Annotated in this window: 47 protein-coding genes and 2 pseudogenes (2 of these 49 cut by a window edge); 11 read left to right on the forward strand and 38 right to left on the reverse strand. The window is 52.1% G+C overall.

Annotated features, from left to right (window positions below; translation table 11 throughout):
• Positions 1–29, forward strand: the final stretch of a protein-coding gene (locus tag AWM70_RS16775) for a molybdopterin-dependent oxidoreductase (RefSeq protein WP_068698298.1). 1,225 nt of this gene lie to the left of the window's left edge; only the last 29 of its 1,254 coding nucleotides appear in the window; its start codon lies beyond the left edge, outside the window; the stop codon is at positions 27–29.
• Between the two features lie 128 nt (positions 30–157).
• Positions 158–625, forward strand: coding sequence for a GNAT family N-acetyltransferase (locus tag AWM70_RS16780; RefSeq protein WP_068698300.1), 468 nt, complete (start codon positions 158–160; stop codon positions 623–625).
• A gap of 74 nt (positions 626–699) precedes the next feature.
• On the opposite strand, the gene AWM70_RS16785 is transcribed toward AWM70_RS16780, so the two are convergent.
• From AWM70_RS16785 to AWM70_RS16860, 16 genes and pseudogenes are all read right to left on the reverse strand, one after another.
• Positions 700–879 (reverse strand): hypothetical protein, encoded by a 180-nt coding sequence (locus AWM70_RS16785; protein WP_068698302.1) that lies wholly within the window; start codon positions 877–879, stop codon positions 700–702.
• A gap of 174 nt (positions 880–1,053) precedes the next feature.
• Positions 1,054–3,066, reverse strand: a complete 2,013-nt coding sequence (gene ligA / locus AWM70_RS16790; protein WP_068698304.1) for an NAD-dependent DNA ligase LigA — start codon at positions 3,064–3,066, stop codon at positions 1,054–1,056.
• A 267-nt stretch (positions 3,067–3,333) separates the two neighbouring features.
• On the reverse strand, positions 3,334–5,727 hold the full coding sequence (gene pcrA / locus AWM70_RS16795; protein ID WP_068698306.1) for a DNA helicase PcrA: 2,394 nt from the start codon (positions 5,725–5,727) through the stop codon (positions 3,334–3,336).
• Positions 5,728–5,784: 57 nt separating this feature from the next.
• The gene (gene pcrB, locus AWM70_RS16800) at positions 5,785–6,492 is read right to left on the reverse strand and encodes a heptaprenylglyceryl phosphate synthase (protein WP_068698308.1); all 708 of its coding nucleotides are present in this window, start codon (positions 6,490–6,492) and stop codon (positions 5,785–5,787) included.
• A 213-nt stretch (positions 6,493–6,705) separates the two neighbouring features.
• Positions 6,706–7,584 carry a UTP--glucose-1-phosphate uridylyltransferase GalU gene (gene galU, locus AWM70_RS16805; RefSeq protein WP_068698310.1) on the reverse strand — a complete coding sequence of 293 codons (879 nt, stop codon included), beginning with the start codon at positions 7,582–7,584 and terminating at the stop codon, positions 6,706–6,708.
• 132 nt (positions 7,585–7,716) lie between these two features.
• The gene (locus tag AWM70_RS16810) at positions 7,717–8,472 is read right to left on the reverse strand and encodes a hypothetical protein (RefSeq protein WP_083180378.1); all 756 of its coding nucleotides are present in this window, start codon (positions 8,470–8,472) and stop codon (positions 7,717–7,719) included.
• A 242-nt stretch (positions 8,473–8,714) separates the two neighbouring features.
• On the reverse strand, positions 8,715–8,900 hold the full coding sequence (locus tag AWM70_RS16815) for a hypothetical protein (protein WP_068698312.1): 186 nt from the start codon (positions 8,898–8,900) through the stop codon (positions 8,715–8,717).
• A gap of 319 nt (positions 8,901–9,219) precedes the next feature.
• Positions 9,220–10,622 (reverse strand): annotated as a pseudogene (locus tag AWM70_RS16820) (undecaprenyl-phosphate glucose phosphotransferase).
• A complete protein-coding gene (locus tag AWM70_RS16825; RefSeq protein WP_068698314.1) occupies positions 10,619–11,578 on the reverse strand; it encodes a glycosyltransferase family 2 protein in 960 nt (319 codons plus the stop codon). The pseudogene AWM70_RS16820 and the gene AWM70_RS16825 overlap by 4 nt, the downstream one beginning before the upstream one ends.
• Before the next feature lie 112 nt (positions 11,579–11,690).
• Positions 11,691–12,668, reverse strand: a complete 978-nt coding sequence (locus tag AWM70_RS16830) for a glycosyltransferase family 2 protein (protein ID WP_068698316.1) — start codon at positions 12,666–12,668, stop codon at positions 11,691–11,693.
• A 167-nt stretch (positions 12,669–12,835) separates the two neighbouring features.
• Positions 12,836–13,711, reverse strand: coding sequence for a dTDP-4-dehydrorhamnose reductase (gene rfbD / locus AWM70_RS16835; protein WP_068698317.1), 876 nt, complete (start codon positions 13,709–13,711; stop codon positions 12,836–12,838).
• Positions 13,708–14,730, reverse strand: a complete 1,023-nt coding sequence (gene rfbB, locus AWM70_RS16840; RefSeq protein ID WP_068698320.1) for a dTDP-glucose 4,6-dehydratase — start codon at positions 14,728–14,730, stop codon at positions 13,708–13,710. Before rfbB ends, rfbD begins: the two co-directional genes overlap by 4 nt.
• A 30-nt stretch (positions 14,731–14,760) precedes the next feature.
• A complete protein-coding gene (gene rfbC / locus AWM70_RS16845; RefSeq protein ID WP_068698322.1) occupies positions 14,761–15,309 on the reverse strand; it encodes a dTDP-4-dehydrorhamnose 3,5-epimerase in 549 nt (182 codons plus the stop codon).
• A 19-nt stretch (positions 15,310–15,328) separates the two neighbouring features.
• Complete coding sequence (locus tag AWM70_RS16850) at positions 15,329–16,072, reverse strand: sugar phosphate nucleotidyltransferase (protein WP_068698324.1); 744 nt, start codon at positions 16,070–16,072, stop codon at positions 15,329–15,331.
• 20 nt (positions 16,073–16,092) lie between these two features.
• A complete protein-coding gene (locus AWM70_RS16855; RefSeq protein WP_237167739.1) occupies positions 16,093–17,034 on the reverse strand; it encodes a glycosyltransferase family 2 protein in 942 nt (313 codons plus the stop codon).
• Positions 17,031–17,975 (reverse strand): glycosyltransferase, encoded by a 945-nt coding sequence (locus tag AWM70_RS16860; RefSeq protein ID WP_068698326.1) that lies wholly within the window; start codon positions 17,973–17,975, stop codon positions 17,031–17,033. The genes AWM70_RS16855 and AWM70_RS16860 overlap by 4 nt, the downstream gene beginning before the upstream one ends.
• On the opposite strand from AWM70_RS16860, the pseudogene AWM70_RS24350 reads away from it, so the two are divergent.
• Positions 17,859–18,113: pseudogene (locus AWM70_RS24350) on the forward strand (polymerase); the annotation flags it as partial. The gene AWM70_RS16860 and the pseudogene AWM70_RS24350 sit on opposite strands and share 117 nt — an antisense overlap.
• Positions 18,114–18,125: 12 nt before the next feature.
• A complete protein-coding gene (locus AWM70_RS16865; RefSeq protein ID WP_169823463.1) occupies positions 18,126–19,253 on the forward strand; it encodes a tetratricopeptide repeat protein in 1,128 nt (375 codons plus the stop codon).
• A 257-nt stretch (positions 19,254–19,510) separates the two neighbouring features.
• Here AWM70_RS16865 and AWM70_RS16870 read toward each other — a convergent pair whose 3' ends face one another.
• The 8 genes from AWM70_RS16870 to uvrB all read right to left on the reverse strand — a co-directional run bounded on the left by AWM70_RS16870 (position 19,511) and on the right by uvrB (position 34,063).
• Positions 19,511–20,902 carry a helix-turn-helix domain-containing protein gene (locus AWM70_RS16870; RefSeq protein WP_083180381.1) on the reverse strand — a complete coding sequence of 464 codons (1,392 nt, stop codon included), beginning with the start codon at positions 20,900–20,902 and terminating at the stop codon, positions 19,511–19,513.
• A 263-nt stretch (positions 20,903–21,165) separates the two neighbouring features.
• On the reverse strand, positions 21,166–23,673 hold the full coding sequence (locus AWM70_RS16875; RefSeq protein ID WP_418303175.1) for a U32 family peptidase: 2,508 nt from the start codon (positions 23,671–23,673) through the stop codon (positions 21,166–21,168).
• 429 nt (positions 23,674–24,102) lie between these two features.
• Positions 24,103–24,777 (reverse strand): deoxynucleoside kinase, encoded by a 675-nt coding sequence (locus AWM70_RS16880; protein WP_068698332.1) that lies wholly within the window; start codon positions 24,775–24,777, stop codon positions 24,103–24,105.
• The gene (locus AWM70_RS16885; protein ID WP_068698334.1) at positions 24,778–25,398 is read right to left on the reverse strand and encodes a deoxynucleoside kinase; all 621 of its coding nucleotides are present in this window, start codon (positions 25,396–25,398) and stop codon (positions 24,778–24,780) included. It lies immediately after the preceding gene.
• A 192-nt stretch (positions 25,399–25,590) separates the two neighbouring features.
• Positions 25,591–27,660 (reverse strand): copper amine oxidase N-terminal domain-containing protein, encoded by a 2,070-nt coding sequence (locus AWM70_RS16890; RefSeq protein ID WP_068698336.1) that lies wholly within the window; start codon positions 27,658–27,660, stop codon positions 25,591–25,593.
• 59 nt (positions 27,661–27,719) lie between these two features.
• Positions 27,720–28,763 carry a S1C family serine protease gene (locus AWM70_RS16895; RefSeq protein WP_418303220.1) on the reverse strand — a complete coding sequence of 348 codons (1,044 nt, stop codon included), beginning with the start codon at positions 28,761–28,763 and terminating at the stop codon, positions 27,720–27,722.
• 427 nt (positions 28,764–29,190) lie between these two features.
• On the reverse strand, positions 29,191–32,052 hold the full coding sequence (gene uvrA, locus AWM70_RS16900; protein ID WP_068698340.1) for an excinuclease ABC subunit UvrA: 2,862 nt from the start codon (positions 32,050–32,052) through the stop codon (positions 29,191–29,193).
• A 16-nt stretch (positions 32,053–32,068) separates the two neighbouring features.
• Positions 32,069–34,063 (reverse strand): excinuclease ABC subunit UvrB, encoded by a 1,995-nt coding sequence (gene uvrB, locus AWM70_RS16905; protein ID WP_068698342.1) that lies wholly within the window; start codon positions 34,061–34,063, stop codon positions 32,069–32,071.
• 323 nt (positions 34,064–34,386) lie between these two features.
• On the opposite strand from uvrB, the gene AWM70_RS16910 reads away from it, so the two are divergent.
• Together AWM70_RS16910 and AWM70_RS16915 are read left to right on the forward strand one after the other, a co-directional pair.
• A complete protein-coding gene (locus AWM70_RS16910; RefSeq protein WP_068698344.1) occupies positions 34,387–35,190 on the forward strand; it encodes a flagellar motor protein in 804 nt (267 codons plus the stop codon).
• Positions 35,187–36,026, forward strand: coding sequence for a flagellar motor protein MotB (locus AWM70_RS16915; protein WP_068698346.1), 840 nt, complete (start codon positions 35,187–35,189; stop codon positions 36,024–36,026). Before AWM70_RS16910 ends, AWM70_RS16915 begins: the two co-directional genes overlap by 4 nt.
• Positions 36,027–36,342: 316 nt before the next feature.
• On the opposite strand, the gene AWM70_RS16920 is transcribed toward AWM70_RS16915, so the two are convergent.
• Entirely contained in the window at positions 36,343–36,972 is a 630-nt protein-coding gene (locus AWM70_RS16920) for a nitroreductase family protein (protein ID WP_068698348.1), read from the reverse strand.
• A 236-nt stretch (positions 36,973–37,208) separates the two neighbouring features.
• On the opposite strand from AWM70_RS16920, the gene AWM70_RS16925 reads away from it, so the two are divergent.
• Positions 37,209–38,378, forward strand: coding sequence for a GNAT family N-acetyltransferase (locus tag AWM70_RS16925; RefSeq protein WP_068698350.1), 1,170 nt, complete (start codon positions 37,209–37,211; stop codon positions 38,376–38,378).
• A gap of 243 nt (positions 38,379–38,621) precedes the next feature.
• On the opposite strand, the gene AWM70_RS16930 is transcribed toward AWM70_RS16925, so the two are convergent.
• The 5 genes from AWM70_RS16930 to ftsE form a co-directional block, all read right to left on the reverse strand.
• The gene (locus AWM70_RS16930) at positions 38,622–39,941 is read right to left on the reverse strand and encodes a PDZ domain-containing protein (protein ID WP_237167740.1); all 1,320 of its coding nucleotides are present in this window, start codon (positions 39,939–39,941) and stop codon (positions 38,622–38,624) included.
• An 87-nt stretch (positions 39,942–40,028) separates the two neighbouring features.
• Positions 40,029–41,513 carry a S41 family peptidase gene (locus tag AWM70_RS16935; protein WP_068698352.1) on the reverse strand — a complete coding sequence of 495 codons (1,485 nt, stop codon included), beginning with the start codon at positions 41,511–41,513 and terminating at the stop codon, positions 40,029–40,031.
• A gap of 197 nt (positions 41,514–41,710) precedes the next feature.
• Positions 41,711–42,967 (reverse strand): murein hydrolase activator EnvC family protein, encoded by a 1,257-nt coding sequence (locus tag AWM70_RS16940; RefSeq protein ID WP_068698354.1) that lies wholly within the window; start codon positions 42,965–42,967, stop codon positions 41,711–41,713.
• 142 nt (positions 42,968–43,109) lie between these two features.
• The gene (ftsX, locus tag AWM70_RS16945; RefSeq protein ID WP_068698357.1) at positions 43,110–44,030 is read right to left on the reverse strand and encodes a permease-like cell division protein FtsX; all 921 of its coding nucleotides are present in this window, start codon (positions 44,028–44,030) and stop codon (positions 43,110–43,112) included.
• A complete protein-coding gene (gene ftsE / locus AWM70_RS16950) occupies positions 44,020–44,706 on the reverse strand; it encodes a cell division ATP-binding protein FtsE (RefSeq protein ID WP_068698359.1) in 687 nt (228 codons plus the stop codon). Before ftsE ends, ftsX begins: the two co-directional genes overlap by 11 nt.
• 244 nt (positions 44,707–44,950) lie before the next feature.
• Between ftsE and AWM70_RS16955 the strand changes: the two genes are divergently transcribed.
• The 3 genes from AWM70_RS16955 to AWM70_RS16965 all read left to right on the forward strand — a co-directional run bounded on the left by AWM70_RS16955 (position 44,951) and on the right by AWM70_RS16965 (position 48,546).
• On the forward strand, positions 44,951–46,372 hold the full coding sequence (locus AWM70_RS16955; protein WP_068698361.1) for a VanW family protein: 1,422 nt from the start codon (positions 44,951–44,953) through the stop codon (positions 46,370–46,372).
• Positions 46,373–46,563: 191 nt separating this feature from the next.
• A complete protein-coding gene (locus AWM70_RS16960; RefSeq protein WP_083180382.1) occupies positions 46,564–47,778 on the forward strand; it encodes an LLM class flavin-dependent oxidoreductase in 1,215 nt (404 codons plus the stop codon).
• Between the two features lie 150 nt (positions 47,779–47,928).
• Positions 47,929–48,546 carry a hypothetical protein gene (locus tag AWM70_RS16965; protein ID WP_068698363.1) on the forward strand — a complete coding sequence of 206 codons (618 nt, stop codon included), beginning with the start codon at positions 47,929–47,931 and terminating at the stop codon, positions 48,544–48,546.
• Positions 48,547–48,556: 10 nt separating this feature from the next.
• Here the strand turns inward: AWM70_RS16965 and AWM70_RS16970 are convergent, their stop codons facing one another.
• Both AWM70_RS16970 and AWM70_RS16975 read right to left on the reverse strand, forming a co-directional pair.
• Positions 48,557–49,972 carry a sensor histidine kinase gene (locus tag AWM70_RS16970; protein ID WP_068698365.1) on the reverse strand — a complete coding sequence of 472 codons (1,416 nt, stop codon included), beginning with the start codon at positions 49,970–49,972 and terminating at the stop codon, positions 48,557–48,559.
• Positions 49,969–50,682: a response regulator transcription factor gene (locus AWM70_RS16975; protein WP_068698367.1), complete on the reverse strand. Its 714-nt coding sequence runs from the start codon at positions 50,680–50,682 to the stop codon at positions 49,969–49,971. Before AWM70_RS16975 ends, AWM70_RS16970 begins: the two co-directional genes overlap by 4 nt.
• A 155-nt stretch (positions 50,683–50,837) precedes the next feature.
• Between AWM70_RS16975 and AWM70_RS16980 the strand changes: the two genes are divergently transcribed.
• Positions 50,838–51,539, forward strand: coding sequence for a hypothetical protein (locus AWM70_RS16980; protein ID WP_068698369.1), 702 nt, complete (start codon positions 50,838–50,840; stop codon positions 51,537–51,539).
• 156 nt (positions 51,540–51,695) lie between these two features.
• Here the strand turns inward: AWM70_RS16980 and AWM70_RS16985 are convergent, their stop codons facing one another.
• The 6 genes from AWM70_RS16985 to argH form a co-directional block, all read right to left on the reverse strand.
• Positions 51,696–53,276: an MDR family MFS transporter gene (locus AWM70_RS16985; RefSeq protein WP_237167931.1), complete on the reverse strand. Its 1,581-nt coding sequence runs from the start codon at positions 53,274–53,276 to the stop codon at positions 51,696–51,698.
• Between the two features lie 134 nt (positions 53,277–53,410).
• Positions 53,411–54,091 (reverse strand): hypothetical protein, encoded by a 681-nt coding sequence (locus AWM70_RS16990; RefSeq protein ID WP_068698374.1) that lies wholly within the window; start codon positions 54,089–54,091, stop codon positions 53,411–53,413.
• 21 nt (positions 54,092–54,112) lie between these two features.
• On the reverse strand, positions 54,113–54,856 hold the full coding sequence (locus tag AWM70_RS16995; protein WP_068698376.1) for a polymer-forming cytoskeletal protein: 744 nt from the start codon (positions 54,854–54,856) through the stop codon (positions 54,113–54,115).
• Complete coding sequence (locus AWM70_RS17000; protein ID WP_068698378.1) at positions 54,849–55,496, reverse strand: YhbD family protein; 648 nt, start codon at positions 55,494–55,496, stop codon at positions 54,849–54,851. The genes AWM70_RS16995 and AWM70_RS17000 overlap by 8 nt, the downstream gene beginning before the upstream one ends.
• A 191-nt stretch (positions 55,497–55,687) precedes the next feature.
• Positions 55,688–56,272, reverse strand: a complete 585-nt coding sequence (locus AWM70_RS17005; protein ID WP_068698380.1) for a CBO0543 family protein — start codon at positions 56,270–56,272, stop codon at positions 55,688–55,690.
• A 174-nt stretch (positions 56,273–56,446) separates the two neighbouring features.
• Positions 56,447–57,671 carry the 3' portion of an argininosuccinate lyase gene (gene argH / locus AWM70_RS17010; RefSeq protein ID WP_068698382.1) on the reverse strand. Its footprint extends 194 nt past the window's final position, so only the last 1,225 of its 1,419 coding nucleotides appear in the window; its start codon lies off the right edge, out of view; its stop codon occupies positions 56,447–56,449.

A 57,671-nucleotide genomic window follows, 5' to 3' on the forward strand; every position in this document is an offset into this window, starting at 1 on the left:
TTTCCAAAAAAGGGGCGACGGAGACCTGAGGTGCCGACACTCTCCATATCTATCGCAGCATGGGCAATGGATGCCTCGGATCGGTTCGGTTCGCACACATCTTCGGTACTGGTCTATAACAAAGCAGGCTCAAGCTCAAGAAAGGAGGATTTCGTAAATGCCGATAGCGTATTCGGTAACCCAGGCGACCATTCATGATTTGGATGATCTGGCGCCGTTGTTTGACCTCTATCGGGTGTTTTACCAGCAGGCTTCAAATCTGGAAGGAGCCAAAGAATTTTTATTCAATCGGTTTGATCATTCGGAATCGGTTATTTTTATTGCACGGGCTGCTTCGGATGGACAGGCGGTGGGATTTGCCCAGCTCTATCCGACCTTTTCTTCGATCTCTATGAAACGGTCATGGGTACTTAACGACCTGTATGTACGGGAAGAATTCCGCAGGGAAGGCATAGCAGAGCTTTTGCTGTTACAGGTCAAAGAATTTGCGGCACAGACAAAAGCCAAAGGAGTAGCGTTATCGACAGCTCCGGATAATGTTAAAGCCCAGTCTCTCTATGAGAAACATGGTTTTGTCAAAGACGACGAATTTTATCCATATTTCTTAACGCTGCCCCAGACATAATAAGGGTTATGGGGGCGGGCAACAGAAGCGCCTGGCGGATAACCGTCAGGCGTCAGCTTAAAGAATCATGATTTCTATTTCTGTATCCATTTGAGCAAAAAATCCACAACCAATAGTCCAAGCAAACTCGAGCCGAACCACAAAGAAAGGTTGGCCGGTACAACCAGCAGCACAAACACCAACATAAGCAATATATACGGCCCCGCCTCGTCCAGAACGCCTCCAAACGTCCGAATCCATTTGTTATTCAGCATTTGTTGATAACCTCTTTATTGTTATTGCTGCAACTAATTTTGAAATCACCTTTCTTATAAAAGAATATCCTCCCTATACTATCCAATATTCCCCTGATAAAAAAAGAAACGCCGGTGAAAAATCTTCACCAAACGTTCCCTTTTACAGAACCCTTGTAGGGTCCATATGTTAAATCAATCTCCCAGCAGCCGGATAAATTCATCTTCATCCTCAATCACCTCAACGCCCAAGTCTTTGGCTTTGGTCAGCTTGCTGCCGGCTTTCTCGCCGGCGATGACGAGGTCCGTCTTCTTGGAGACGCTGCCGGTCACTTTCGCGCCGAGGGCCTCCAGACGTTCGGCGGCTTCGTCGCGCGTCAATTGATGAAGCGTACCGGTCAGGACAACGGTTTTGCCGCTGAAATAAGAATCGGTGCGGACAGGCTCGGCTTGCTCAGGCGCTTTGGCTTGAACGCCGCGCTCCAGCATTTTATGAATGGAAGCCTGATTAAACGGATCAGCGAAAAAGCTCACAATCGACTCCGCCACAATGCCGCCGATATCCGGCAGCGCTGTTAATTCCTCCACGCTTGCTGCCATCACCGCCTCAAGAGAGCCGAAATGATCGGCGAGCAGCTTGGTCGTCGACTTGCCTGTATTCGGAATGCCAAGCGCGAACAGGAACGACGCCAGGTCACGGCTTTTACTCGCTTCGATGGCGTCCAGCAGGTTGCGGGCTTTCTTCTCGCCAAAACGCTCCAGCTTCAGCAGGCTGTCGAACTCCAGCGAATACAGGTCGGCGGGTTCACGGAGCGTCAGCTCGTCATACAGCTGCCCGGCGGTTTTGTCGCTGAACGTCTCAATATCCATAGCATCACGGGAAGCAAAATGGGTAATGCGCCCCACAATCTGCGGACGGCAGCCAAACCGATTGTCGCAGAACAAATGCGCGCCGCGCTGCTGCAGCGGGAACCCGCAGGCTGGACAGTTCTCCGGATAAACGATCTCTTCCCCCTCTTCCTCGTCAGGCACTTTACCGAGAATTTCAGGGATCACATCATTCGAGCGGCGGATGAAGACGCGTGTGCCGAGCGCAAATTTGAGATTCTTGCGTTCAATGTCCCCGACGTTGTTCAGGGTACAGTTTTGCACGGTTACCCCCGCCAGTTCCACGGGTTCTACGCGGGCGAGGGGCGTGATTTTTCCGGTGCGTCCTACGTTCCAGGATACGGATTCCAGCACGGTTGTCGTTTCTTCCGCCTCAAACTTGTAAGCCACAGCCCAGCGCGGGAATTTATCCGTGTAGCCCAGCACCTCGCGGGTCCGCATATCGGTGATCTTCACAACTGCTCCGTCGATCAGGTAATCCAGCGAGCTGCGCTGCTCCTGAATTTGCTGAAGCTGAGCGGCCACTTCGCTGAAGTCATCGAAATAAGAGATAAACGGATTCACTTTGAACTTATTGGTACGCAGGAAATTCATCATTTCGCGGTGATCGCGGAAGGTGATGTTCTCGGCATATCCCACATTGTAAAAATAAGCACTCAGCTTCCGCTTGGCAGTCGTCTTCGGGTCGAGATTCCGAAGGGCGCCTGCGGCGGCGTTGCGGGCATTTTTCAGCGGCTCTGCTGCCTGCTTGTTGTACGCCTCCAACACGGACAAGTTCATGATACCTTCGCCCTGAACTTCAATCGTTCCGTCACGGAACGGAATGGTCAGCGGCACGGATTTGATCGTCTTCACCTGGGCCAGAATACCTTCGCCTACAACCCCGTTGCCGCGCGTAGATGCCTGCACCAGCTTGCCGTCCGTATAGGTCAAATTCAGGGTAAGGCCGTCGAACTTGAGCTCAACCGCATAAGAAAGCGGCGGAAGAGGGTTATCGGGGTTCTTGGCATTGTAATCGCTCGTCAGCTTGACGACACGGTTGTTCCAGTTCAGCAGCTGTTCTTCGTTCTGGGCTTTATCCAGGCTCCACAGCGGGACAAGATGCCGGTGCGGTGTAAATCCGCTGAGCAGCTCTCCCCCCACCCGCTGCGTAGGCGAATCCGGCAGCACCATGCCGGTCTCCGTCTCCAGCCGAACCAGCTCATCGTACAGCGCATCATATTCCTTATCGCTGACCAGCGGCTCATCAAGCGTATAGTAATGATAATTGTATTTGCCAAGCTCCTCTACGAGCTCTTCCATCCTCTGCATTGGATCCATGCGGGGACAACCCTCCATTTATGTAGTCATGATCTTATTATAAAAAAATATTAGATAAGGAGACAGCTGAAACAGCCTATCTCCTTATCGTTTCTATCCATATGGAAAAAGCGCGGCTCTGCCGTTCGCACAGCCGGAGCTTTTATTAGAAATAGTTTCGCCATTGCTGCGGATTCTAATCCGGAGAACCAATAAGTCCGAAACAGAATCTGAACCTGAAAAAGGCTTAAGTACAGCTGGTTCAGCTGGCTCAGCTCAGGCTTCCGATCAGCCCTCGACTTTGGTGATCGGGGCGAACCCGGCGAGCAGGCGTTTCACGCCGACCGGAGCCGGGAAAGCGATCTGCAGCTCCATGTCGTTGCCGGAGCCTTTGACGGCGACGATCGTGCCGGTGCCCCATTTGCCGTGCGATACTTTATCGCCGGCTTTGAATTCGCCCGGGGCACCTGCTGCGCGTGCGGCCGGCGCGGCTGAGGCGCCGGTCGTCACGGTTACGCTTGGCCGGCCAGGCGCCGAAGCCGCCGAGCCGCCGCCAAGCGGGCGCGCGGTGGCGCCTGTGCCGGGCGCCGCGCCATAGCCGCGGGCAGCGCCTGGGGCGCCCGCGCCGTTTCTGGCGGCACCGAAGTTGCTGCCGCCGGCCGAGGCGCCGAAGCCGCGTCCACCGTAGGCGCCGCCGTTATGCGCCCCGCGCCGGTAGCGGTCGCGGGCGATGTCGGTGTCTTCCTTCAGTTCCTCCGGAATCTCCTCCAGGAACCGGGAAGGCGGGTTGGCCGTCGTGCGGCCAAACAAGGTGCGCATCTGCGCACAGGTCAGGAAGAGCTGCTCCTCCGCCCGCGTAATGCCTACATAAGCGAGGCGGCGCTCCTCTTCCAGCTCCTCATTATCCAGAAAGGCGCGGCTGTGCGGGAACACGCCTTCCTCCATGCCAATGATGAAGACAACCGGGAATTCCAGGCCTTTGGCGCTGTGCATCGTCATCAAGACCACCGCATCGGAGGAATCGGCCTCCTGCTCGTCATCGTTCATGCTGTCGATGTCAGCAATAAGAGCCAGATCGGTCAGGAAGGCGACCAGCGATTTGTCTTCGTTGTTTTTCTCGAATTCCTGGGTTACGGACAGGAACTCGTCTATATTTTCCAGACGGGATTTGGATTCGAGCGTGTTCTCACGCTGCAGCTCCATGCGGTACTCCGTCAGCTCCAGCATTTTCTCGGTCAGCTCGGTGACGGACAGGAACTCGATCATCCGGCAGAGCGACACGATCATATCATAGAACTCGACGAGCATGTTGCGGGTCCGGCCGGCAAAACCAAGATCGTCCACAAATTCGAGCACCTTGAAGATAGACGTGTTCCGCTCGGCCGCAGCTGCTGCAAGCTTCGCTACGGTCGTATCGCCAATGCCCCGCTTGGGCACATTGATGATCCGCGTCAAACTGATATCGTCGTCCGGGTTGGACAGCAGGCGAAGATACGCCAGAATATCCTTGATCTCTTTACGATCATAGAACTTGATGCCGCCGACGATCTGATACGGAATATCGGATTTGATCAAAATTTCCTCGATTACCCGGGACTGTGCATTTGTCCGGTACAGAATCGCGTGGTCGCGGTAGGATTTGGCGTTTTTGATGTTCTTATGGATCTCTGAGGTGATGAAGTACCCTTCATCATGCTCCGAATCGCCGCGGTATACTTTGATCTTCGCACCTTCGCCCTTGTCCGTCCACAGCTTCTTCGGTCTGCGCCCGCTGTTCTGGCTGATAACCTCGTTGGCTGCATTCAGAATGTTGGAAGTAGAGCGGTAGTTCTGCTCCAGCATAATCGTTGTCGCTTCCGGATAATCCTCTTCAAAATTCAGGATGTTGGAAATATCCGCGCCGCGCCAGCGGTAGATGGACTGGTCGCTGTCGCCGACCACGCAGATGCGGTGATGGCTGTCGGCCAGCATTTTACAAAGCATGTATTGGGCCCGGTTCGTATCCTGATATTCATCGACATGGATGTACTTAAATTTCTTCTGATAGAAATCGAGCACTTCCGGCACTTCCTTGAACAGTTCGATCGTCTTCATGATCAGGTCGTCGAAATCAAGCGAGTTATTGGATCTGAGCCGTCTTTGATACATTTTATAAACCTTGGCCGCAATATCCTGCAGATAATCGCCGATCTTCTGCTCGTATTGTTCAGGGGTGACCAGTTCATTTTTGGCTGCGCTGATCATGGCCTGGATGGCCTTCGGCTCAAACTTTTTGGTATCGAGGTTCAACTCCTTCATGCAGTTGCGGATAACGGATAATTGGTCCGTCGAATCCAGGATCGAGAAGTTCGACGTGAAGCCGATCCGGTCGATATCCTTGCGCAGGATGCGTACGCACATGGAGTGAAAGGTGGATACCCAGATGTCGCGCCCTTCAGGACCGACCAGGCTGGACACCCGCTCCTGCATCTCCCGGGCGGCTTTATTGGTAAATGTAATCGCCAGGATCGCCCAAGGCGGCGCTTTGCGGGTTCCGATCAAATAGGCGATGCGGTGCGTCAGCACACGCGTCTTGCCGCTGCCCGCGCCGGCCATAATCAGCAGCGGCCCTTCGGTCGCAATGACCGCTTTCTTTTGCTCCGGATTCAGTTTCTGTATCGCTTGTTCTATATCAACAGACATTAAGTCATGTCTCCTTTCCTTGTTAGCAAAATCCCTTGTCCTCCCGGCGTTATCCAACTATCCCTGCTGAACCGGGTTGCCTTTGACGGCCTGCACCGTGCTCAGCGCTTGATCCAAATCGCTGTATATCAGGTTGCCGACAATCACCGTGTCGCTGACCGCGGCCGCCTGAGCCGCCGTAGCTGCATCCGCAATCCCGCCCCCATAAAATAACCGGGACTGGTCCAAAGAGCGCTTAACCTCGGCCACCAGCTCCATATCTCCGAACTTGCCGCTGTATTCGACATAAATAACCGGCAGCGACATCAGCCGTTCCCCGGCTTGTCCATAAGCGGCAGCACGCGAGGCCGACAGTCCGGCATCCGCCCGGGTCACCCGCCCCGCTGTCGATTCAGGATTTAAAATGATATATCCCTCTGGCACAACCATCTCCCAGGGGATCAAATAACCGTAACGTTCCACCGCTTCGCTGTGCCGGCCGATCAGCCAGGTTGGGTCCGCAGCATTCAGCACCATCGGAATCAGGTACAAATCAAAGCCGGGCACCACAGCCTCCAGATCGGAAACCTCGAGCACGCAAGGAAGCTCATATTGTCTGACCCGTGACATCAGATCCACGGTATTGTCGTAGGTGACGCCGCTGGAGCCGCCAATCATAATCGCATCCGTGCCGGACAGGCATACGGCCTCCAATTGATCATCGGCAATCATGCGGTCGGGGTCCAGCTTAAACACATGCCGCCATGTGTTAATCATAGATTTCAACGCCCTATTCCTCCAGCTCAAAATGACCTAAAATTCGTCCAAATAAGACACTACTTCCTAGTCTATGCTACCCACCGGAGAGTGTCAACGTTCGTATTTTGGATGAAAAAGGGGAACAAAAACGCCCTGCCGTCCCAGGCTTCCCCGGAGATGCGGCAGAGCGCTTGTTCACCAAAATTCAGAGCCGTTGAATGGCGTCTTCCATTTCATTCCTTAAACATACGTCTTGTTCAAAAGATCCTGCATATACGCGAGCAGCTGCTCCCGCATATCTTCCTGCTTGAGCGCATAATGAATTGTGGTTTCGATGAAACCAAGCTTCTCGCCCACGTCATGCCGCTCCCCGTCGAAGTGATAGGCCATGATGCTTTCTTTCCCGCCGAGACGGCCGATAGCGTCTGTCAGCTGAATCTCTCCGCCGACGCCCTCCTGCTGGGCCTCAAGCTCCTCAAAAATCCCCGGCGTCAAAATATACCGCCCCATGATCGCCAGATCCGAAGGCGCCTGCTCGGGCGCCGGCTTCTCCACCAGGCGTTTCGCACGGTAAACGCGGTCCTCCAGCAGATCGGCATCCACGATGCCATAGCGGGAGACCTGCTCATGCGGCACCGGCTTGACGCCGACAACCGAACGGCCGTAACGTTCGAACACGTTCATCATTTGCTTCAGGCACGGCGTTCCTTCCGTTTCGACGATGTCATCGCCCAGCAGAACGGCGAACGGCTCGTCCCCAATAAATTTGCGCGCGCACCAGACGGCATGTCCAAGGCCGCGCGGCTCTTTTTGCCGGATGTAATGAATGTCGGCCATGTTGGATGGCTTGCGGACTTCCTGCAGCAGGTCCCATTTTCTTTTCTCCGATAGATGATGCTCCAACTCAAACGAATTGTCGAAATGGTCCTCGATGGAGCGTTTGCCTTTTCCCGTTACTATAATGATATCTTCGATGCCCGAGGCCACCGCTTCTTCAATGATGTACTGGATGGTCGGCTTGTCGACGATCGGCAGCATTTCCTTCGGCATCGCCTTGGTAGCCGGCAGAAAGCGGGTTCCGAGGCCCGCGGCCGGAATGATAGCTTTTCTTATTTTCATAGAATAGATTTCTCCCTTTTCCGATGGTGAGTCCTAAAGATTAATGGGCTGGAAAATATGTCATTAATTAATTATATCATAGCATCTAGCAGGTGCCGAGTTGATAGAAAAGGGAGACTCAGGAAACTCCGCTTACATGCCGTTTATCGCAAACCACTGGTCCTGCATCGCCCAGCCGCTGCCATTCCAGGTCCAGATGCTGACCATATAGCCGTAACGGTCGGCATGATAAAGGCCGCTTACCCCCTGAAAAGCCATTAACGAATATTGGCCATCCCCATCCGGATCCACCGGGTACAGTCCACTGATCGGGTCAACGAAACCTTGCACCGGTTTGATCAAGCTGCCGTCCGGTTTATAAATTTGATCCAAATATTCCTTGCCGCGGCCGCTGATATCGATGGTGTAGGTCTGTCGAGTGTTCAGTGCGGTTACGCGGAGCTTGTAGCCCGGCAGGAAATCAACGTTATACTTGAGACGTTCGCTTAATTGTTCGGAATTAAACAGATGACGGAACTTCCCGTTCTGATAATGGTACACATCATCATACGTAATGGCGCCCGATCCACCCGAATCGATTTGCACCAAAATATCCTTATACCCGGAGCCGGTGAAATCAGCCAGCAGCACCCGCGGGTTATACCCGGACGGTTCCGGCAGCTGGATCACCTGCTCACGTCCACTGCCGCCATCTCGAATGGTCAGTGTTATATTTTGCACAAAGGGGCTATTCTCTGTCCGCGTCCCGGTCAGCAGAATTTTATCCGGAATTCCGTCCCCCGTCACATCACCGCTTGCCTGATCAAGCACTTTTCCTACGGCTGCAGCCGAGCGGAAGTTGCCAAACGTATTCGCATAGGGATGGAGATCACCCGCTTTAAAACCCATTTCGAGCACCTTCTCTTTCTTGGAGTAAGAAATCTATTGTTCACAAAATGGACTTTCCACTTCGTGTGAATTTCCTTTCTCCCCCAGCATATGAGAAATAAGCCCGGACGGTTCCCAGCTGCTTCCTCCTCAAAAAAATAATAAAAGACCGCTCCGATGCGAAACCTGCGTTCCGAACCTGGCGGTCTGTACATGCTAATTTATTCGTTCCCTGGATTAGGGGATTATGTGTGGACAACCTCTTAGTGGTAAATAACCTGTTTGATGCGCGATTCTTCCATAGGAGTCAGGCTGTTCGGCGACTGCGGTGTATGCAAAAGGCGTTCTGTGCCGAACTCAATTCTCCGGTACTCTTCATCCCCTGCGACTTTCATTTCTCCGCGTACTCCGGTAACAAAATTTTTGATTTCTTTAATGGCTGCCAACATGGCTTTTCATCCTCCTTGGATGACGATCAATGAATTTTGCAACCTTCATTGGTTACGCTTACATTATAGCACTTTCAGTCTCGATTTGGAAGAGGTGTCCACGTCAAATGAACATTAAATTTTTGTGAAAATCCCGTTAAATCAACAATAAAAGTTGACATCGGTGAAGTTCAGTGCGTCTATAGAAGAATGATGTCTCCTGTAGGAGGACGGTTGAATTCATACACATTGAAGACTAATTTCAGTAGGCTCTACGGGTCACGGTCTATATAAAAAAACCGGAATGCATGAATTTCGATTCATACATTCCGGGGTTGGATTAGTAGGCATTTTTGAATCCGTTGCGGATCGTCCGAAAAATAATACGAATATCAAATAATAAAGACCAATTCTCAATATAAAAGATGTCATGTTTGATACGATCCTCAATCGACGTGTCGCCACGAAGTCCATTGCTTTGGGCCCAACCGGTGATACCCGGGCGGACATGGTGTTTGACCATGTATTTGGGCACTTCCTCCCGAAATTGCTCTACGAAATAAGGTCGTTCGGGCCTCGGACCCACCACACTCATATGTCCGAGCAGCACGTTAAAAAACTGCGGCAATTCATCCAGACTTGTGCGGCGAATGAATGAGCCAAACTTCGTCCGGCGCGGATCGTTCTGCGTGGTCCAGCCGGTATCAAGAGCCCCTTCCGGCAGCGCCCGCATGGAGCGAAATTTGTACATGTTAAATCTACGGCGGTTTAAACCCACACGCTCCTGCTTAAATATGACCGGCCCTGGGGAAGTCAGCTTTACACCAATCGCGACGGCAATCATAATCGGTGACGTGAGAAGAATAGCGAACAAAGAGAACACCATATCAAACACCCGCTTAAACAAGCGGTTGCTCATCAGGTCGAGCGGAATCTCTCGAACGTTAATCGTCGGCATGCCGGCAAAGTTATCGAAATAAGGCCGAGCGGGCAAATAATCAAAAAAGTCCGGAATAATGAGCGTGCGCACTCCCGCTTTCTCACAAGCCGAAATGATAGCCGGATATTTAGGGTGGGCATCCAGAGGCAAGGCCAGGATAACTTCGTCGATCAGCTTCTTCTTAAGAATCGGTTCAAGATCACTTATCGTGCCTAATATCGGCTTATACTTTTGGGTTTCATGTTCATCCCACTGCTGATAGTCATCCAAGAACCCTATAACTTCATACCCCAGCTCCGGATATTGCCTCAAGTTATCCGCGAGAATCGCTTGCCCAGTGTACCCGCGCCTACAATCAGCACAAACTGGCGGTTGTAACCACTTTTCCGGAGTTGTCGGAGCGAATATTTCACCATATACCGATAGAACAAGATCAGGAACAGGTTCAGCGTCATATAAATGGCGAGATAAGAACGAGATATGTTAACCTCTTTGACAAAAAACAATAAACTTAACAGGGCGAACAAACTGACCACATGAACCTGAATAATCTTCAGCATTTCGTCAGCGAAACGTTTTTTACGTTTGGGCGAATACAGGGCTATAATCAAGCCGGCCACGAGCGAAACCGCCCCGTAAATCAGGCTCCAGAAGGCATAATTTTCAATTGGAAGAGGCTGTTCATGCGAAATCCATCCGCTTTCGAATTTCAGCCACCAGGACATCAAAAAGGAAATCTGAATAATCAGCAAATCGGTTAATGCATACATCTGCGTCAAGAAACGCTGATTGCTGCGGATCATAGATGAACACCCGCCTTTGAATCATTGTCCACGGCTGTTCCCCGGCCCCCTGCGCCAGCTGCTGCCGTACTCCCGCTAACCGAAACCGCCGGTCTTGTAGGTTTGATCCAGTTGACCGCTAGCGATAATCCCAGCTTTACGCCGATCCCTGTGTATACCGCTCCATTGACCAGGAAGTTATACCGTTTTTGAAAATGTTTCCGATGAAACAACAGCATGGCGCGATGGAATTCGTAAACAATTTTTAACGGTCTCCGTCTTGCGCTCCCGCCCTTAAAATGAACGATACTTGTATCGGAATTATAATAAATCTTCCATCCAGCCTGCTTAATGCGGTAACACCAGTCGATATCTTCCCCGTACATAAAAAAGTCCTCATCCAGCCCCCCAACTTGCGCGATGACTTCCTGTCGAACCATCATAAACGCGCCTACCAGGCAATCGATCGGATAAGACTCGTCAGGATTCAAATAACCAAGCTGATACTGGTTAAACCGCGGAAGGGAAGGAAACAGCTTTGAGAACCCAAACGCATAATAGAAGGAGGCCGAAGGCGTAGGAAATCCTCTCTTGCAGGCTTTATCCAGCGAGCCGTCCGGCAAAACGATTTTACAACCCGAAGCTCCGACCTCCGGATTCCCATCCATAAAAGAGACCATAGTTTCGAGCGTATGCGGCAGCACCACCGTATCAGAATTCAGCAGCAGGACATAACGTCCCTTCGCGATAGCCATCCCCTGGTTGTTTGCTTTAGCGAAACCGGCGTTAGTGTCATTGGCGATTAAAGTAACCTCTGGATAAGCTTCCGAGATCGTCTGCACCGAGTCATCCGCTGAGTGATTGTCCACCAGGATGATTTCATAGCTATGCTGCGTCTTGGATGCATAAACCGACTGGATGCAGTCTAACGTCAAAGCGCAGGTATTGTAGTTTACGATAATGATGCTTAAATCCATTGTACTTAAGCTCCTGACAAAATTAGTAATCTATAAACATTATACCAGCTTTACTTAAGGGGGACCTTAAATTAAGGAAATTATCTGGTAGAACATAATTCCGATTGAAGAACTACACTTGTCCCAATGTATATATTATTTTTAAAACTAGGTTATCTAAAGTCGAGTGCCTATAGAAAGGAGTCCGAACCGCATAAAAAAAGCGAAGCCATACATTCTTCGAAAGAGTGTCCAGAAAAACCTGAATGGCTTGTTTGTGTTCGTTGAAAAGGAGTTCCCCGTAGCAATCGAGGAATTCTTCGGCTTGTTTGCTAAATTTATTGCCTAGTTGACCCTTTTTAAAGCTATTATATCGACTCTTCCATTTCATAAGCCATCCCTCAGTTTGACCGCCTTGTACATTGGACTCATGCTGTCTATATAAAATAGACGACATCTTATCAAAAACAACTTCTCCAAATGTTGAAATGACCAGATAAACCCACCAATCATGCATAATAACACGCTCAGGATGTTGGGGGAGATGCTCCTTAATGAGCTCCATAGCGGCCCGATTCATAACCATAGTACAGCCGACAGCTATGTTCTCAACAAGCGAATTATAAACTGTAGGTGTTTTTTGCGGCTCCCCCGGCCAGATGCCTATCGGGTTTAATTCTGGGTCTACCATCTGCGTCGACGAGCAATAAACCAACGGAATTGGAAGTGCCCCCCTATTAGTGGCGATGGCTTCCTCCTGATTCTGATAAGCCTGCTTCAGCAGAGCAACTGCTCTTTGCAGCTTGTCTTCCATCCAGACATCATCCTGGTCGCAAAACGCATAATAATCCATTCCCGGAGAAGACTCAGCTATTAGTTCAAAAAAGCTGCCCTTGGCCCCTTTATTCTCGCCAGCTATGTAATGAACCGCTTCCGGAGAGGCAACCGTAAACTCCTTTAGAATCCTGACCGTCCCATCTTTCGAACCATCATCCCTGATCAAAAGATGCAGTTCAGCCCCTTGTTGAGAGAGGACACTTTCCAACTGCTCGCGCAGATATTTTTCACCGTTATAGGTTGATAATAAAACCTGAATTCGTGGCAGGGTCATTAAGGACATCCTTTATTTTAAAAATAGTATTGTAACGAATTTGATATTTACTCTTCTTCATTATATACGAAAAACACCCCAACCGAGTGACCTGGCCCCTTATCGTTATATTCAGGGGCAAAATCACCGGAGAGGTGTTACCTTCATTAGAATCTTCCATTCCATTTTCAAGCATTAGACTCAGCCTTCATAAGCCGCAAAAAGTCCTTCAAACCTTCCCGCCAATGGCGAAGATCCTGAAACCCGTTTGTACGAATCGAAAGATGCTCCAGCACCGAATTACTTGGGCGCGGAGCGGGACGAGGAAACTGCTCGGTAGTGCAAGGCTCAAGTCTAGCTGTAAAAGTTAATCCCGCCAGCTCCGCCCCGTCCTCTAGAATGGCTTTCGTAAACTCATACCAAGTGCAGGAACCGCTGTTTGACGCATGATAGATGCCATATTTCTCCGTGTGTGAAAGTTCAAGCAGGAAGTTTGCGAGATCAACTGTATAGGTCGGCGAACCTTTCTGGTCATTGACGACCTGAAGGAGCTGTTTTTCCTGAGCCAGACGAAGCATCGTTTTGACGAAATTATGGCCGTACAAGCCATAAACCCAGGAGGTACGCACGATAAAATACCGGGAAGATAAGCTTTGTACCATCATTTCCCCGGCCCGTTTGGATTTGCCGTAAACCGACTGAGGATCCGTATTATCATACTCTTGATAAGGCTGCTTGGCATGACCATCAAAAACATAGTCCGTGCTAATGTAAATCAATTTGGCCCCGATTTTCTCAGCCGCAACCGTTACATTTCGCGTCCCTACCGCATTTACCAGATAAGCCGTATCTATATCACTTTCGGCTGCATCCACCGCCGTATAAGCTGCACAGTGAATAACGGCGTCCGGCTTAAACCGGCCGATCACTTCTTCACATTGCTCCTGGCTGGTGATGTCCAACTCCGCACGATCGCATCCAAGAACGGAGTGGCCGGCAGCCGAAAAGGTTAAAACGACATCCCTGCCGAGTTGTCCGCCAGCACCCGTTACCAGTATCCTCATGGCTGATCACCGAGACGGGTGCCATATTGTTTTTCATAATATGTTTGATAAGCACCCGATTGGATTCGGGTCCACCATTCCTGATTGTCCAAATACCATCGAATCGTCTCTTTAATCCCGCTCTCAAAATTATGTTTGGGTGACCAGCTGAGCTCGTTCGTAAGCTTGGTAGCGTCAATGCCGTACCTGCGGTCGTGACCGGGACGGTCCTTAACAAAAGTTATCAACGACTCCGGTTTGCCGAGCTCTGCCAGGATCGTTTTTACAATTTGAATATTCGTCCGTTCGTTATTGCCGCCAACATTGTAGATCTCGCCGTTTACACCTTCATGGATGACCAAGTCAATCGCGCTGCAGTGATCCTCCACATAGAGCCAATCACGAATATGAAGACCATCCCCATAGACCGGAAGCTGTTGATCATTCAGCGCCTGGGTAATCATTAACGGGATTAACTTCTCAGGAAATTGATACGGACCATAGTTATTGGAGCAGCGGGTGATATTCACCGGAAGGCCAAATGTTTCATGATAAGCCCGCACCAGCAAATCCCCACCAGCTTTGGAAGCCGAATAAGGACTATTTGGAGCTAGGGGTGTTTCCTCAGTAAAAAGGCCGGTTGCTCCTAGAGTACCATATACTTCGTCCGTCGATACTTGCACGAACTTTGTAATCCCGTACTTTTTCGCTGCATCAAGCAGCACTTGAGTCCCCATAACATTGGTTGTCACAAATATCCCGGGATCCAAAATACTCCGATCCACATGCGATTCAGCTGCAAAGTTAACCACTATATCGATTCCCTGCTGGAAGAGTGCATCCATCGCCGCTGCATCCTGAATGTCCGCCTTAACGAAGGTATAGTTCGGGTGGCTTTCAATGGATTTTAAATTCTCCAAATTGCCCGCATAAGTTAAAGCATCCACATTTATGATTTCATAGGTTGGATGCTCCTTCAACATATAAAGCACAAAATTGCTGCCTATAAATCCGGCGCCGCCGGTGACAAGCAGTTTCATGAATAGGTCCCCCTCATTCACATTCATCGATTAGTCAAAATTCAGTTCCGCGTCCTGCAGCAGCGGATGCCGCTGGTCCTTCTCCGACAAAACCGGATTGGAGGTTGGCCAATCAATGCCAAGCGCAGGGTCATTCCATAATATGCCACGATCATTTTCGGGGGAATAATATTCGTCCACTTTATACATGACTTGGGTATTGGGAACAAGCGTGCAGAAGCCGTGCGCAAAACCCTTCGGCACCAGCAGCTGACGCTGATTAAATTCACTTAAGATAAACCCCTGCCACTGTCCGAATGTCGGTGAACTGCGGCGTACATCCACAATAACATCATAGATAGCACCGGACAGGACCCGTACCAGTTTAGTCTGCGCCTTAGGATTCAACTGATAGTGCAGGCCTCTCAGCACACCCGGCTGAGCCGATAAGGACTGATTATCCTGTACAAACTGAAAGTTAAGACCGTTATTTTGCAATACCTGTTCGTTGTAACTTTCCATAAAAAAACCTCGGGTGTCCCCATGGACCACCGGCTCCAGCAGACTGGCTCCTTCCAGCTTCAAAGGAGTTACTTTCATCGTTGGACTCCCCCTTCACTTAAAGTTTCAATTTGCCGAATTCTTCGCCAAAAACAATATCCTGCGCCAATTCGTTAGCTCTAGCCCACGAAGCATGCGTCCCGGCATCCGTCCACCAGCCCTGAAGCACATCATAAGTAAGCTGGCCGCGTTCGATATAGGCGTTATTCACATCCGTAATCTCCAGTTCCCCACGCGCAGACGGTTTCAAGGTTTTAATAATATCAAAAACCGTGCTATCAAACATATATATGCCAGTTACGGCGTAATTGCTTTTGGGGGATTGCGGCTTTTCTTCGATAGAGATGATTTGATCTCCCTTGATTTCGGGAACACCAAAACGGTTTGGATCAGGAACCTGCTGGATCAAAATCTTGGCTCCAGTTTGTTGTTGCTCAAAATTTCGGACATAAGGCGTAATATCGTCTACAAAGACATTATCGCCAAGAATGACAACCATTTGCTCGTCGCCCACAAAATGTTCAGCAAGGCTCAAAGCTTGAGCAATTCCACCAGCTTCGTCTTGAACCTTGTAAGTGAAAGTCACGCCTAATTCACTGCCGCTACCGAGCAGGTTGACCACATCTCCCATGTGCTCCTTGCCGGTAACGACCAGTATGTCGTTTAGGTCAGCTTGTTTAAGTTTATGTACGGCGTGAAAGATCATTGGATATTTGCCTACGGGCAGTAGATGTTTGTTGGTTACCTTGGTTAAAGGAAAAAGGCGGGAACCGGTCCCGCCTGCAAGGATGATGGCTTTCATTTATCCGACCTCCCGTAACTCTACTTTATGGTATTAAAGTATCTATACAATCTTTTATAAGTACGGTGTCCCAAAAAACTACAAAGGAGGGAAATCAGAGATTTCATTGAGAACCTATGGAGCAAAGAGAGAAATAACAGCTTCCTGCCTTTCTTATAACCGCCAACTAATAATAGATTGTGACCGTAGGAAAACAAAAGGTTTGCCAAATAATAAGAGCCAGCAATTTCAAACATATCCCGATGTTTTTGAAAAATAATTTCATAAGCTTGCAGCAACTTATTATTATCCGCGGATATGCTTTCATTAGAATAAAAGACATGAACTAACGGTTCATCTAACCAAAGAAACTCATATTGCCTGGATAAACGAAGCGCTATTTCCCAGTCTTGGAATCTTGGCATTGTTTCATCGAAATATCCAACAGCCTCTAATTGTTCTTTTTTTAACATTATAGTTTGCGTCGAGATGAAATTTCCAAGAAGCAGTTGATTATGAATATTCCCTTGCTTTTCCTGTCCCGTCTTGGCTGGAATATATTCCGTTTCCCCTGATTTAAACCGCAGGAAACTGGTATAAATAATAGACGCGGAGCCCGCTCTCTCTTGTATAGCCAGAGTTACCTGCTTTTCAAGCTTTTGTGGCATCCATACGTCATCACTATCGTGAAACGCAACCCACTCCGCTTTGGCTTCTTTAATCCCAACATTCCGTGCCGCATTGGCCCCAAGATTTTCAGCAAGTTTAATGAGTCGAATTCTGTCATCATCAAACCTCTTTATAACCTCTGAAGTGGCATCAGTTGAAGCATCGTCTACAACAATCAATTCAAAATGAGGAAACGTTTGATTCAATACGCTTTCAATAGCTCTCGTGATCGTTTCTTGCCGGTTGTATACCGGTAGAATAATACTGACAAACATAACCGACAAGTCTTCCACTGCTTTCACTTCCTTGATCATGTAGATTTTACGTTGTTCCAAATAAGCTCAAATTTCTGATTCCAATCAGCAGATCTGGCCAAACTTTTTCTTCTGTCAATAGAAACCCTTCTGTCCTCTACAGCTCGCTGACAAGCCTCAATAAAAAAATCTATGTTATTTTCTGAATATTCGTATATATGTTTTTCCACATAATGAATTGTCGACGGCAATCCACATCCTACAACAGGCAACCCCCCAGCTAAATACTCAAAAAATTTAAGCGGGAATACTCCTTGGTTATACTTATTATTCAAATATGGAAGCAGCCCAACATCGAACGACGCAATATATTCTGCTACTTTTTCGAGCGGAATTTCAGAAAGGATTTTAACGTTAGGTAGATTCAATAGATCTTGATAAACTATTGATATCTCTCCATACGACGGACCTATGAGCATGATATCCCATTCAGGCTTTCTTTTTGCGCACTCATGCAATAAATTAAAATCAATTTTCCATGGTTTCAAGCCACCGATAAAACCAAGTACAGGTCTTTCACTGGATTCTTCAGTGTCTTTCGCAATATTGCCAAAGAGAGAGAAATCTACTCCATTTTCAATAAGTTCGACTTTTTCTTTACCTAATTTTATTAGATTGCTTTTTAAATAAACCGAAGAGGCAAAACATTTATGAGCAGCTTTAATAATTTTTAGTTCAGTCTTATAAATCATTCGCTTCTTCAACTTATTTAGGACATAGTCACTACGCTGCTTATATGGCTGATCCAACGTTACGTTGCACCTAAGCTGGAAAATGGCCTGCAGGGTTGGGCCAAACGCAAACTGGCCAGCCTGTGGCTGCCGATCGTTTCCGTCGTAGGCGTCGCTGTCATTGCCGTAATCCTGATCGGAACCAGTGCACGCTACATTCTGCCGGGGAATATCGGGGAACGTCTGGAAACGATCAACCTGCAGCAGCACAGTGTGCTGGAACGTCTGACTTTTTACCGGGATGCGGTTAAAGTAGTCAAAGATTATCCGGTGATTGGAGCCGGGGGCGGAGCATGGGCTGCGCTTTATCAGGAATACCAGAACAACCCTTATACGAGCCGACAGGCGCACAGCTTTTTCATGCAGTATCTGGTTGAGGTCGGAATTTTGGGTTTTGTTGTTTTTATGGCTTTTATTCTATTTATCTTCTACAAATATATCCGCGGGTTTATCAACAGCAATGAGGAACAGCGGAATTCATATTTTGTCTATTTCATACTCGTGCTTTCGATCCTGCTGCACAGTGTTATGGACTTTAATCTTAGTTTTGTGTTTGTCGGTATGCTTGTTTTTATCGGACTTGGGGGCATGGCTGCAGCTATGCATAACAAACCGTTGCGGAAATTTAAAGTTAGCCCAGAAGCAGTTCGACCGATTTATTCAGTAGTATTGGGACTGGCCTCCATTGTGCTGATCTTTGTTACTATCCGTTATGTAGCTGCCAGCAATAATATTACGGAAGGCCAAAATCTACTTAAGACAAGCAAGAACTACCAGGAGATTAAAGCTCCTTTTGCCAAAGCTTTAGACCTCCGCGCTAATCAGCCGGATGCGGTGCTTTATACTGCTTCTCTGGATCAGTCGGTGTTTAAGCAAACTCAACAGCAGACCTATTATGATGAAGCCTATTCGCTGCTCATGAATGCTCTAAAGAAAGAACCTTATAATCAGGATCTACTCAACCAGTTGATGACGGGTTATACCCTGAATAATCAGGCCGACGAGGCCTACAAGGTGCTAGCGGACAATGCCTATAAATTTGCCTGGGACATTAATTGGTATGAAAAATTGATTTCGCAGTCCTTCGAGCTAGGCTATCAGGCATTAGGGCAAGGTGATACGGATAAAGAGAAATCGTATTTCCAAACCGGTATTGAAGCTTACCAGCATGTTGTAAAAGGGGTTGCCCATCTGGCCACCTTACCGCCTGGACAGCTTCAGGGACGCCCTTTCTCTATTACGCCTACTATTGCGCTTAATGCAGGTAAAATGCAGCTCTTGTCAGGTAAAGCCGCAGATGCTGCAGCTACTTTGAAAAAGAGTTTAACCAAAGATTACTCGGACGCAGCCAACAGAGAAACAGCAACCTGGTATCTTGCCGCATTGAAAAAGAGCGGAGGCAGCGACAAAGCCGTACAGGACAAGTTGTTTGCGGCTGACCCTTCTCAAGAGCAGCAAATTAATAATTTGGTTCAGATTCTAAAGTGATAATTATAAAACAAAGAAGCCGACTGTGAGGAGAGATCCCTAGTCGGCTTCTTTATCTTTATAGATGTACTTTTTTGTTGGAGATGAACTTCTTCATAGTAAGAAACCTAAAGGGGTTCTTATTCCAGAAAGAGTCTCCTGTTTACCAGCTTCCCCAGTTGCCGCCGTTTCCGTTATCTAAGGTGACAATTCCACCTTTTTCACCGGTTGTTGGAATAGAGTTAACAACAGGAGCAGAACCTAAATAGACAACTAAACTAATAACAAGGACCGGTAAGAGCCAAGTTTTTTTCATTTTGTTTTTGCACCTCTTTTATAATATTTTTATAGATTTGCTGTTCCTTTGGAGAAGCATGATGACGAAATCGCTCATACAAACACATAGACCTAATTACAGAATCGTTGTTATTGATCTTGATTGAATAGGTCAAGCTTTTGAATAACCAACTTAAACCTTTAGAATATCTTCTTTTGTTTAAATGATAGACGGAGATATTAGTAAGAAAGTAGGCAAATTCATTATCTAAAACTTGTTTATTGTAAGTAATAGGAGCCTTGTTTAGGAAATTCGTCTCGACCAAAGCGTTAAATCTTTCTAGTAAATAATCTACATTCCAATTATATTTATTGGCTGAGTCGATAACCCTAAACAACCCAGGAAGAATCTCTTCTTCTGCTTCCGCAATGTAATTTACAAAGATCGGGATGTATTTCTCATCTCCGCTCATCATTTTATATTGATACTTGTTTGCTGTAGCCCAGAAATGGAATTTTTGCATGGCATTTAATGAGGCTTCGTCTTTTTCCATAACCCATTTCGGATTATCATACTTCGTTGCATAATATTCCGCTTGTTTAAAATCCCCGTGATATTCACAGACCACTCCACGCATCAGATATGAGTACAAAATATAGCCAAACAACGCCATGGACGGCTCACGGTAAGATTCGTTTGAGTGGATTTTTTTATGTTTGATTTTATAGTAGAGTTCGGCCTTCATTTCCATTTCTACGGCCAGCTCTTCGACCTTATCATACCGGTGTAGCGAAGAGTAAGTATCAATTAGGATCTTTAACGCATCAAGTTGATCCGAAACTTCTAATCGCTCTAAATACGGTTCAAATTTACTGGCTGCTCGCAAATTAATCTCTTGATTATCACAGATGGACATCTGAAATTGCCTATAATGACACAGTGCTAGCCTTTCCGAATGCTGATACTTTTCACTGTCCGCTACGGTCTGATAGAGAATTGCGGCAGCTTGCCACTTTTCCTCCCGAAACAATTGCTCAGCCATTTCGAACAAGGGAACGGCATAAGACAGGTTGTCCATAATTCGACGTGCGGCCTGCTGCATAAAATCAAGTTTATTAAGTTGAGCACAGCGTTCTATAAATGGGCCAATGCGGCGCCAATCCAAACTGAATGCAGCTAAATAATCTTCCAAAAACAACTCGTAATAAGCCCCTTCAGGCAGTCCCATGGCTTTTGTAATTCTGTCCAGCTGTGCAATAGAAATTGTGCGGTGTCTGTGCAAAATGTTGCTGATTGTTCCAGCATTGATGCCGACCTTATCAGCCAAGCGACTTACTGTTAAGCCTTCCCGTTTCATATAAAGCTCCAACTCAGCTTGAATTGTAGCTACCACCTAATTAACCACCTCCCTCATATAACAAATAATTACATTTGCATACACCTATATTATTCCAATATATTACAATCGTCAATCCATATTTTGGCGTAATTAAGTAGTATTTTTAAAATTTTGGCGAATTAGCGCACTTGAAAAAGTAACCCTACCATTTTACAGACAAAAAGAGTCTTCCACTCCTAAAAAGGAACAGAAGACTCTACTTTTTGCTCATATTTTCGTTCAATCCGTCAAGACTTGCCGAATTTCCCCGGAAATAATTATTTCACCAGCTGGCCACGGGTTACGCCGAGCTGATTAGTGGCTTTGAGCGTTTTCCATACTTGTGTGCCGCTGATTTCGCCGCGTAAAGCGCGGTTGTACAGGTCGATAACCTCTTGCACCTGCTCCGGCGTTTCTTCCAGGAATTCTACCCGGAAGCTGGAGACGCCAAGCTGCAAGAAGTTCATCAGGTATTCCGCGCCGGACTGCTCAATGGCGTTGTAAACCGTATTGCGGCAGCCTTCGTCTACGCGGACCGGATGGCTCATGCCGATGCGGTCCTGCAGGGACGCGCGATGTTCTTCACACGGACGGCCGCAGTTGGTGTAGTCCGTGCCTTCGCTGAGGAAGGTACAGTACACACAGTGTTCGGTATGGAACATCGGCAGATGCTGGTGGATGACCACTTCCATCTGCTCCGTACGGCTCTTGCCCAGCAGATCGACCATCTGCTGGATGTTCAGGTCGTACGACGGAGTCACGACGTCGCAGCCCGCTTCCAGGAACAGCTCCACGGCTTTGTGATTGGCGATGTTCAAGGAGAAGTCGCCAATCAGCTTCGGCTGGTGCGCGAGCGGATTCTCCAGCCGGTGGCGGAGATAGAAGTAAAGCGCGCCGGTGTTGCGCACCAGAACGGCGTCGGGCTTGAGACGCAGGATGTTGTTGTGGTAGCCGTTCTCGCCCGGCATATGGATGCGCGGCGTAGCGAGCGCAATTTGCTTGCCCGCGGCATGAACGGCTTCCACCGCAGCCGGGAACTGCTTGATGAACTCGAAGTCCGCGTAGATAAAATCTACGCTGGTCTGCACGGCAGCAAGCACCTGGTCCAGGCTGCGGCAGAGGGCGGTAAGCTTCGCGCCGCCCAGCGGTACCGGCGCAGCGGACGGAGCCGCGTCGCCGAAGATCTCGATCTCCCGTTTCGTGTAAACGGGAGGTTTCGGGCGTTCGCCCGCAAGCTGCTCTACAGCGCGGCGGCGGATGCTGTTGAGCTCACGCATCGGCACGATCACGTCGCCGTGCAGATCCACTTCCAGCTTCTCCAGCTGGAAGATGGTGCCGCCCAGGCGGCCGAACTGCTCCTCGAGCAGTTCGTAGTCCATGGGCCGCTTCTTCGCGATGTCCAGCTCCAGCTCCGAATCGACCCGCACCGTGGTGCCCTTCTGGACATCCGTCCAGAAGGTGATCAGCGGCTGCCCTGGATTACCGACCGCGCGCACATGTACCGGGAATACCCGGTACGGCTTCTCGGTCTCGAAGGTTTGGCGCAGCCGCTTGTCCAGCGCCGGATCACTGGTCTTCCAGATCCGGTCGCCCACGTGCACACGGCGAAGATCCACGTCATTCCTGCCGGCCACAATGTCGACAAACCAGCCTTCGCCGGCTTCGCCTTCGATCTTCACGCCTTTGCGGCGAAGATCGTACACGCGGCCGCCCTCCTCTTTCTTCGTCGGATCGCCAGCGTCAAAAACAATCCCGTCGCCGCGTTTCAGCGGCGCCTCGATTTTACAAACAACGCCGTCTCGCAGCACCTGCTCGACACGTCCCAGATAAACGCCGCGGCTCTTAGGGAACGTCCCCTCAACAAGCTTCTTGTTATTGGTCCCTTCCAGGAAGCCGTGCGTGAACCCGCGCGAGAAGCTCTGCTGCAGCTCGCGGATTTCCTCTTTCGACGGCCGTTCGCCCTTGCCTTCAAAATACTGGTCAATCGCTTTGCTGTATTTGCTGACCACGTTGGCTACATATTCGGGGCTTTTCAGACGGCCTTCGATTTTAAAAGACGTAACGCCCGCTTCAATCAGCTCCGGCATAATATCGATTGCCGCCAAATCCTTTGGCGACAGCAGGTAGGCGACATCGCCCATCGGCTTCTGCTCGCCGTCGACCATCAGGTCATACGGCAGACGGCATGCCTGCGCGCATTCGCCGCGGTTGGCGGAGCGTCCGCCCCACATTTCCGAGGTCAGGCATTGACCGGAATAAGACACACACAAGGCGCCGTGTACAAACACTTCCATCGGAAGTTTGGCCTGGTCGCCGATTTGTTTGATTTGCTTCAAGTTGTTTTCCCGCCCGAGCACGACACGTTCCATGCCCCAAGGTTTGGTGAATTCCACCGCTTCTGGCGAAGTGATCGTCATTTGTGTGGAACCGTGGATCGGGAAATCCGGGGAGATTTCGCGAATCATTTTTACAAGACCAAGGTCCTGCACGATCACCGCATCCACACCTGCATCAATACAAGCGTCGATCAGCTCTTTGGCATCCGCAAGCTCGTCTTCGAACACCAGAATATTAAACGTCAAAAATCCCTTAACCCCATAGCTGTGCAAAAACGCCATAATCTCCGGCAGCTCTTCCATCCGGAAATTGTTCGCGCGGGCCCGGGCGTTAAACTTCTCGACGCCAAAAAAGATCGCGTCCGCCCCGTTCGCCACCGCCGCACGCATGCAGTCCCAATCGCCTGCCGGCGCCAGCAGCTCCACGTCTTGCCTTGTAATCTTGCTCATCAAATGAATATCCTCCCAAAACCGGCATCGCCGGTAAAATCTTTATTTAGGTTCACTTTCCCTTAAAACGGAAGGCTACAATACAGTGTCGGTAAGTCCTTAAAATTTTAAATTCAAGGACTTATCTATTTTATCAGACATTGCTGCGGTACTCTAGCTTTTCCAACAATACTCACACTCTGACAAAAAACTTTCAAAACACAAAGAAATAGACCGCCCTGGACAAAGGAAGCGGTCTATTTCTGTCGCTTTTCGAAATCCTACAGCCGACCGCTCTTTAAAAGCGGTAAGTGTACGGGGAGTCGTGTAACCGCACGGCTCCTTAGTTATTGTTATCTTAGCACACTTAAAAATATACCTCAACCAAGGGACTGCAAATCTTGTATCCCGCCAATTAGACTTTCAGCGAACGTCCCCGCATGTTTGAATTTAAACCTCTGCCCGCTTTCCCCGCTCCGCTCTTGACTGCTGAATCATCGCGCTGACTTTGGCGATCACTTCATCCAAAGAAGCCGGATCGGTGGCATCGTAATCATCGATGTTCAAGCGAAGAACCGGGCAGGCGGTAAACTCGTTAATCCAGTTCGCGTATCTTTCGTGCATATGCTCCCAATAGGAGACGTCCGTCTGGATCTCCATCTCGCGGCCGCGCAGCTTGATGCGCGTCAGGATGGACGGCAGCTCGCCTTCGAGATAAATCAGCACGTCCGGATGCGGGAAATACGGCGTCATTACCATCGCCTCGAACAGGCTGGTATATGTTTCGTAGTCCGTTTTGGACATCGTGCCTTGGTCGGCATGCATTTTCGCGAAAATTCCCGTATCCTCGTAAATCGAACGGTCCTGCACATAACCTCCGCCCGCTTCGAAGATCGCTTTCTGCTCTTTAAAGCGCTCCGCCAGGAAATAGATTTGCAGGTGGAAGCTCCAACGCTCGAAGTCATGATAAAATTTCTCCAAATAAGGGTTGTGATCCACCTTCTCCATGGAGGTTTTGAAGCCGAGGCGGTCCGCCAGGGCTTGCGTCAGCGTGGATTTGCCCACGCCTACCGTTCCAGCAACTGTAATCAGCGCGTCATCCGGAATGTTGTACAGCTTGTTCATTTATAAAAGCTCCTTTACTTGGGCAGCGATATGTTCAAAATGCTCGGGATGCTCCACAAAATCCATTTCATCCCCGTTCACCGTAATGATTCGGGTCCCAGGCTCCCGCTCGGCCAGTTCGGCAAACGCCGTCTCGTAATCTTCGATCAGCTGCTGCAAATAAGCAGGATCAATCGCCGTCTCAAACTCCCGGCCGCGCATCTGTATTCTCTTTTGCAGAGTATCCAGACTGGCCCGGATATAAATGACAATGTTCGGCTTTGGCAAATCCTCGGTGAGCAGATGGTAGATCTGCCGGTATTTGTCCAGCTTGACGCCCTTTAGCGTACGCTGGGCGAAAATCAGATTTTTGTAGATATGATAATCGGAAATGACCGGCTGGTGCCGGGAGACGTACTGCAGTCCGGTGTCTTCCAGCTGCTTGTACCGGTTGCACAGGAAAAACATTTCAAGCTGAAAACTCCATTCCTCAATGTTCTGATAGAACTTGTCCAGGAACGGATTTTCTTCCACGATCTCTTTGAGAAGCGGAATATCGAATCGGTCTGAGAGCATCGTGGCCAGCGTGGTTTTGCCGGCTCCGATCGCTCCTTCTACCGCAATAAACGGGCATGGTTTCATCTCTTCGGGGTCCTCCTGCATCGCTTGCTAGTAGTGCTTAATCATCCGTTAATAAAAAGACTAGAACATTGTATCACAAAGGCAGCGGTATCGTGGAAGAAAGTTGTTTCAAAGTTTTGCGGGAAATAGAAAACCCGGCTGACAAGCCCATCATCAGCCGGGTCATGCTGCTCTAGGAATAAATGATCCTTATCATTCACCAAACTTAAACGACTTCTCCACCTTGCTCATCGCTGTCTTCTGCTCATCTGTCGCATTCGCGTCGTTCAGGGCAAACGTCAACTGATAAAAGGTTCCTTTGTGGCTGAAGGCAACAATCCGTTTCGTGAGCGGAACACCATCCTGAGTTGTATGCAGAGTAAAAACAGTCGCTGGCGTGCCGGAAACCACCGTTTTATCGGTGGATACCGTTACACCGCTGCCGCTGGAAGCTGCTGCCGCATAAGAGCCGGCCAAATTGCCCAGGTATTGTTCCGGAGCGTCCGTCTGGATCATCGCCAGCTTAAAGCTACCGCCTGGGAAGCTGTATTGGACATTGGTTTGGTCAAATTGATCAAACACAGGTGTCCAATAGCGAGGAATCTGAATCGTAAACCCGTTTGCGGCCGACGATTTGATCACCATTTTGGACAAGTCACTTTCCAGCGCCCGGTCTTCCAGCTTGCCGTAATAATCTTCAATATCGGAGAAAGGAATATCCACACTATTCAGGATCGCGTCAAACGTGGAATCCGCGGAGTCTGCAGACACCTGTTCACCATCGCCGGTATTGCCGCTCCCCGTATCACCGGTATTTGAATTGGCATTGGCACTGTCGCTCGCAGCACTTGCTGTTCCGGTCACTGCCTGAACCGGTCCCTGGTATTCCATAAAATATCGGTAATCGTCAACCACCCACATGACCTGGTCAACCGGCTTCCATCCGTCCCCGGCGTTGACCTCGGCTTTGAGCACAGCGGCTTTCTCGTCCGATGCTTCCGTCAGGGATACCCCTTCAACCCGCAATGCCGCTGGCACATACAACTGGTTCAAACGCTGCTTCATCTGCTCTGCCCAGCTATCGGCCGTCTGCCCTTCCGGATTCGAGGACACGCTGAAACGAACCCTTGCTCCATCCGGACCGTTAAAATCAGTACCATTGTCATCCTTGGACCAACCCTCCGGCAGTGTCACACCGATCCCGTAAACCTCGTTGTACAACGTGTGCCGCCCGTCCGTCTCGTGCGACAAATCTTCGATCCGTGAACTGCCGGCATCATAGGAAGTGCGGAAGGAATCCAGCAGTCCGGCATAAGCGTTGAAATCCTGATAGACATAGGCATCAGCCAACGTAAAATAAAGCAGGTAAACCTTATGATCGTTATAATAAGAGCGTATTTCCGCCAGCATCCCGTCTTCGTCGCTGGTGATCATTCGGGCGTAAGAAACATCGCCCTGCCGGACTACTTCTTCATGCAGAACCGTCTCCTGGTTGGCTTTCACTTCCTCTGCCAGATTGTCCAGCAGCGCAGCTCCATCCTGGTCCGGCTGCCCGCCCGCTACATGAATCTGTAAATAATAGTTCCCGTTCGGGTCACTGAAGACAGCCGAGCTTTCATCCTGGCTGGCCTGGCCCACCAGGTCTCCCGGATTATCCATACTCCAGCCGTAATAGCTGTTGCCTACCATGGCCGGGCTGGACTGATTGTCCCCGGCTGTTTCTTTTCCCGGCTGGCCGCTAAGGGCTTTAGACAGCTTGACCACCACTTCTCCATTCGAGCTGGATATCGATGCGCCAAACCCTTCCGCCACCGGACGCAGCGGAACCATCAAAACACCGCCGACCATGGCCGGCGAAGCATCCATCCGGCTTTTCCCTTTATTCGTCCACAGCACAGGACTTCCTATCGTCAGCGTGACCTTGCGGGTCCCGATGGTCAGCTTCACCACATCTCCGTCGCCAAGCCGACTGTCGGCGCCAAAGGCGCTGGCAAATACGCTAAGCGGAACCATCGTTGTTCCGTTTACCCTATAAGGGGCCCGCAAAATGACCTCCGCATCGCCATTAATCGTGATTCTCCGGCTGCCGGCCTTTAGGCGCAGTTCATTCAGCCCTGACCCGGCACTTTCCTGGATGGAAGCTGCTGCCGATTGTGCCGCTGGGGATATGGCGGCATTCCCTACTTCCGCTGATGCCGCAAGCGCCGACTGCGCTGCGGCGGGCGAAATCCCGGCAAGCAGTGCGGCTGCGAGCAGGAACGCCGGTTTATTTTTCAAGATCATAATTCTGACCTCTTTCCGTTAATAGAAATAGATAAGTTCAAATTCTGCTAAACCCGGATTTATTCGTCGCCTTCGGCATCGCTTCCGCTGTCATCCAAAGTAAGCACCAGGCTGCGCTTGACGATGTCTCCGCCAGACTGCATCCACAACGTGACGGTCTGACCCGGCTTGTATTTCTTGAGCTGCTCATTGACATCCACAATGGAAGTAACGGAAATATTATTTAATCTGTAAATCTTATCTCCGACTTTAATTCCGGCTTTGACAGCCGACGGTGAATCCACGCTGGTTACGGTCAAAGGATCATCGCTTGGCAGTCCGATTTCGGCAGACCAGCCCTCCTGAAGCTCCACGCCAAGTCCCGGCCGGTGTACTTCCCCATTAGCAAACAGCTGCTGGATCACATAACGGACCGTATCATACGGAATGGAGAAGCCCAAATTCTCAACGCCAACCGCTTCATATTTCATTGAATTAATGCCGATAACTTCGCCTTTCATATTCAGCAGCGGTCCACCGCTGTTGCCAGGATTAATCGCGGCATCCGTTTGAATCAGCTTGTAGGAGGCGTTGACTGCACGGTTCAAACCGCTGACGATTCCCTCCGTAGCTGATCCCCGTAATGAGAACGATACCGGCGTGCCGAGCGCCACGACCTTCTCACCGACCTGAATGACTCTTCCCGCCGGAGCCAGCGTTGCCGGCTTAAGCCCGGTGGCCTTAATATGAACAAGTGCAATATCACTGGCCTCGTCTATGTAAGATTGATCAATCGAATAGGATTTCCCGGAAGAAGTAACAACCGTTGGATCCAGAATGCCATCAACCACATGGGCATTGGTGATGATCCAGCCATCGGCTTTAATAATGACGCCTGTACCGTGGGCCAGATTATAGCTGCCTGCCGGCGCTCCTGTACTTCCACTACTGCTAACTCCCGAGCCTTGATCCTGTCCACTATCCGCCGCTTCTCCGATAATGCCCACTACAGATGGCGTCAGCTTCTGAACAATGGCTGGAACCGTGTTCACCGCCGCGGCTGTTGACTGAATTCCCCCGGTTGCAGACTTGGCCATAACCGCCAGATTTCCTCCGGCAAGCATGAAAGATACCAGCAGCAGCGCTGCCGTACTGATTTTGTTAGTTATTTTCATCGGCTCGAATCCTTTCCCTTAAATGGCATATGCCGAGCGAATCTCTACCCGTATACGCTTCTATCTATCTAGCAATCTATGTGTTGGATTCCAATGTAACACAGTTTATAAAGTGAAACAATCGCTGGAAACGCCTTGCAAATGTAAAATTTTATACCTAAAAAAGACGGTTTGACAGGCTTTTGCGGCTTTTGACAAAACTGCCTCTATTCCTCATCCCTCTGCGTTCCTCCGCTCTTTCCACGCCTCCGTTCATACGAATCCAGCCGCATTCGGTTAATAGAGAGGCGTAACCTATTGACAGAAGAAAGAGAAGCGGCAGACCTTCAAGAGTCTGCCGCTTCTGGTTGATTCCCTATGCTTGAAGAAGGGGCCCTTACTTCTGCAGCTGCAGAAGCTCCGCGCTGCGTTGGGTATCCCGTTCCAGGATCGGTTTCAGGTACCGTCCGGTATAGGATTCCTGCACCTTCACGATCTGCTCCGGCGTGCCGGTAGCAATGATTGTGCCTCCCCCGCTGCCGCCTTCCGGACCGAGGTCGATAATATAATCGGAGGTTTTGATGACATCCAGATTATGTTCAATGACCACAACCGTTTCACCGGAGTCCACAAGACGCTGGAGTACGGTCAGCAAACGGTCAATGTCATCGACATGGAGGCCGGTGGTCGGCTCGTCCAGAATGTAGATCGTCTTGCCGGTGCTGCGCCGGTACAGCTCGGAAGCGAGCTTGACGCGCTGAGCTTCCCCGCCGGACAACGTCGTGGCAGGCTGTCCCAGCTTCACGTAACCCAAACCTACATCAAGCAAGGTTTGCAGCTTGCGGTGGATTTTCGGAATGTTCTGGAAGAAATCCGTTGCATCCTCGATCGTCATTTCCAGCACATCGGCAATGCTTTTTCCTTTATATTTCACTTCGAGCGTTTCGCGGTTATAACGTTTGCCTTTGCAGACCTCGCAAGGCACGTAAATGTCCGGCAGGAAGTGCATTTCAATCTTGATGATGCCGTCGCCGTTGCAGGCCTCGCAGCGCCCCCCCTTAATGTTGAAGCTGAAGCGGCCTTTCTTATAGCCGCGCACCTTGGCCTCGTTCGTCTGAGAGAACAGATCGCGGATATCGTCGAACACGCCGGTGTAAGTCGCCGGATTGGAGCGCGGCGTTCTGCCGATCGGAGACTGGTCAATGTCGACAACCTTCTCCACATGCTCCAGACCCCGAATTTCTTTGTATTGACCCGGACGGATCTTCGCTTTGTTCAGGTCACGGGCCAACGTTTTATACAAAATCTCATTGACCAGCGTCGATTTGCCGGAACCGGATACGCCGGTCACGGACGTGAACACCCCGATCGGGAACTTGACGTTGATGTTCTTCAGGTTGTTCTCCTTCGCGCCGCGGACCTCAATCCAGCGGTTATCCGTCTTCCGCCGTTCCAGCGGCACCGGAATAAATTTCTTCCCGCTCAGGTATTGACCGGTGAGCGATTTCGGATCGTCCATAACCTCCTGCGGTGTGCCTTGTGAAATGACTTGACCGCCATGAATACCGGCGCCGGGACCAATGTCGATAATATAATCGGATGCCAGCATCGTATCTTCGTCATGCTCGACCACAATCAGCGTGTTGCCGAGATCACGCATTTGCCCGAGCGTGGCAATCAGCTTGTCGTTATCCCGCTGATGCAGTCCGATGCTCGGCTCGTCCAGAATGTACAGGACACCCATCAGTTGAGAGCCGATCTGCGTCGCCAGCCGGATGCGCTGGGCTTCCCCGCCGGACAAGGTGCCTGCTGCCCGGCTCATCGTCAGGTAATCCAGACCGACGTTGACCAGGAAGCCGAGGCGGCTGTTGATTTCTTTGAGAATCAGATTGGAGATGGCCCGGTCCTTCTCGTTCAATTCCAGGCCGTTAAAGAAATTCATCGCATCGCCAATTGATAAATCCGTCACGTGAGCAATGTTGGCAGAACCGACCGTTACGGCCAGCACTTCTCTTTTCAACCGGTGGCCTTTGCACGTCTCGCAGGGTTTGGCTGCCATAAATCCTTCAATATATTCACGGATGCCTTCCGAACCGGTTTCGCGGTAACGGCGCTCCAAATTGTTAACGATCCCTTCGAACGTCACGTAAGCATCTTTGCTTTGTCCGAAATCGTTCGTATAGCGGAAACGGATCTTCGTCTGTCCCGTTCCGTACAGCAGCACCTTCATCTGCTCCTTCGACAATTCCGAAACCGGAACGTCCATCGGGATGCCGTAATGCTCGGCGACCGATTTCAGGAACTGCGGATAATAGTTGGAGTATCCGCCGGCCCACGCTTCAAATGCACCTTCCTCAATGCTTTTGCTGTTATCGGGAACGAGCAGGTCCGGGTCGATGACCATTTTGACGCCGAGGCCGTCACAATCGGGACAAGCCCCGAACGGGCTGTTGAAGGAGAACATCCGCGGTGCCAGCTCCTCCATGCTGAAGCCGCAGATCGGACAAGCATAATTGGAGCTGAAACGCAGCTCTTCCTGGCCCATGACGTCAACCAGAAGCTGACCTCCGGACATTTTCAGCGCGGTTTCGATGGAGTCGGCCAGCCGGGAAGCTACGTCCTCTTTAATCACAATCCGGTCAACCACTACTTCGATAGTATGTTTCTTGTTCTTCTCCAGCTCGATGTTCTCCGACAGGTCGCGGATTTCGCCGTTCACGCGAACGCGGACGAAACCCTGCTTGCTGATCTCCGTGAACAAACTTTTGTGTTCGCCTTTGCGGCCTGAAACGACCGGAGCCAGAATCTGCAGGCGGGTCTTCTCCGGATACTGCATAATCCGGTCCACCATCTGTTCAACGGTTTGAGACGTAATCTCAACCCCGTGATCCGGACAGTGGGGTTTACCGATCCGCGCAAACAAAAGGCGCAAGTAATCATAGATTTCCGTTACTGTACCGACCGTAGAACGCGGATTACGGCTCGTTGTCTTCTGGTCGATCGAGATAGCCGGGGACAACCCTTCAATCGAGTCTACATCCGGCTTCTCCATCTGGCCGAGAAACTGGCGGGCGTAAGCGGACAAAGATTCCACATAGCGGCGCTGCCCTTCCGCGTAGATGGTGTCAAAGGCGAGGGACGATTTGCCCGAGCCGCTGAGACCGGTAATGACGACCAGCTTGTCGCGCGGAATGGTGATGTCGATATTTTTCAAATTGTGGGCTCTTGCGCCCTTCACAACGATATTCTCAAAAGCCATGCTTCCTTTATCCTCCTTATTCCGCCTTCAGTTCCAGCATAGCGTCACGCAGCTGCGCGGCCCGTTCGAACTGCAGATTCTTTGCGGCTTCCTTCATTTCGGCCTCGAGCCGTTTGATCACGGCTTCGCGGTCGCGTTTGCTCATCTTCTTACCCGCTGCGTCCGGCAGATAATCCTCTTTGCTCTCCGCTGCTTTCGTCGCTTCGATCACGTCACGCACTTTCTTGCGGATCGTCTGCGGCGTAATGCCGTGTTTCTCGTTGTAGGCCATCTGAATGCTGCGGCGGCGTTCTGTCTCTTTGATCGCTTTGTCCATGGATTCGGTGATTTTGTCCGCGTACATAATAACGCGCCCATCCGAGTTCCGCGCGGCCCGGCCGATCGTCTGGATCATGGATCGTTCGGAGCGCAGGAACCCTTCCTTATCCGCGTCCAGGATAGCCACAAGCGAAACCTCCGGCAGGTCAAGGCCTTCCCGCAGCAGGTTGATGCCGATCAATACATGATAGACGCCAAGCCGCAAATCCCGCAGCAGCGCCATCCGTTCCAGCGTTTTGATATCGGAGTGCAGATACCTCACCTTGATGCCGATCTCTTTCAGGTAATCCGTCAGATCCTCGGACATCTTCTTGGTGAGCGTCGTCACCAGCACCCGCTCATCCTTCTCGATTCGGTCGCGGATCTCCACGATCAAATCGTCGATCTGTCCCTTGGTTGGGCGAACCTCGATAATCGGATCCAGAAGTCCTGTCGGACGGATGATCTGCTCGACCACTTCCGGCGTATGCTCCAGCTCATAAGGTCCAGGTGTCGCTGACACGTAAATGATCTGGTTGACCTTCCCTTCAAATTCCTCGAATTTGAGCGGACGGTTATCCAGCGCCGAAGGCAGACGGAAGCCATGCTCGACGAGCACCGTTTTGCGCGCCTGGTCACCGTTGTACATCGCCCGGATCTGCGGCAGAGTCACGTGGGATTCGTCAATCACGACCAGCATATCGTCCGGAAAATAATCCAGCAGCGTATAAGGCGTAGCTCCACGCTCGCGGAAGGTCAGCGGTCCCGAATAGTTCTCGATGCCCGAGCAGAAGCCAACCTCCTTCATCATCTCGATGTCATAACGCGTGCGCTGCTCCAGGCGTTGGGCTTCCAGCAGCTTGCCCTTGCCCCGCAGCTCTTCCAGACGCTGCTCCAGCTCGCGTTCGATATTGACCAGCGCCACCCGCATGGTCTCTTCCTGGGTAACAAAGTGAGATGCCGGGAAGATCGCAACATGATCGCGCTCGCCAATCAGCTCGCCGGTCAGCACGTCGATTTCGGTAATACGTTCAATTTCATCGCCGAAAAATTCCACCCGGATCGCATGCTCACTCTTCGAGGCCGGGAAAATCTCGATCACATCGCCGCGGACACGGAACGTGCCGCGCACAAAATTGATGTCATTGCGCTGATACTGGATGTCAACGAGCCGCGACAAAATCTGATTTCTCGGCTTCTCCATACCGACCCGCAGCGACAGCAGCAGGTTGCCGTATTCCACCGGAGAACCGAGGCCATAGATGCAGGATACACTGGCTACGATAATGACATCGCGGCGTTCAAACAGCGAGCTGGTCGCCGAGTGCCGCAGCTTGTCGATTTCCTCATTAATACTGGAGTCCTTCTCAATATAAGTATCGGAAGACGGAATATAGGCTTCCGGCTGATAATAATCGTAGTAGCTGACGAAATAATCCACCGAATTGTTCGGGAAAAATTCCTTGAACTCGCTGGCCAGCTGGGCTGCGAGCGTCTTGTTGTGAGCAATCACCAGCGTCGGACGGTTCAGCTTGGCAATCGTCTGGGCGATGGTAAAGGTCTTGCCTGTGCCTGTTGCGCCGAGCAGTGTCTGATGCTTCTTGCCTTGTCTAATGCCTTCCACCAGCTCTTCAATTGCCTTCGGCTGATCGCCTTGAGGCTGAAATTCGGAAACCAGCTCGAATTTCTGGTTACTGACGACAATATCACTCATTGTCCAACATCACCCTTATCGTCTAAAATGGGAACTATGATTCTTTCTATATGTCAACAAGCTGCATGATTCGATATCATTCGATAGGTTCCAAGTCCAATCAAAATGTTTGGTATGCAACAAAAACGGGTAACCTTCGCCGATAAAAGGGTTAGAAGGCAACTCCGTTTCTGCATCTATCATTATATACCCGGTCTGTACCCGCCATCCTATAAGAATGCGTGTTCCCATGTATTATAACTGTTTCATGGAATGGATGCAAACGGAAAGTCCAGGCAGACGGCCTGATTACCGTCCCCAAGAATAAGGAGTGAGGACTGACGATGGATTTTATAACGATTATAGGTATTTTAATAGGAATTGCTGCCGTAGTAGGAGGCTTTCTGTGGGAAGGCGGCCATATGGGCGGCCTTCTGCAGGTTACAGCAGCGCTGATTGTATTTGGGGGAACAGCAGCAGCCGTCATGGTCAGCTTCTCCCCGGCCAAGCTGAAGACAATCCCGAAGGCGCTGGCGTTCGCCTTTCGTTCGCGGCGTCATGATTCGGAAGCCCTGATTGAAGATATTTCCAATATGGCATCCATTTCCCGGCGCAGCGGCCTTCTGGCGCTGGAGCGTCAGGGGGAAGCGCACACGGACCCTTTCCTGCGCGAAGGGGTGCAGCTTGTGGTAGACGGGACGGATCAGCCGCTCGTCAAGGAAATCATGGAGCTCGAGATCGACGCCCATGAAAGCCGCTGGGAAGGTTTCGCCAAAATCTTCGAAGCAGCCGGCGGTTATGCGCCAACGATGGGGATCATCGGCACCGTCATGGGCCTTATCCATGTGCTGGGCAGCCTGCAGGAGCCGACCGACCTCGGCCCGTCCATCGCGCTTGCTTTCACTGCAACCTTGTACGGCGTGGCCAGCGCGAATCTGATATTCCTGCCGATTGCCTCCAAGATCAAATCCCGCAGCGAAGAAGAGGTTCAGCGCATGGAGATGATTACGCTTGGCGTGTTGTCCCTGCAGAACGGCGATCATCCGCTGCTGCTCCGCAAGAAGCTTGAATCGTTTGCGGCAGGGCCGCGCGAGGCGGACAAGCCCGACAGACGGCGGCTTGACCAGGAAGCCGAGGACAGCTTATGAGACAGCGCGCCAACCGGAAGCGCAGCGGCGGCGGAGAAGGCAAAGACCGGTGGATGATTACGTACGCCGACCTGATTACGCTGCTGCTGATCTTCTTTGTCATCATGTATGCGATGAGCCGGCTTGATACGGAGAAATACAAAAGCGTCTCCCAATCCCTGCAGCTTACGTTCCACAACAGCAGCGGCGGCAAATCGGTTCTGGAGGGAAATCCGGGCCTGACGGGTTCGGATTTCCCGAACGGGGCCGACCATCCGGCGGCCAGCCCGGCCCCGTCCGATTCGCCCGCTCCAAGCGAGCCTGACAGCGGCGGCAAGTCAGCCGCCGGCGATACGCCTTTGACGGACCGGGAGCTGGCCTTCCGCAAGCAGGAGGAGCAGCTGGCCAATCTGATGAAAATGATTCAGCAGTATGTGCAGGAGAACCATCTGGACAATCAGATTTTTGTAACCGATAAGCCACAGGGCATCGCTATTACGCTCAGCGACCAGTTTCTGTTTGATACCGGCAAAGCGGCTTTGAAGCCGGGTTCTGAGAAAACCCTGTCCAGGCTGGGCAGCTTGTTCAGCAAGCTGGACACCAAGATCAGCATCGAGGGACATACCGATAGCCTGCCTATCGTGCATTCTTCCCAATATAAAGACAATTGGGAGCTTTCAGGGGCACGGGCTTTGTCGGTGCTCCGTTATTTTATTGATACTATGCATCTGGATGCAGACCACTTCCAATATGCAGGTTATGCGGATACTCACCCCGCAGCCGACAACTCGACCGCGGCCGGCCGTCAGAAGAACCGCCGCGTGGAAATTACCGTGCTGCGGCAGCTGCAGCAGTGACGAAGATTTTTGGTGCGGCCTATTTGTGCGGCCTAGTGTTAACATACAAAGGCTGCCCAGGTCATTCGAATGACCTTGGGCAGCCTTTTATTTTTCCATACTCCCCGTCCCTATAAAGCCTACTCTTCCATCAAATCCATAACCTCTGCTATGTCTTTGTTTAATGAGGCCATCACACCGGGATATTCGGATCTCGCAACAAAATCCTGCGGATAACTGGCGATGTTGTACAAAGTCACATCCGCTGATCTGCCCCGGGATTGGGGTCCCCGCCAGTCCGGTTTTCCATTTCCCTTGTTATATCCTTTTATTCTTCTCAGCTGAACTTGCCGAAGGTTACAAATTCATTAACCGGCTTGCGATAGCCGCGCGGGCGCTGTTTGGACGTATCCTCTTTGCCCAAAGTAATCATGAGCACCGGCACCAGGTGATCGGGAATGTTCAGAATTTCCTTCACCTTGGCCGGATCAAAGCCGATCATCGGACAGGTGTCCCAGCCCCGGTCTTTGGCGATCAGCATAAACAGCATGGCCGATAAGGAAGCATTCCGCACCGCTTCCTCGTGGGCGAAGTCACTGCCGCGCGATTCGTAAAGGTCCTCGACCATTTTCAGCATCATATCGTAATCGAGCTGGCTGAGCATCCCCAGATTCAGCATGCCGCCGTAAATCTCTTCGCCTTTCTTGTGGGCCTCCAAATCGCCGAGCACGATAATGGCTGCCGAGGACATAACCACTTTATGCTGTCCGAAGGCTGCTTCCTTTAACTGGAGCTTCAATTCCGGATCGGTCACGGCCGCATAATGCGTGTGCTGGAGGTTATAGCAGGAAGGCGCAAAGCTCGTCATGCGGAACATTTCCGCGAGCTCCTGCTGGCTGATCTCCACATCGGTCTGAAATTTCATGGCCGAACGCCGCGATTTGACTAATTCATCAAAATTGCTCATATTCTTCTCTCCCTTTTTGATGTATGTTCTATGTAAGTGCTCTTTATTAACATTTTTCAGGCGGCTCTATATCCGGAGCTTGTCTATATCATCGGTAATGAGGTTCCGAAAATGAAGTACCTAACCAAATTATAGTTAAAGACTTGAAAAAGTAAATCGTTTTCTTCATAGTTAAGGAAATCGACACATCTTCGTCGCGGCCATTCATTCTTAATATTTCTTTGGGAGGGGTCTTTATGGCAGAACTTCGGGTGCTGGAGACCGGAGAGCTTCAGGAAGCCGCACAGCTTGCGGATCTGGTATTTCGTGATCAGGAACAGAAATCAATGGGAATAGCGTTTCCTTATATTTTTGCAGCGGAAGCTCCGGAATCATTGGGGGTATACGACCAGGGCAAGCTGGTTGCGTTCATGGGAATCGTCCCGGCCCGAATCACGGTAGGTCCTGCCGCGCTGCAGGTCTATTCCATCGGTTCGGTCTGCACGCATGAGGACGCTCGCGGCAAAGGTTATGCCAGCAAGCTGCTGGATCAGGCGATGAGCCATATGCGTGAGGCAGGAGCTTCACTGATGCTCGTATCCGGAGATCGTTCCCTGTACTTGCGGGCAGGTTGCCGGACGTTCGGCCAGATGCGGCAGTATGTGCTGACGCCGCCTACAGACGCCCTGCATATTCTTCATCATGAAATCAATGCTGAGGCAGCTTACCGGAGCAGACCGGCGGAAGCCAAAGATTTCTCGGCTATGGCCGGCCTCTATGCACAGGAACTCACGCACTACGATTTAAGTCTGTACGATCTGTCCAGGCTGATTCAGGCCGAACCGCTGGCCAGCTGCTATAAGCTGTCCCACCGCACCTGGATTGCCGAGCGGGAGAATGGCGAAGCCGCCGCGTTTGCGGTGATCGGCGTTCCTTACGGCGAGCACGTAACCGCTGCCCCCCTAGTCATTGAAGCGGCCGGTGAGCCTGCGGCCATCGCGGCTTTATGTTTGAAAGCGATGACGGAGCATGGGCTCAAGTCGCTGAAGTTCCCGGTGGGCCTGCACCGGTTGGAGTTGATTCAGGAGCTGGATCGGAGCGGCTTCGCTTCAGAAGCCCGTGCGAACGAAGGTACAATCAAAATCCTGGATCCGGCCAAACTCTGGCAGCAGCTGCTTCCTTATTTGACGGATAAAAATCCGGGCGCCGCCCGAATTTCGGTCACGGCTTCAGCGGACGAGACGTCGGCAGCGCTGCTGTTAGACGGGCAAACGGCAGCTGAGCTGAGCACCGACCAATTAAGTGCCATGATCTTCCAGAAAATGGATGCAGAGGATGGCTTCAAGCTGCCGGATGAACTGCAGAAGCGGCTGGAGGGCGCGTTCCCGATTCCGTTCCCGTTCACCGGTGGACTTTATTACATCTAAGTTAACAATAACCGCCGATAAAAGAACTGCTGCCCGCCTTGCAGTCGGCCCTGCAGTGCAGGCGCGGGCCTATGACAAAGAGGCTGAAGCTCCCGTTAATGGGGGCTTCAGCCTCTTTGGTGTTCAGCCTGAAAGGTACTATATTACGTTAACGACGCCTGCATCTTCCCATATCTCCCACGTTATAAACGCTGTTCTTGGCTCCAGCGCCGAGCAGGAGAACGACAGCAGAGCCTGTCCTCTTTATAATTCGGCCGGCTTCTCTTGAGCGCGCCCCGAACGGCCTTGCGAGCCGCGGTCGCTGCGCGGCTCCGCACTGCGCTTGGGCGCAAGCAGCCCAAGCAGCGACACCGCCCCTGGCCGGACCACGGCCGGGGCGTCTTCGTCGGGCGCCAGCACCACGCCGAGCTGGTGGTGCTCGCCCGCATAGATCGCACGCTGCGCGAATTTGATCTCCCCGGCGAGATTCAGCACCTCAAGCTTGCAGAACGCCGGGTTCATCCGCAGCGCCTCGTGCAGCTCCTCTTTCGTGTTGACGGCTGCGCCGTTCACACGGGCAATCGTTTCGCCCGCGGCAATGCCCAGCTCCTCTGCCGGACTGCCCGGCAGGACGGCGAGCACCTTGAGCCCGCGGTCCGGATGAACAAAAAACGGGCTGCGATTCTGCTCCTCGAACCGGCTGTACCAGATCAGGCCTTCGTGCAGCACGAAAGCCAGCAGCGCGGCAGCCAGCGTAAATCCGCTGAACCAGCGGGCCAGCAGCGCCGCGCCAAGCACCAGCAGGCCGTAAAACAGCAGTCGGCTGGAGGTCAGCTTGACTTTGGCTTTCGGCAGCAGGCTGGTCGTCATCTCCGAGAAGCCGATCATAACCGGCAGGCCGGCAAGCGCAAAACCCCCGAGCCAAGCGTCTCCGCCAAATACGGGCGTCCAAGGAAGGACGCTGCCTGTGGTGTGTGCCGGGATTAGCAGAAACAGCGGAACCGGCCAGAGGCTTTGCATTTGATAACCGCCGACCGGGCGGCCTCTCTTCCCTTCATAGAACAGCGGTCCTGCAAAAGAAGCACCCTGCCAGCGCACCAGCAAGGCTTCCGCGATATGCAGCAGCCCCGCCAGCGCCAGCAGCGCCGGCACATTCAAATCCCGAACAGCCCCGAGCAGCTCGGCGCCGAATCCGCTTGCCGGTCCCTCCGGCAGCCGGTTCACCACGAACTGGATGACGCCAAGCAGACCGGCCGCATAAGCGAGACAAAGATAACGGACTTTAAACAGCATCAGCAGGATGGACGCTCCCCAGATGAGCAGTACGCCTTCCATGCTGAGATTCATACCCAGAAACAAAGAAACCATAGAAACGCCGATACCGGCCAGCAGCCCGCCGAGAAAGGTTCTCCACGTTTGCAGTCCCCAGCGGTTCAGCCGCACATGGAACAGCTTCCGCTCCAGCAGGACCTGTCTGCGGTATTGCAGCGCAATTAAAATAATCGAAATATAATAGAACGGCTGCAGGAGCAGTTCGGCTCCGGCTTGTGCAAAGTTGGATAGCCATTCCATAAGAAGATCCAAAGCGATCACTCTCCTTTAGCTTGTTGAACATTCCCTGCTCTCAAGAAAAAAGGAAGGCTGCTTTCCAGCCTTCCCAGCTTGATTCTTTTATTTCGACGCCGAAGTGCCGATTTCCTTCCGGATTTCTTCGTACGCGCGGTTCAGCTGCGCATCGTTCACCGGGTCGGCGATTTTCTGCACCAAAGCGGCTTCGAGCTGTTCGGCCGTCTGCTTGTCGATGCTGCCGCTTTCGGTCAGCTTGTGGTCCACCTGGAACTGCTTGACCGCGGCTACCGTCTCTTTGCTAAAATAGCCGTCGTCGCGGCCCGGCTTATAACCAAGCCCCAGCAGCATCGTCTGCGCGCTCTTCACATCGTCGCTGTTGCTGTCATAGCTGAGCGAAGTATCCTTGTTGATTGGCGCCACAGAGAAATAAGCAGGCTGATCAACGGCAATATCCGGTTTGATTCCCTTCTTGTGAATCCATTCTCCGTTTGGCGTCAGCCACTTGGCCATCGTGATCTTGATCAGGCTGCCGTCGCCGAATTCCTTGTCATAGCTCTGCTGCACGGTCCCTTTGCCGTAAGTGGTCTCGCCGATCAGCTTCGCCCCGGCGGACTCTTTCAGTGCGCCTGCCAAAATCTCGGAAGCGCTGGCGCTGCCTTTATTCGTCAACACGACAACCGGATAAGCTTTGCCTGTGCTGGAACCGGTCGAAAGCATTTTCTCACGCTGGCCGGCTTTGTTCTCCACCTGCACAATCGTTTTGCCTTTCGGCACCAGCAGGCCCGCCATATTCTCTACAACGGACAACACGCCGCCCGGATTGTTCCGCACATCAATGACCAGACCTTTCATGCCCTGGCTCTCCAGCTTGGTCAGCTCATCTTTGAAACGCTGATCCGTGTTCAGCGAGAACTCGGTCACTTCAATCAAGCCGATCTTATCGTCCGTCATTTTGGCGTAGACGGTCTCCAGTGCAATATCGTCCCGTTTGATAGTAAAAGTCATCGGCTCAGACGTTCCGCTCCGCTGCACTTTGATCTCTACGCTGCTGCCCTTCGGCCCGCGGATTTTGGCAACCGCTTCATTCAGGCTTAAGCCTTCCAGCGATTCGCCGTTCACCGACAGAAGCACGTCTTTGGCCCGGATGCCCGCCTGCTCGGCCGGCGAACCTTTGATCGGCGATACCACAACCACTTTGCCGTTCTCCAGCGATACCTCCGCCCCTATTCCAGAGAAGGAGCCTTGAATCTGCGAATTAAATTCCTGGGCCGTCTCTTTGCTCATATAAGAGGAAAAAGGATCGTCCAGCGCGTTCATCATCCCCTGGATCGCCCCGTCTACCAGCTTGGTTGTATCCACGTCCTGATAATAATTCTGTTTGACCAGCTTCAGCGCGGTCTCAAGCTTGCTTAAATCCGCTTTACTGCTGCCGGACTGGCCGGATGACAGCTCAGACAGCAGGCCTGCCGTCGAAGCCCTGCTCTCGCCGGCCGCAAAATTCAGCTGCCCGGTAAAGAGCAGGGTCAATACGCTGCTGCCAAGCAGCGTTACGAGCATCAGCAGGATCACCGTCTGTTTCTTGAACATCAATCATGCACCGCCTTTTTGTTGTTCAGCTGTAACCTGTAACCGGAAGGACCGGTTCATGATCACCGATTGTTCAGAAACGGATGCCCCTCCCAAAAAAAGCCTTGGAGAAGCATCCGTCCCACAATTATCCATTCTATTGTATTATATGTTCGGCTTGTCCGAAATATTTACCGGATTATAATAGCTGTTTCCGTTTAGTAAGCCAGGAATGGCATTGGGTCGGTTGGTTCACCGTTTACGCGAACCTCGAAATGAAGATGCGGTCCGGTCGACTGGCCTGTGTTGCCGGATTCGGCAATCACCTCGCCACGTTTGACCGTGTCGCCTTTTTCTACCTTGAATTTGCTTAGATGACCGTAAATCGTCCATGTATTATTGCCGTGGTCAACGATCACTGCATTGCCGTAGCCGCTGTACCATTCCGCCAGCACTACGACGCCGCCTTCGGCAGCATGAACGTCCGTTCCGATCGGCACGGCAAAGTCCACACCGGCATGCAGCTTCTTCACGCCGGTAATCGGGTGAATCCGATAGCCGAACGGCGAAGAGATACGAGCATGTCCAACAGGCAGACCGAGCGAGCCGTCTCCGGTAGCATAATGCGACGAGGCAGGCACCTCTGACGCTTTCTTGGCTGCCGCTGCTTTAGCCGCCTGCTGCTTCTTATAAGTATAGATCTGCTCGGCACGGATTTTGTTCTTCTCTTTCTCAAGCGCCGCCTGCTTGGTGACGAGCTCGACGAGAATTTTGTCCTGCTCGGCGCTGATGTCGTCATTCTCCTCAACTTCATCACTGTACTGGGCAATCAGCTGCTGCTTCTCCTGCTCCTTGTCGGCCAGCACCTGCTTGCGGGATTCGGCTTCCGCATACAGCTTCTTGGTTTTGGCATACCCGGCTTCAAGCTCCTTCTGTTCCTGGAGCACCAGTTCCTTGTCTTTCTTGTGTTCCTCGAGCAGCTGTTTGTCCTGGTTAGCGATCGCCGTCAGCGTGTCGATCCGGTCCAGGAAGTCGGAGAAGCTGGTCGAAGACAACACAACATCCAAATAAGAGACGGCACCGTCTGTATACATCAGCCGAACCCGGTTGTCGAGCAGCTTGCTGCGTTCCTGAATCCGCTGCTCGGTTTCGTCCAGCTCTTTCGCCGTTTGGCGCAGCTGGTCTTCTGCATCGCTGATCTCCTTGGATATGCCAGCCAGTTCATTGCTCACTGTTTTGATTTGAGCAAGCAGGTCGTTTAAGTAATTCGTATTCTTATTGACGTAGTGCTGGGCGATTTGACCCTGCTTCTCAGCCTGGTCCTGCTTCGCCTGAGCCTGCTTCGCCTGCTCCTTGAGCGCTTTAAGCTCCTGATCAATCTGGTCGATGCTTCTCTTAGCTGCAAAACTTTGGGCAGGCTGTACCAGCCCTATGGCCAAAACGATAACGGCAACGACAGAAATCCACTTTTTCAATATCTAATTCTCCGTTTCTGTATCAGTTTGACTTTCCGGCATGGACTAGAGGCCGATTAGAACCGCTCCGATGTCGAATGTTCTGCTAACCAAAGACCTCTACTCGCTTGATATTCGATAACAGTGAAATTACAATAGCTAACTACACCTTCAAGAACTTACGGATCGACACGGTACTGCCCCAAACGCCGATCAGAACGCCCAGCAGGACGAGAAGTCCGCCAAGCGGATAACCGAACTGCCGCAGCGGGACAAGGCGGAAATTAAGCGTTACATCAAAGCCGATCGTATTCTCAAGCGTCTGGTACCCTGCAAAGAGCAGAGCTGCGGTAACAAGGGAGCCGATCAGGCCGATCAAGGCCCCTTCCACAAAGAAAGGCCACCTGATGAACGAATTGGTTGCGCCGACCAGCTTCATGATGCCGATCTCCCGGCGCCGCGCCAGAATGGTTACACGAATCGTGTTGGAAATCAGGAACATTGCCATCAATCCCAATCCGGCTACAAAAGCAAAACCGATATTGCGGATAAGCCGCGTTACTTTAAACAGCTTCTCAACGGTTCCTTTGCCATACCTAACCTTATAGATCGGCTGCTGGTCGGCGCTGTACTGCTTGTTCAAATCCTGAATCTTGCCTGCCACAAAAGAGACGGTAGACGGCTCGATAACCTCCACTTTGAGAGTATCGGGGATCGGATTCGTCTCCTCTGTGTAGCCTTCGAGCAGATCGTTGCCGTCCGCGCCCAGCTTCTCGCGAAGGTCCTTCAAGCCTTGCGCCTTATCCACAAAGGTTACCTTGCTGACCTCAGGCATGCTTTCAATCGCGGTTTGCAGCTGCTGGCGCGTGGTGCCGTCTACTCCCGTGTTGAGGAAAGCACTGATCTGCACCTGGCTGTCAGCCTCATCCGCAAACGAATTGACGTTGATCACCAGCAGGACGAACACCCCGAGTATAAATAATGAAACAATAATGGACGTAATGGAGGCTACGGACATCCAGCCGTTGCGGAATACGTTCTTCATCCCCTCCCGCAAATGCCGCAAGAAGGTTCTAAAAGTCATAACCGTATTCTCCTCTCGCCTGGTCGCGTACGATGTTGCCATGCTCAATGGCGATAACCCGTTTGCGCATGGTGTTAACGATATCTTTGTTGTGGGTAGCCATCACAATGGTTGTTCCCCGGAAATTGATCTCATCCAGGAGCTGCATGATCTCCCAGGACGTCTCGGGATCAAGGTTCCCGGTAGGCTCGTCCGCAATGATTACGGTCGGATTGTTGACGATTGCGCGGGCAATCGCCACGCGCTGCTGCTCGCCGCCTGAGAGCTGGGCCGGCAGGCGGTTCGCTTTATTCTTGAGGCCGACCAGATCCAGCACCTCCAGCACCCGTTTGCGGATGATCTTCTTCGGCGCTTCGATCACCTCAAGCGCAAAGGCCACGTTCTCGTAAGCCGTCATCTTGGGCAGAAGCCGGAAATCCTGAAAAATAACGCCGATATTGCGGCGGACGTACGGGATTTTACGCGGTTTCAGCTTGCCGATGTTAAACCCGCTTACCGAAATTTGGCCTTTGGTGGGTACTTCTTCTCTATAGATTAGCTTCATGAATGTCGATTTCCCCGCACCGGAGGGACCAACAATATAAACAAATTCGTTCCGGTCGATCTTAACAGAAATCCCCTGAAGCGCATGGGTTCCATTCGGATAAGTCTTCCAGACATCTTGCATTTCAATCACTGCATCACTTCCTAAATCTCGTTGGTATAAAAATAGAACGTAAAATGGCAACAGCTGTCTTTATACTTCGACACGATCCAGTCATTTCCTTTAAAAGACGAGTAATTTCATCAGCCTGATTTTTATTGTAACAAATTTGTTACCTTTTGAGTACCAAAATTTTTCCTGCTTTTCTTCCAATCCTTTGCATACATATAGAGAGACAAGGGTACAAACTGTTTCGGAAGAGAGGGACAGCCTGCCAATGAAGAATAAAAAGCTGCTGATTTATTCCTCCGCCTCCCTCCTGCTGGCCGCGGCCGCCTTGTGGGGAGCCCTGCTCCTTTATGCCGGACAAACCACCGTTCCGCGCGGCGTCACGATCGGCGGTCTGCCTATAGGCGGTATGGAGACCAGTCAGGTGACGAGCCTGCTGAACCAAGAAAAGCAAGCGCTGCTTCAACAGCCCATCCTGCTTGTCAGCAAGGAGCCGGCCCTATCTATTAAAGCAACGTGGGCGCGCAGCGGAATTCGCATAACGTCAACGGAACTGCTCCAGGCGCTCGCCCGGCTGCAGGAAGGAAACGTATGGGAGAAAGCGAAGTACCGTTATTCCTTCCAAACAAGCTGGGAACCCGAGCTCCATTTCGACGACTCCGTGCTGAAGAAAACACTGAACGAGGACTGGGAGACACGTCAATTCGGCGCGATGAAGAATGCCGAGCGGGTTATTAAACCCGGGGACCAGATCGGTTATATCCCGGAAGTGCAGGCGCTGCGGATCAATTGGGACCAACTGGGGAACGCGCTGCTCCAACGGGCCCCGCGCCTGTTCAGGACCAAGCCGGACAACCAGCCTGTGCAGATCGGGCTGCCGCTTGAAATGGCCTCCCCGCCCGTGACGGTCGCCAGCCTGAAGGCCCAGGGCGTTGACCGGCGGGTGTCCCAATTCACCACCCGGCTGACCGGCTCCTCCGGTCGGCTCCATAACGTCGATGCTTCTGCCAAGGTGATCGACGGCATGCTGCTTGCGCCGGGCGAGGTCTTCGACTACGGCGAGGTCATCCGCAAAGCGGAAAGCAAGTACGGCTTCTGCGAAGCACCGGTCATCATTCAGGGCCGCCTGGTTCCGGGGGTAGGCGGCGGGATCTGCCAGGTATCCGGCACCCTGTACGGGGCCGTGATCCGCGCCGGACTCGAAATCGTCGAGCGGCGCAATCACTCCAAGCCTGTCGGATATTTGCCCAAAGGACAGGATGCGACTTTTTCCACCGGCTACATCAACTTCAAGTTCAAAAACAACACAAACGGCTACCTGCTGATCAGCGCCAAAGCGGGGAACGGGGCTATGACCGTCAAGCTGTTCGGCAACCTGCCAAGCAATATTTATTACACCGTGCGTTCTCAAACCGTCAAGGTCTTGAATCCAGGGGTACGTTATATCAGCAATCCCGCTCTTCCCGCCGGTCTTCGCCAGACGCTCAAGCAGGGAACACCCGGCTACATCGTGGAGACTTACCGGATCAAGTGGACGGACGGCCAGCCGGGCAAAGAGGAGCTGCTGTCGCGGGACACTTACCCTTCGCAGCCTTCGCTGATAGCCGTGCACACGGCCGCCACCGATCCTGGAGCAGGGGCTGGACAGCAGCCCGGACCAAATATTATTGAAGATGGAGTTAAGCCATAGAACAACAGGGGGTCCAGAAGCGGGGCCCTCTTTTCGTTATTTGCCGGCCCCGGCTTCAATTTGCGCTTGATTTTCATTTAATTCACATTATAATGATCGTATATATCGGATTTAAAAATCGGGACACCATTCCCGCATTTCGGAATTAGAACAGGTGTAAAGAGAGATTATCGGATAGGAGTAGATTGATCATGAGCAGCACATCCCAGGCCTCCAACGCCGTAACGCAGACGCTGCCGACTCCGCCGGAGCCGCAGCATTTTCAGGACAGTCCTTTGTCCAAGGCCTTCTCCCAGCCGCTGATGCTGGGTTTATTTCTACCTTTGCAGACTGGGGGCTGGTCGCAATCCACCCTGCCGCGTGGAACGGATTGGTCCTTTGCATACAATTCACGGCTGACTCAGCAAGCGGAGAAGCTCGGATTTGACCTTGCCTTCGGCTTGTCCCAATGGCTGCCCAAAGGCGGCTTCGGAGGGGAGACCCATTACCGGGAGAACTTCCTCGATCCTTTCATTTCCGCCGTGGCCCTCGCCTCGGTGACGAAACGCATTCTGCTGATGGGTACGATCCATGTCCTCTACGGACCTTGGCACCCGATGCATTTGGCCAAGTTTCTGGCAACAGCCGATCATATTTCAGGCGGAAGATTCGGCGCCAATATCGTAACCGGCTACGCGGAGAACGAACCTTCCATGTTCGGCATGACCCGGACCGAGCACGATCGTCGTTACGCCCAATCAGCCGAGTTCACGCAAATCTGCAACGCCTTATGGGCAGGTGAAGACAACCTGACTTACAGCGGGGAGTTCTACTCCCTGGAAAATGCTTACGTCTCGCCGCGTCCACGCTTTGGACGTCCGGTTCTGGCTACCGCGTCGGGATCGCCGGCCGGCTTTGACTATGCATCCCGTTATTCCGACATCGTGTTCGTGTCCAGCCCTGCCGGGGAGCAGCTGGCCGAAGCGCTGCCGAAGCTGCCCGCCCACGTTGCCAAGGTTAAGGAGGCGGCCGCTGCAAGAGGCCGTCAGGTACGGGTTATTATCAACCCGACGATTATCGTGCGTCCGACCCGTGAAGAAGCCTTTGCTTATTACCAGTCGATCATGGATCATGCCGATCTGGATTCGATCCGCAGCTTCACGGCCCGCCACGCGGCCGGAGACAGCCAGTCCTGGCTGGAGCATTCAGCCAGAGGCCGCGCTGTCGGCGGACACCTGCACATCATTGGCTCGCCGGAGGAAGTTGCGGACCAGCTTCAGCAGCTGCATGCCACAGGCATCGACGGCATTCAGATCACCTTCTACGATTACGAACCCGAGCTGGCCTATTTCGGAGAAGCCGTCATTCCTTTGCTGGAGCAGGCTGGCCTGCGGCTGCCCGTGCCGCCGCCGATTGAGACTACGTAATGACACACCTCCCCACAGCATAAGCTAGCACCTGAAATAGACTGCCTTCTTTCCCGAGGGCGGTCTATTTTCTTTATGCTTGCGATTAATAGCCGCCACAGAAGTTAATGCTTAAAGAAGCAGCAGCGCAGGAAGAAGGGAGAGGACAGGATGATCAGACCCAAGATGCGTGCTCTTAAGGCAGTGGCGGTGAGAGTGGGAGTGGGAGTGGGAGTGGGAGTGGCGGTGAGAGCAGCAGCGGTAATGACGGCGGCGATGCTGCTTGTCTGCTGGCTGTCTGCCTGCAGCCGACAGCCAGCAGACAAGCAGACAGCCGGGGCCACAATCCCAGCCGCCTATCCGGCCTCCGTTCCGGCAATGGCCGGTCGGTCAGCTCCGGACCCGGCAGTTCCGGATCCGGAGCCTTCCTCTTTTGTGGAAGGCATTTGTGTAGACGTGCAAGCTCTGAATAACCCCTTGATGGATCAGGAGATGAAGGCTCTGCTTCATCAACTGATGAAGGCCGTGGTCGATAGGGACCAGGGCGCTTTTGCCCGGCTGTTCCCGGACAGCTCGACTGCCGAATATTACGCGGATGAGTTCACCGGTTCGGCCAGATTCCGTTTTGAACAAGTGGACTCTGGCGGAATTGAACGGGATGACGAAGGAAGAACCCGCATCCCTGTTCAAGGCGAGGTGTTACGCGACGGGCACATGGATGATTTTTTCTGGCTAGTATATTTCAAAAAGACCGTTCCCGGCGGCTGGAAACTGGTTGCCCTAGATTGAAGGACACAGATCAGCAAATAGGAAAGCGGAAGGTAAAGACCGCTCCCCCCTCCGGCCGGTTGCCGGCTGTGATCTGTCCGCCGCAGCGCTCAATGATGGCACGGGATATGGCGAGTCCGAGACCGTTCTCCCCTTTTCTCCCCTTAACGAATCTGTGAAACAAATGCGGAAGCAGTTCCTCGGGAATACCTTGTCCATCATCGCTAACAGCAACAACCAGGCTGTTCTCCTCACGCTCTACACCGATGGCGATCTTGCCGTTCGCATAACGGGCGGCATTAAGGGTCACATTCAGCAACGCTTGAAGCAATTTATCCCGGTCTGCCCATACCTCAAGCGGCCCGTTCTCCCCTTTGCCATATGCCACCTCCAACTGCAGACCCTTCGAAACCAGCATCGGATTGATTCGCTCAGCGGTCTCTTCCAACAGCTCCTCTATGCGCACCGGGGCGGGGTGAAAGATGTCCTCTTCACTGTCCAGCTTTGCAAGCAGCGTCATTTCCGATACGATCCGGGTCAAACGGCCGCTTTCGCTGAGAATAATATCAAGTCCCTTACGCATCTCTTCCCCTTCAAACACGCCGTCGCGAATCCCCTCCGTATACCCCGCAATGGACATCAAAGGTGTCTTCAGTTCATGGGAGGCATTCTGGAAAAAATGTTTCTGCACGCGGATATACCGGTCCAGTTCGACGGCCAGTTCATAGACGACCTTGGCTACTGCGCCAATCTCGCCTCCGGCCCTGACCCTGCTTACGTCCGAAAAACGGCGATCCTTCACTTTCTTCAGCTCTTCACGAAGCTCCATCAGAGGCCGGATCAATTGCCGGGTAATCACCAAGCTGAGCAACAAGACAAGCCCTACACCTACGCCAAGCACAATTAGCAGACGGACGAACAGCGTTCGCTCAAGCGCGTTCACCTTGCTGACCGGAGCAACGAGCGTCAAGGTGCCTTGAGGCAGCGGGCTAACATCGACAAGGTAACTGCTGTCTTTCCCCGCTTGCAGCGCTTGCAGCTTCTCACTGTTGATGAGCATTGGCTCGGCCGGATATGCTGCGGCGGAAGAAGCTCCCTCCGTTTGAGTCTGCAGAGGGGCGGAAGGGCCAGGAAGCGTCCCCGACAATACATGGCCGTCGTTATCGGCTACGATGGCCTGTACACCGGCTGCAAGCGGCACGCTGGGTACGGGTAAAGCCGGATCAGGTTGATAAGTTCCCTCCAGTGTTCCAGGTTTCGTGACGGGAGTCAGACTTGCCTGGTTCTGAATGTTCCCGGCAACGCTGGCGCTTAACGTCCTCATATCCTGCTTCTGCGCGTCGATCAAATGGTCCAGCAGGACAAAATGAATGATAATGGCCGTTGCTCCCAGCACAACGACCAGCAGCAGGCCAAACGCCAGATTAATTTGATGAACCAGCTTCATGGTTTGTCCCCTTCCTCCGCACGCAAGCGGTAGCCGTGGCCCCAGACCGCCTCGATCGGCAGCTGTTCGATTTTCTTGCGCAATCGTTTAATAAGATGGTCGACGGCCCGGTCGCTGCCGAAATAATCATCGCCCCAGACCAGCACCAGCAGCTCCTCCCGGGTGAAAGCCCGGTTCGGATGCTGGGCAAATACCTGCAGCAAAGCAAATTCCTTAAAGGTCAGATCGGCTTCCTTCTTGTCCCAGAAGGCACGCCGTTCCTCCGGATAAAGCTGCAGCGGACCGATCTGCAGGACGGTTTGAAGCGCAGACGAATCGGGTACCGCTGCAGACTGGCGTTGTTTATAGGAGCGCTGCAGGTGTCTTTTGACTCTGGCTACAAGCTCTCTTGGACTGAAAGGTTTGACCAGGTAATCATCGCTGCCCAGTTCTAACCCCAGAATTTTGTCGACTTCGCGGTCTTTGGCCGAGATGATGACGATCGGCACGTCCGCTTCTTCGCGGATGCGCCGGCACAGCTCGTACCCGTCCATTTCCGGCAGCATGATGTCCAGCACCCACAAATCCGGCGGGTCCGTACGCCAAAGCGTCCACGCTTCCTCGGCGGAAGACAGCCCGATCGTCCGGAAGTTTGCTTTGATTAAATAAGCTTCAACCAGGTTTCGTATATGTTGATCGTCGTCAACAACGGCGATGAAATAGTCTTCCATTGAGCTGACTCTCCTCTCTTCAGCTTCATTATACCAACCGCATCCGGCGGTGCGGACGGTGCCATTGTTTTTCCACAATTTCACCAATCCCGCGCCACAGCTGGGCAGTATCTTTAAACGTGTAAGGCCCATCCCAGTAGAAGGAGTGTTCAAACATGAACAGCAAACAGAAAGTCGTCTTCAAAAAAATCGCTTTGTCCGCTTTGATGATATCCGCTCTCGGCAGCGCCGCCGCCCTAGCAAATGCGGCTACTCCAACGCCTGACGCGAAGCCGGTCAAGCCCGTGCCCGTCACCACGCCTGGAGCGTTAGCGGTCCAATTGCAGGATCCTCTGGCTGTCGCCAAACAATATGCACCGGAAACCGTACCGGCTTGGGAAAAGCTCCTGAATGAATACGACGCGGCGATTGCTGACAACACGGCAAGCCTGGTCAGAGTACCATTCGAGACCTCAAGCGCTGTCCCCCAACCCGTAGCCGATCAAAATCCCGCGGTTATCCCTGTTCCAGGAGACTTTGAATTCAGCGGCATCGAGGTACAGGCAGGACAAGCGGCGCCTGTCGAAGGCGTTAAAATTGACACCTCTAAGCTTTCGGGTGTAACCCGGCCTGCGCCTGCAGTACCAGCGGCGGCAGGGCAAGAACCGGCCCCTGTGCCGGCTCAAGGCATGATCAGCCTTAACGTCGCAACCGGCGAAGTGAAGGAAGCGGCGCCAGCAGAAGACTCCTTGCTACAAAGACAAATCGACTTGTCCAAAGCCGTAGAGTCCAAAGATACCAGTTCGATTAAAGCCGCCTTGTCCAACCTGTTTGCCGCGTATGAAACTCAAATCAAACCATCGCAGGGAACGAAATAACCCGCAGAAACCAGAGAACTAGAGACTTGCAGAACTAGGGAATTGCAGAACTAGAGAACTTTGAGGATATATCAAAAGGTTGGATTTATCCCTCCGGAATCATAAAGGGCCTCATCTTCCACGATGCCGTGGGGATGAGGCCCTTTGGGGCTAGAATTAATGCATGGCCGAATATTCGCCCTGCTCCTGCTCAGGCTCCAGCTTGTCACGGCCCATGAAGAAGGCTGTAACCAGGGCCAGCGCCGCCGGGATGACCGCCCAGGCGAAGGTGTGCACAATCGAGGAGGATAACGCGCTTGTGATGCTCTCCAGCAGCTGATGTGGAATCTGGCTGCGCGTTTCGGGCGACAACAGGGTGTGCGGATCGCTCAGATCCAGCCCCGGCGGCAAGCCGCCGCCTGCTGCTCCGGCAGTTCCTGCAGCGCCAGCCGCTGCGTCCCCCGCACCCCCGGCACTGCCCGGGGCATCGGTGGCGGAACCGGCCAGCGCCTCCATTTTTCGGCTGAACAAATGGCTTTGAATAATGCCGAACACCGTGATGCCCAGCGTCATCCCGAGGGAACGCAGGAAGTTGAGCGTCGAGCTCGCCGTCCCCCGGTCTCTGGGAGAAACGGAGAACATCGCCGCGTTGCTGAGCACTGAGAAGGAGGCGCCGATGCCGAGTCCCACCAGAATCATGAAGGCACGAACCGTCCACAATCCGGTATCCTCGCCAAGCGTTGTTAACAGCGCCAGCCCGACAACGAGCAAAGCCAAGGTCGGCAGCATAATTGTCCGGTATTTCAGCTTGTTCATCAGGAAGCCGCCGGTGGAAGCTGTCAACACGGAGCCCACCATCATCGGCAGCAGGACAAGCCCGGAGTTGGTCGCCTTGCCGCCCAGCACACCCTGAATGAAGATCGGAATGTACAAGGACGCCGTCACAAACGCCGCACCGCTAAAGATAGCGATGACGTTGCTGGACCAGTAGATTTGTTTGCGGAACATCCGGAACGAAATGATCGGCTCCTTGGCTCTGAGCTCAGCCAGCAGAAACGCGGCGGTCAGCACCACGAACCCGCCCAGCAGGAGCATGATCTGCCAGGAATCCCAGGCAAACGTTTTGCCGCCCAGTTCAAGGCCGAACATCAGGCAGACGACTCCGCCGATCAGAGTGACGGCCCCTGTCCAGTCGATCTGCTGACGCTGATGCTGACGCGATTCTTTATAGAAGAAAGCGATAAACACAAATGCGATCAATCCAAGCGGCAAATTAATGTAGAAAACCCATTCCCAAGCCGCATATTCCGTCAGATAAGCGCCGAGCAGCGGTCCAAAAATACTCGAAAGCCCAAACACCGCGCCGAACAAACCGCCCAGCTTGCCTCTCGACTCCGCCGGCACGGCGTCAAACATGATGGTGAACGCGATTGGCACCAGCGCGCCGCCGCCGATGCCTTGAATTGCCCGGTAAATACTGAGCTGGACAATCGAAGTCGCCGTCCCGCACAAAGCCGAGCCCAGCATAAATACGATAATGCCAAATACAAAAAATCTCTTTCGGCCATACATGTCAGACAGCTTGCCGAAGATCGGCATGCCCGCCATTTCAGCCACCATGTAAGCCGAGGTTACCCAGACGAACTTATCCAGGCCGCCCAGCTTGCCGACAATGTCACCGATAGCCGTGGAAACAATGGTATTGTCCATCGAGGCCATCAAAATGCCAAGCAGCAGGCCTGCGAGCACAAGGCCCATGTTATTCTTTTTGCTTGCTGACACCAGGTCACTCTCCATTTCTTCTCTTTAATCATTTCTCAACTATTATAGCTGCGGAAATGCGAACATATAATCGGTCTCGGGACCGATCTCGAGCTGATCTTGGCTGATTCCTACACCCGGTTTTGCGAAGCAACCTCCGCACGTCCGTCCACCTCCAGCGAATCCCGGTATTCCACGCTGCCGATCCGGCAGCCCGGGCCGATTTCAACACGAATGCCGCGCACGTGCTCCGCTTCCGTATTTTCCAAATAAATATGGTCCCCTTCAATCAAAGCGGCCTGAAGCGAACCCGCCCCCATTTGCAGCAAATTGCCAAACGGAATGTTCGTTTTCGCTTTGACCGAAATGTGCGCGCCGCCGATCTCCCGAACCTGACTTGGCCCATGGAGCTTGATGTCGATCTCTTCCGCGCTGAGTACCCCTCCGGCGTTGATCTGGCCGCGCAGCTTGAACTCCTCCGCCTCGCAGCTTCCGGGTACGGTAAGTTCTCCTGTGATTTTGACGGTTTCGGCACGGATGCCAGGGGCCGCCTCTGCAGTCTCGTGTCCGGAGATGCCCGGTTCGGCGGAACCCTGCTGCGGAGCGTCCTTCTTTTTCAACTGGAGCGTCCCTGTCACTTTGATCTCCTCGGCGAGAAGTCCTCCATCCACTGTGGCTTCGCCCGTTATTTTGAACTGCTCGCATTCCATGTTTCCGAAGAAGTCCGCTTCACCCACAACCTTAACCTTGCCGTATTGCCCGCCCGACGAACTGCCCTCGCCAATGATATTTATATTGGACCTTTCCATCATTTAGCCCCTCCTTTCCGTTCTCTATACTTGCAGGCTTTGGCCGATGACCGTGTCGTCGTCCGTCTGCAGAGATTCCCTGTATTCCACCCGTCTGATTTTGCAGCCGCGTCCAAGGTAGACTCGTGTTCCCCGCACCGTATCGGCTTCCGTATCCTCCAGAAAAATATCATCGCCTTCAATCAGATCCACTTTCAGGCGCGGTCCGCCCATCAAGCTGAAGTTCTTCAAGAAACCGAACCCTCCCCCTCTTTCAATGCGCCGGACGTCGATCCGTTCGCAGCCGATTTCTTTCACCGTCGACAGAGAATGAAGCCGGATATCCACCGTCTCCGCGTTCAACAGGCCTTCCAGCTTGATATTGCCTTCCGTCTCAAAAGCTTCACACTGCACGTCGCCTTTCACAGTAACCTCGCCGCCAATGTTGATTTTGTCGCCTTGAAGCCGGCCTTCGATTTTGCTTTTGCCGTTGACGTCCAGATCCGTACAGCGGACTTCTCCTTTAAGGGTAAACATCCCGTCGATCCGGATCTCCTTCGACTCAACCGGTCCGTCTATGGTTCCCATGCCGTTCACCGTAATCTCTTCGGATTTCACGCTGCCTTTCATGCCGAGCGTCCCGTTGATTCTCAGACTGACGCAGTCCAAATCTCCGTTTACTTTCGCCATGCCGTCAATCCGCACATCGCGGTATACCCCGCCGGCCGTCGTGCTCATGCCCGATATGTTCAAATCATTGCGGACCTGCTTTGATTCCTGATTATTCATGGATTCTGCCTCCCGTATCTCCAATTAATAACTTCAGTTCTTCCGTAAAATGCTCAAGCGGCTTCTTAATAACCATCCTGGCTTCGCTGTCCGCAAAATAATCCGTACCGCCTGCAATCAGCAGGAACACCGGGACGCCCATCTTGCGAATCAGGACAAGTTCGCAGGGTTTGCCTGCAAACCGGCTGTAATGCGAACCCATGACCTCCAGCAGCATTCGGCCTTCCTCGCGGGTAATTTCACCGCCGCGCAGGAGTTTATCCAGCACATAAAGCTGCAGCGTCTGATCCAAATTGTAAAAGGGCGGCTCGCCATGGACTTCTTGATACAACAACAGCGAACCTTCCGAAACAATGTTTCGTTCGACAAGCTGCGCCCGATCCAGCTGCACTTCACCAAGTGCCGGAGAAAAAACATCCGCCAGCTCATCCAGCGATAACCCGTCTTTCATATTCAAAATCTTGTCGATTCTCGGCAATATCTGCTGTCTTGGGAAATACGTCTCCTGACCGGTAAAAGAAGATTTACGGATAAACCATTCCTCTGGAATCAGGTTTTTCCGCTTCCAACGGTACAGTTGGCCGTAAGATATCCCCGTCAGATCCAGCAGCTCTTTCTTCGAAATCAAATCTTCACTCATGGGTCGTGCCTCCTTGCTAATCTGAAAGTATCGTAACATAACATTGTTACGTTGTAAAGGGCGGGACGAAACAAACTTCCCTAATACGGCCCTTGTATTCAGATTTTTCTGACTCACTGCAAAAAAAAAGAAGCAGCGCCAGTTTCTCGCTCTTCTTTAAAATTCGTTAATTTCAGGTTCCGGCCGGGGGCCTACGATTTCCGGGATGAAACCGGCCCTTCTTGAAAGTGAGGATTCGCTTTACGCCCAATGCCGTCCGTCGCAGCTTTCAAACCGCAAAACAGCAGAAAATATATCGGCAGCGAATACCAGGAGCTCCAAAGATAGTCCATATATATATTCATTACCTTAGCTAACTGCTCAAGAACGCCCGCAAACACGATCGAAATTCCTGCCGCCGCAGCAGCAAAGGACTTCCACCGCTGAAAATACTGATAGGCCAGCATCGAAACAACGGCGATCATCCAATCGATACAAAACATCCTTGCTCCCCAAGGCAGCAGCATCCTCGGATAGTCCCACAACTGAAACTCACCCCCTATAGTATCTGCAAGTATACAGAAAATGAAGGCAATCAGTCCGTTAATAAGAATTAACATCAGATTGTCTTTTCTTAGACAACGCAGCCATATCAAGGTGAAGACGAGTGTACTGAGCAGCAGGAACAACCACTGCCAGGACATGAAAACTTCCGTTATCCAATAATCCCATCTGGCTCGGCTCAGCTGTTCCTGGAGTTCGTGAATCTGCCGCATATCCGCTTTATCCTTTTCCAAAGTTACATCTCCTTAACTTGGATGTTGTAACTCAGTATTTCCTTTGTTAAATTGATGTATCCCTGATCCTCGGTCTTTGTCTTGATTCCTCCAAACTTATCATTCATAGCCAAAAAAAGATAACGCCAAAAGAAAGGAGCCCTAACTTTCAGCGTTATCTCTAACAGACCTGCTTCAAATACTCACCTTCGCCTCAAACTCCTGCACCCAGCCTGCGGTTTCGGTCAGCTTGCTTTCGGCCCGGGCAATGGCGGCTTCCACCTGCGCGGTGGCCGTGCCGCCGTAAACGTTGCGGGCGTTCACGACCGTCTCCGGCTGGAGCACCTCATAGATGCGGTCATCAAACAGGTCGGAGAACTGCTTGAACTCGTCCAGGGTCAGATCCAACAGGAACTTCCCGTTCTGGATGCAGTACAGCACCGTTTTGCCGATGACTTCATGCGCCTGGCGGAAAGGCAGGCCTTTGCCGACCAGGAAATCCGCAATATCCGTTGCGTTGGAAAAATCCTGGTTCACCGCCTCGCGCATCCGTCCGGTGTTCACCTTCATCGTGGCGATCATCGGCGCAAACAGCTGCAGCGCACCCTGCAGGGTGGCCACGGTGTCGAACATGCCTTCCTTGTCTTCCTGCATGTCTTTGTTATACGCCAGAGGAAGGGATTTCAGCACGGTCAGCAGGCCAACCAGGTTGCCGTAGACACGGCCTGTCTTGCCGCGGACAAGCTCGGCGACGTCCGGGTTTTTCTTCTGCGGCATGATGCTGCTGCCGGTGCAGAAGGCATCGTCCAGCTCGACGAACCGGAACTCGGTGCTGCTCCACAGCACCAGCTCTTCGCTCAGCCGGGACAGGTGCATCATGATCGCGGATGCATTCGACAGAAACTCCAGAATGAAGTCCCGGTCGCTGACCGCGTCGAGGCTGTTCTCATAAACGGCGTCAAAATGCAGCTGCTCCGCCACAAAATGACGGTCGATCGGGAATGTTGTTCCCGCCAACGCTCCGGCGCCCAGCGGCAGCACATTAATCCGTTTGTAGCTGTCCTGCAGGCGTTCGATATCGCGGCCGAACATGGCGACATAGGCCATCAGATGATGGGCGAACAGAATCGGCTGCGCCCGCTGCAGATGCGTATACCCCGGAACAATCGTATCGGTGTTGGCCTTGGCCTGACCGATCAATGCTTCCTGGAGGTTTCTCAGAAGTTCAACGAACTCTACAACCCGCTTGCGCAGGTACAGGTGCATGTCCGTCGCCACCTGGTCATTGCGGCTGCGTCCGGTATGCAGCTTGCCGCCGACCGGGCCGATCTGCTCGATCAGATTTTTTTCGATGTTCATATGGATATCTTCGTCGGATACCGAATATTCGATTTCGCCGCTGCGGATTTTTTCCAGCACG

The organism is Paenibacillus yonginensis (assembly GCF_001685395.1).
GTDB classification, from domain to species: domain Bacteria; phylum Bacillota; class Bacilli; order Paenibacillales; family Paenibacillaceae; genus Fontibacillus; species Fontibacillus yonginensis.

Coding starts and splice junctions, on each gene's coding strand:
- AWM70_RS16780 (WP_068698300.1), top strand. CDS start 158: ATGCCGATAGCGTATTCGGTAACCCAGGCGACCATTCATGATTTGGAT.
- AWM70_RS16785 (WP_068698302.1), bottom strand. CDS start 879: ATGCTGAATAACAAATGGATTCGGACGTTTGGAGGCGTTCTGGACGAG.
- ligA (WP_068698304.1), bottom strand. CDS start 3,066: ATGGATCCAATGCAGAGGATGGAAGAGCTCGTAGAGGAGCTTGGCAAA.
- pcrA (WP_068698306.1), bottom strand. CDS start 5,727: ATGTCTGTTGATATAGAACAAGCGATACAGAAACTGAATCCGGAGCAA.
- galU (WP_068698310.1), bottom strand. CDS start 7,584: ATGAAAATAAGAAAAGCTATCATTCCGGCCGCGGGCCTCGGAACCCGC.
- AWM70_RS16810 (WP_083180378.1), bottom strand. CDS start 8,472: ATGGGTTTTAAAGCGGGTGATCTCCATCCCTATGCGAATACGTTTGGC.
- AWM70_RS16815 (WP_068698312.1), bottom strand. CDS start 8,900: ATGTTGGCAGCCATTAAAGAAATCAAAAATTTTGTTACCGGAGTACGC.
- AWM70_RS16825 (WP_068698314.1), bottom strand. CDS start 11,578: ATGGATTTAAGCATCATTATCGTAAACTACAATACCTGCGCTTTGACG.
- AWM70_RS16830 (WP_068698316.1), bottom strand. CDS start 12,668: ATGACCCTGCCACGAATTCAGGTTTTATTATCAACCTATAACGGTGAA.
- rfbD (WP_068698317.1), bottom strand. CDS start 13,711: ATGAGGATACTGGTAACGGGTGCTGGCGGACAACTCGGCAGGGATGTC.
- rfbB (WP_068698320.1), bottom strand. CDS start 14,730: ATGAAACTGCTTGTCACCGGCGGCGCCGGATTTATAGGCAGCAATTTT.
- rfbC (WP_068698322.1), bottom strand. CDS start 15,309: ATGAAAGTAACTCCTTTGAAGCTGGAAGGAGCCAGTCTGCTGGAGCCG.
- AWM70_RS16850 (WP_068698324.1), bottom strand. CDS start 16,072: ATGAAAGCCATCATCCTTGCAGGCGGGACCGGTTCCCGCCTTTTTCCT.
- AWM70_RS16855 (WP_237167739.1), bottom strand. CDS start 17,034: ATGATCAAGGAAGTGAAAGCAGTGGAAGACTTGTCGGTTATGTTTGTC.
- AWM70_RS16865 (WP_169823463.1), top strand. CDS start 18,126: ATGCAGTATCTGGTTGAGGTCGGAATTTTGGGTTTTGTTGTTTTTATG.
- AWM70_RS16875 (WP_418303175.1), bottom strand. CDS start 23,673: ATGAGCAAGATTACAAGGCAAGACGTGGAGCTGCTGGCGCCGGCAGGC.
- AWM70_RS16880 (WP_068698332.1), bottom strand. CDS start 24,777: ATGAACAAGCTGTACAACATTCCGGATGACGCGCTGATTACAGTTGCT.
- AWM70_RS16885 (WP_068698334.1), bottom strand. CDS start 25,398: ATGAAACCATGCCCGTTTATTGCGGTAGAAGGAGCGATCGGAGCCGGC.
- AWM70_RS16890 (WP_068698336.1), bottom strand. CDS start 27,660: ATGATCTTGAAAAATAAACCGGCGTTCCTGCTCGCAGCCGCACTGCTT.
- AWM70_RS16895 (WP_418303220.1), bottom strand. CDS start 28,763: ATGCTTGCCGGAGGAAATCTGGCGGTTATGGCCAAGTCTGCAACCGGG.
- uvrA (WP_068698340.1), bottom strand. CDS start 32,052: ATGGCTTTTGAGAATATCGTTGTGAAGGGCGCAAGAGCCCACAATTTG.
- uvrB (WP_068698342.1), bottom strand. CDS start 34,063: ATGAGTGATATTGTCGTCAGTAACCAGAAATTCGAGCTGGTTTCCGAA.
- AWM70_RS16910 (WP_068698344.1), top strand. CDS start 34,387: ATGGATTTTATAACGATTATAGGTATTTTAATAGGAATTGCTGCCGTA.
- AWM70_RS16915 (WP_068698346.1), top strand. CDS start 35,187: ATGAGACAGCGCGCCAACCGGAAGCGCAGCGGCGGCGGAGAAGGCAAA.
- AWM70_RS16920 (WP_068698348.1), bottom strand. CDS start 36,972: ATGAGCAATTTTGATGAATTAGTCAAATCGCGGCGTTCGGCCATGAAA.
- AWM70_RS16925 (WP_068698350.1), top strand. CDS start 37,209: ATGGCAGAACTTCGGGTGCTGGAGACCGGAGAGCTTCAGGAAGCCGCA.
- AWM70_RS16935 (WP_068698352.1), bottom strand. CDS start 41,513: ATGTTCAAGAAACAGACGGTGATCCTGCTGATGCTCGTAACGCTGCTT.
- ftsX (WP_068698357.1), bottom strand. CDS start 44,030: ATGACTTTTAGAACCTTCTTGCGGCATTTGCGGGAGGGGATGAAGAAC.
- AWM70_RS16955 (WP_068698361.1), top strand. CDS start 44,951: ATGAAGAATAAAAAGCTGCTGATTTATTCCTCCGCCTCCCTCCTGCTG.
- AWM70_RS16960 (WP_083180382.1), top strand. CDS start 46,564: ATGAGCAGCACATCCCAGGCCTCCAACGCCGTAACGCAGACGCTGCCG.
- AWM70_RS16965 (WP_068698363.1), top strand. CDS start 47,929: ATGATCAGACCCAAGATGCGTGCTCTTAAGGCAGTGGCGGTGAGAGTG.
- AWM70_RS16970 (WP_068698365.1), bottom strand. CDS start 49,972: ATGAAGCTGGTTCATCAAATTAATCTGGCGTTTGGCCTGCTGCTGGTC.
- AWM70_RS16975 (WP_068698367.1), bottom strand. CDS start 50,682: ATGGAAGACTATTTCATCGCCGTTGTTGACGACGATCAACATATACGA.
- AWM70_RS16980 (WP_068698369.1), top strand. CDS start 50,838: ATGAACAGCAAACAGAAAGTCGTCTTCAAAAAAATCGCTTTGTCCGCT.
- AWM70_RS16985 (WP_237167931.1), bottom strand. CDS start 53,276: ATGGGCCTTGTGCTCGCAGGCCTGCTGCTTGGCATTTTGATGGCCTCG.
- AWM70_RS16990 (WP_068698374.1), bottom strand. CDS start 54,091: ATGATGGAAAGGTCCAATATAAATATCATTGGCGAGGGCAGTTCGTCG.
- AWM70_RS16995 (WP_068698376.1), bottom strand. CDS start 54,856: ATGAATAATCAGGAATCAAAGCAGGTCCGCAATGATTTGAACATATCG.
- AWM70_RS17000 (WP_068698378.1), bottom strand. CDS start 55,496: ATGAGTGAAGATTTGATTTCGAAGAAAGAGCTGCTGGATCTGACGGGG.